The sequence below is a fragment of the Alistipes sp. An31A genome (assembly GCF_002159425.1).
Taxonomy (GTDB): domain Bacteria; phylum Bacteroidota; class Bacteroidia; order Bacteroidales; family Rikenellaceae; genus Alistipes; species Alistipes excrementigallinarum.
The window spans coordinates 290,736-347,217 of sequence record NZ_NFIO01000002.1; the positions used below are offsets into that span (position 1 = coordinate 290,736).

Here is a 56,482-nt window from a genome sequence, read left to right on the forward strand (position 1 = left end):
CTTCTTGCCCACGTAGCGCAGCACCTTGCGGTCCTGGATGAGCGCGGCGGCGCTGATGGTGCCCTGCGACGTCAGAATCGGAAGCCCCACGATGGCGGCGATGCCGTCACAGCAGGAGGCGATGGTAACCAGCGCATCCTCGCATAGCTCGAGGAAGGTCGTCTTCCGCAGCAGGTCGAAGGCGGGGGTTCCGCTCACGGCCTGCTCGGCAAAAATCACGAGGTCGGCTTTACGCTCTTTGGCCTTTTGAATCGAATCGATGATTTTCGAGGTGTTGCCCTCCACATCGCCGATGGTGTAGTTCAACTGGGCAATGGCTATCTTCATCTAAGGCAATTTTAGTCGTCGGTATAGAACTTTGCAAAAATAGCGATTATTTGCTAAAGTCCGAACTTTTTCGTCCGTAAAATGTTATTCCCGAGCCATTATTCGGTTCCCGCCCGCGCGAGACCGCCCCGGAGCCGCTCCACCGCGGCCGGAGGGCGGAAGGGGGGGCAAATGCTTCCGGTCCGGTCCCGCCCCGCAACCGCAGGGCAAGGGGTGCCCGGCCGCCACCGCCCGGACATAAAAAAAACGACGGGCACTGCCTGACCCGCCGTTTCAACCAACCGCACCACCCTGCTGCCACCTACCCATCGAGGGGAACGCCGCCGCACCATCGAAAAGGGACGGGCCGACACACCTGCCGACGCGGAAAACCGCTCCGCCCCTCCGGGCACAAAAAAGCGGCAGACGCATCCTGCCCCGCCGTCTCCGTCGACTTTCTCCTCTTCCGCCGCCGGCATACCGCCCCGCACCCCCGCCGAAGACGAAAGGTTCCACCTGCCGACGCGGAAAACCGCTCCGTTCCTCCGGATACAAAAAAGCGGCTGACCCTTTTGGGGTCCGCCGCCCTGTTCACATGCACCTCCCGGCTTCACGCCGGAAGCCGTCCACTACTGCTCGGCTTCGGGGTCTGCCACCAGAATGCGACCGCAGTACTCGCAGATGATAATCTTCTTGCCGGCACGGATATCCATCTGACGCTGAGGCGGAATACGGTTGAAGCAGCCGCCGCACGCATCACGTTTCACCGTCACCACGGCCAGACCGTTGCGCACGCTGCGGCGAATGCGGTTGTAGGCAGCCAGCAGCCGGTCGTCGACCTTGGCACGGGCCTGCTCGGCCTGAGCCTCGTACTCGGCAACCTGCGGAGCCGTTTCGGCCTCGATGCTCTCCAGCTCGCCCTTCTTGACCGTCAGGTCGGCATTGCGCTCGTTGAGCTCGGCCTCGGTCTGCTCCAGCTGAGCCTTCTTGGCTTTCACACCGGCGGCGTACTCCTTCAGACGCTTCTCGGCCAGCTCGATTTCGAGCTCCTGATACTCGATTTCCTTCGAGATGGCGTCGAATTCACGGTTGTTGCGGACGTTGTTCTGCTGCTCCTTGTAGTTGGCGATTTGAATCTTCGCCTGGTCGATTTCGCGCTTGCGCTGCTTGGTGAGCGCATTGAACTCCTCAATCTCGGAGTTGATGTTGTCGATGCGCGTCTTCAGCCCGGCAAGCTCATCCTCGAGGTCCTGAACCTCGAGCGGCAGTTCACCCTTCACCTTGTTGATTTCGTCGATTTTGCTGTCGATTTTCTGAATCTCATAGAGCGCCAGGATTTTCTCCTGCATCGAATAATCAACATCGGCGGCCTTTTTCTGTGTTGCCATATATTATAATTGTTTGAACTTAAACGAAATAGTTCACCGGATTACGCGAGTATCCACTCTTGCGGACCGCAAAGGTAAGCAAATTTTTCGATAAAACCTCAAATATTAGCTCAATTGCGCAATATTCGCTCTCGAAATGTCCGATGTCCGCCACCACGAAGGCTCCGTCGGGGAGCATGAAATCGTTGTACTTCAAATCGGCGGTCACGTAGAGGTCGGCACCCGAGCGGCGGGCCTCCTCCATGAGCGAGGCTCCGGCCCCCGTGCAGAGGGCGATGCGCCGCACCTGAGGGCGCACCAGGTCGCTGTGGCGCACCACCTTGAGCCCCAGACGCTGCTGCATGCGGCGCAGGAACTCCTCCGTCGGGAGCGGCTCGGGCAGCTCGCCCACCACGCCGAAGCCCACCTGCGGGTCGGCCGCCGAGGGCTGCAGCACGCGGAGCTCCCCGATGCCCAGCATCGCGGCCAGACGCCAGCTCATCCCTCCAGGGGCGCTGTCGAGGTTCGTATGGCAGGCATAGAGCGCGATGCCGCGGCGGATGGCCCGCTCGACGCAGCGCTGCACGGCATCGGCCGAGTTGAAGCGCTTGAGCGCATGGAAGATGATGGGATGGTGCGTGATGACCAGGTCGCACCCTTCGCGCTCGGCCTCGTCCAGCACCTCGTCCGTAACGTCGACGGCCAGCAACGCCCGCTGCACCTCGTCGTCGGGACGCCCCACAATCAGCCCCGCGTTGTCGTAGGACTCCTGGTAGGAGAGCGGTGCAAAGCGCTCGATTACGTCGGTTATATCTTTGATTTTCATAGTGTTGTCTTCTTTTTCCAGATGATTGCGTTAACGTGCGGCGCGCTGCCGGCCGCAGCAGGCCGCTGCGCCTCAGAAGAGCGACTGTTCGTAGAAGGCGAAGAGTTCCTTGTGCTCCGCCTCCTCCTTCTTGCCGCGGCGCGGACGGCGTGCCGTACGCTTCGGAGCGCCCGGCTCGGTCTGCGCGGCAGCTTCCGCCTCTGCCTCCGCCGGGGTTCCACCCTCGGGCGTATCGGCAAACTTCACCACCGGTTTGGTGCGCCGGCGGCGCTTCGGGGCGGCAGCTTCGGCCTCGGCGGCGGTTCCAGCCTCTGCGGCAACCGAAGCATCCTGCTCCGCAGCCGCTTCTTCGGGGGCCTCCCCGTGCGCCATCTCTGCGGCATCGGTCGGAAGCTCCGCCGAAGCGTCGACCGACGAATCGACCAGCACGGTCCGCCCCTGCGAGGCGGCAGGCTCCTTGAGCTCCTCGCGCACCTCAACCAGCAGCGCGCGAATGCGCTGCAGCCGCTCGAGCAGCTCCACGTCGCGCGGCACCTCCTTTTCGCGGCGGCACTGACGCAGCGCCTTGCGGGCCCCCTCGAGCGTCATGCCCTGCTCCTTGACCAGGTGGTAAATCAGCTTCAGGTTCTCGATGTCGGCCGGCGTAAAGAGCCGGTTGCCCTTCTTGTTCCGCTTGGGCTTCAGCACGCCGAACTGCGACTCCCAGTGGCGCAGCAACGACGGCCGGACGTCGAACATCTCGGCCACCTCGCCCATTGAATAGTAAAGCTTCTCTGCCATACGCTATTTCGTTTCACGGTTTATATTTTCATCTCCTTCGGGGCCGGTTTCCTCAACACAAGGCTTTCCTCAGCATGAGGTCGGCCCCGCTCTCCGTATCGGACCGCGCCCCGGGGCTACGCCTCCCCCTCGCCGGCCGGCTCTCCGTCACCCTGCTGCCGAAGGATGCGCAGCGAATTGGGATAGAGGTTGTTCACGCGGGGGCCAATCCGCTTGACGAATCCCAGCGCCCGGCCGCTCGCCGTCACCAGATTGATGCCTTCGGCAAAGAGCCCCGCTGCAAGCTCCTGCTTGCGCAGGAAGCGCAGCGCATCCTCCGAGCCGAGTTCGGCCGTCGGCACGGCATCGCGCCGCAGCCCCGCGAAGAGGGCCAAAGCCGGGTCGGGCTTGAGCCGCCCCTTGAAGAGCTGCCCCATGGCCACTCCCGAATAAATCACGGGCAGCACGCCCGAGAGGCTCCGCACGGCATCGTACTGCGCCGCATACCAGCCGTAGAGGGTATCGCCCGCCGCGCCAAAGCGCATCGCCGCGGGCTCCTCGACCCAGCGTGCAAGCTCCGCCGCTGCGGCCTTGTCGGCCGCGACGAGCACTTCGCGGCGCTGCCGCGGCGTGCGGCTCCGACCGCCGGCATCGGGGGCCTTGCGGGCCACGGCGGCGAAGAAGCCCTCGCCCTCGGCCCGGTGCGGGAAGAAACGGAAGGTGCGGAAGGCTCCGACCCTGCCGCCGAGAATCCCCCACTCCTCCGCGAGCGGGAACTCGCCGGCCTCGGCCACCTCGTCGCCCGCCCATGCAAGAAAACGTTCAAGCGAGCCCTCGTCCTCGGTGCGGTTGAAGGTGCAGGTGCTGTAGAGGAGCGTCCCGCCGGGCCGCAGCGCCCGCCACGCCTCGCGCAGAATGGCATCCTGACGCGATGCGCAGAGGCGCACGTTCGCCTCGCTCCACTCGCCGCGCGCGGCGTCGTCCTTGCGGAACATCCCCTCGCCCGAGCAGGGGGCGTCGACCGCCACCACGTCGTACCACGCCTCGAACTCCGCCATGCGGGCCGCATCGGCCGTCGTGACCACGACGTTGCCCGTGCCCCAGCGGCGGATGTTGTCGGCAAGCACCTGCGCCCGCCGGCGGTCGATTTCATTGGCGACAACGAACCCTTCGCTCCCGACCAGCGAGGCGTAGAGCGTGCTCTTGCCGCCGGGTGCGGCGCAGAGGTCGAGCACCCGCGCACCGCGCATATCGACACCCGAGAGCAGCCGCCCGACAAACTGCGATGAGGGCTCCTGCACGTAGTAGGCGCCGGCATGGAACTCCGCATCGAAGGTGAACTGCGGCCGCCGGGGCAGGTAACGCCCCTCGGCACACCACCCTACGCGGCGCACCCCTTCGCCCGTCGCAACGGCGGGCAGGAGTGCCGCGCACTTCGCCGGGTTGAGCCGCACCGCAACGGGCGACGGGCCGTCGAGCGCCGCACACAACGCCTGCGCCTCCTCTTCGCCCAGCTCGCGGGCAATGGACGCTACGAACGCTTCGGGCAGCCTCATCGCTTCTCGGAGGCTTTGAGCGCATCGAGCCGTGCGCAAATCCGTTCGAGCACCTCGGGATTCTCCACGAAGTCCTCGTTGTCCTTGTCGACGACGAGCACCTCGCCGTCGTAGATATGGTCAATCCAGTGGTCGTACTTCTCGTTGAGCCGCCGCAGGTAGGACTCGTCGATGTTCATCTCGTACTCGCGGCCCCGCTTGTGAATCTGCGAGATGAGCGTCGGAACGCTCGCCTTGAGGTAAATCAGCAGGTCTGGTTTGGGGATGAGCGTGGTCACGAGCCGGAAAATCTTCATGTAGGTCTCGATGTCGCGCGTCGACATGAGCCCCATCTCGTGGAGGTTCGTGGCGAAGATGTGGGCATCCTCGTAGATGGTCCGGTCCTGGATGATGTCCTCGTCGCCCGAGGCGAGCATGTCCATCGTCTGCTCGATGCGGCTGCCGAGGAAGCTGATTTGCAGCTGGAACGACCAGCGGTTCATATCCTCGTAGAAATCCCCGATGTAGGGGTTGTTGCTCTCCTCCAGATAGCATTTGGCCCGGTAGCGCCGGGTCAGCATCTCGGTCAGCGTCGTCTTGCCGCTGCCGATGTTTCCCGCAATGGCAATATACATCGTTCAATCGATATTTCTGAATGGTTTTACACTTCTTGTCGTTCGGCGGCCGTTTTTTCGGCAACCGTTGCCGGCGGCTGTTTTCAGCGGCTGTTTTCGGCGGCCGCAGTCCGACACCCGGCTGCAACGCCGCGCTCCCGAAACCGCTACGTCCGAAAAAACGTTCCGCCCTGCAAAGCCGGGCCTAATTAGAGAATCGGCGCCCGCCCCGGTCCGGACTACTTGCCCCCGAGCACCGAGTCGGCCACGCGGCGGTCGTTCATCAGACGCGGCACCTTGTTCTTCCCCTTGCGGCGCATCCAGTCAAGGAAGCGGCCCCGCTCGACCACCGTGATGCGCGGCAGGTCGAGCGTCGTCAGACGCTTGGCGTCGTAGTCCGAGTTGATGGCCCGCAGCTCGCGGTCGAGCACCTCGGCGAAGCGGGCCCGGTCATCGGGCTCGCGGTCGAACTCCACAATCCACTCGTGGGCGCCCCGCTCGCGGAGGCTCATGTAGCAGGGAGCCACCGTATACTCGCCCACCACGGCGCCCGTCTCGCGGCAGGCCCGCTCCAGGGCGCGGTCGGCGTTGTCGGCAATCACCTCCTCGCCGAAGGCGTTGATGTACTGGCGCGTACGCCCTGCAAAGCGAATCCGGTAGGGGTCCGTCGAGGTGAACTCCACCGTATCGCCGATTTCGTAGCGCCACAGCCCGTTGTTCGAGGTGATGACCAGAGCATAGACCTCGCCGCTCTTCACCCCTTCGAGCGGCACGATGCTGTCGCCCTGGCGGAATTCGAAGTAGGTGCCGTAGTCGAGCATCAGCAGCATGTCGCTGCGCGTGGGGTCGTCGGCCAGGGCGAAGAAGCCCTCCGAGGCGTTGTAGGTCTCCATGTACTGCATCTCGGGCGAGGGTATCAGCTCCTCGAACGAACGCCTGTAGGGGGTGAACTCCACCCCGCCGTGGGCGAACATGCAGAGATTGGGCCACACTTCGAGCAGGTTGCTGCGCCCCGTATACTCGAGCACGCGGCGCATCAGCGCCAGGTTCCACGACGGCACGCCGGCAAAGGCCGTGATGTTCTCGCCCGTGCACTCGCGGCAGATGGCCTCGGCCTTGCGGTCGAAATCGGCGATGAGGGCCGTCTGCATCTTCGGCGCGCGGAACCAGCCGCTCCAGAAGGTCGTCTCGTGGATGAGCAGCGCCGAGAGGTCGCCCACCAGATTCGACCCCTCCTGCCGGCATGAACCGCCGAGCGTGAGCGTCTTGCCGTCGAAGACCTTCGAGCGGGGGTTGTTGGCCGCGAAGACCGTCGCCACGTCGCGCATGCCCATCGTATGGTTCCACCACAGCGATTCCCGCGTGACGGGGATGTACTTGCTCCGGTCGGAGGTGGTGCCCGACGAGCGGGCAAAGAGCGTGACGCGGCCCGGAGCCGTCACGTCGGACTCACCGGCCAGCATCCGCTCGATGTAGGGCTTGAAGGTGTCGTAGTCGAACGTCTCGACCATCGAGGCGAACTGCTCGGGCGTGCGGATGCGGCCCAGGTTGTAGCGCCAGCCGAACTCCGTGCGGCGGCCCCGGCGCAGAAGCTGCCGGAACATGCGCGCCTGGGTCTCCACGGGGTGGCGGCGGAAGGTGTCGATGGCCCGCTCGCGCTGCGAGAAGTAGGCCCTCAGAAGTATGCTGCGAAGTGACAAAATCGTTTTTGTTGCTTAAAGTTCCTTAGTTGAAGAAGTAGCCCACGCGGCCCACCGACTCGGGCATGGCGAAGACCACCACGCGGTCGTAGGGCTGTATCATCGAGTTGTCGACCGCAATGAAGACCTTGTCGCCGCGGACGATGCCGCCGATGATGGTATCCTCGGGAAGCCCCATCTCCTTGATGCGGCACTTGGTGGCCGGCGAGTTGGGCTTGACGATGAACTCGAGCACCTCGGCGTCGCTGCCCGTCAGGCACTTGATGGCCTGCACGTCGGTCGACATCGTGAAGCGGAAGATGTTCGACGCCGTGATGAGCTTCTTGTTGATGATGGTGTCGATGCCGATGGACTCGGCCAGATTGATGTAGTTGAGGTTCTCGACCTCGGCAATCACCTTCTTGACGCCCATGCGCTTGGCCAGCATCGCCGCCAGGATGTTCGTCTCGCTGCGGCCCGTCACCGCCACGAAGGCGTCCATGTTCGAGAGGCCCTCCTCCATCATCGCCTCCGTATTACGCCCGTCCTCATTGATAATCAATGTCTTGTCGAGCATCTCGGCCAGACGGTAGGCCTTCTCGGCGTTGTAGTCGATGAGCTTGATGTTGACCTCGTCCTGCAGCTCGGTGGCGATGCGGATGCCGATGCGCGAGCCACCGAGTATCATCATGTTCTTGATTTCGATGTTCGACTGCCCCGAGAACTCCATCACCTCGCGCACGGCATCCTGACGGGCGATGACGTAGATGATGTCACCCTCGAAGTAGCGCTCGCCGCGGTGCGGAATGATGGTCTCGCCGCCGCGCGTGATGGCCACCGTGCGGTAGTTGAGCTCGGTCTGCTCCTCGTCGAAGCCCGTGAGCTCCTGCCCCACCAGCGGCGAGGCGGGCTCCAGACGGAAGACCGCCAGCGAGAGCTTGCCGCTCGAGAAGTCGACATACTCGGTGGTCGAGGTGTGGCCCAGCAGGTTGATGACCTCGCGGGCGGCCACCTTTTCGGGATAGAAGAGGTAGTCGATGCCCATCTCGATGAACATCTCCTTGTTGTTGGGCTCGAGGTATTCGTTGTTGTCGATGCGTGCGATGGACTTCTTGGCCCCCAGCTGCTTGGCGAGCATCGCCGCCACGACGTTGTCGTTCTCCTCGTGGTTGACGGCGATGAAGAGGTCGCACTTGCGCACCGAGGCCTTGCGCAGCACGGCAAAGGTGGTCGAGTCGCCCTCGACCGTAATGACGTCGGCCAGGCTGCCCACGTCGGCCAGCAGCTTCTGGTCGGCGTCGATGATGGTGATGTCGTGGCCGTTTCCGCTCAGCATCTTGGCCAGATGGCTCCCCATCTCGCCGGCTCCCGCAATGACGATTCTCATAGGTTCGATTTTTGGCCGGATGCCGCGCCCGCAACGCTCCGGCCGGCTTTTTCGGGTCGGGGTTCGGAACAGGGCGGCATTTTTGCAAATTAATTTACAAATGTATACATTTGTCCCGGAAAGCCCAAAATTTCGGACCCTAAAAACACACATGTCATGCCATCGTGGTTGATTCTTCTGCTGGCCGCCATTGCGGCCGTCGCCCTGTTCGTCGTCGGGATGTCGCTCACGCTGATGTTCAAGGGGCACTTCATCGATTCGGAAATCTCGACCAACAAGAACATGCAGCGGCTGGGCATCAAGTGCGCCGTGCAGGAGTCGCGTGAGGATTCGGGCCAGACCGACTGCGTCACAGCGGGCTGCTCGGGCAACTGCTCGGCCTGCGACATCGAGGAGCAGCGCATCCACCACGCCCCGGCGGGGAGCCGCACGGCAGCTTCCGCCTCCGCGGAGCAACCGGCAGCACGTTAGTCCGGCCGTCCCGGCTAAGCCCCGGCGCCGGGCACAAAATCCCAGTTCCGCGCGTCGTAAAGTCCCCGACAAGCGGGCGCCGGGCACAAAAAGCAGGTGCCGGGCACAAAAAAGGCGGGTGCCGGGCACAAAAAAGGCGGGTGCCGGGCCCACAAAGGGCGCCGAGCACAAAAAAAAGAGGAGTTACGACTCCTCTTTCTTTTTATCCATATCCTCGCCCGGCGGCGGTATTCCGACATCAGACCGGCAGCGGCACATCCTGCCGCCTCTCCCTCAACGGCAACATACCCTTCTGCTTCGTTCGCAACGGCAATACCTCCTTCACTCCGACCAACGGAGACACACCGTCCGACCTCACCTTCACCGGGGAGCTGACCCCAATTCAGTCGCAGCCAAGACTTCCTCCCGGGCATGCCCGCTTCCACTGCTCCGCTCCGGGCCCGGCGCCGCATCCGCGCAGAGTCAGAGCCGGCAGCACTTCGCCCGGCAGACGAACCAGGGGTTGTGGAGGTCCTCCTCGTTGTAGCGAAGCTCACGCCCCTCGGGCAGCGAACGGGTCTGACCGCCCGCCTCCGAGAGAATCAGCTCCCCGGCCGCCGTATCCCACTCGTAGGTGGGCGACGTGCGGACGTAGTAGTCGACCGTACCCTCGGCCAGCAGGCAGAACTTGTAGGAGCTGCCCTGCTCGACCACCTCCAGATTGGGCCAGCGGCGGCGCAGCTCCTCGATATGCTCGTGCGTCTCGGGGGTCTGGTGCGAACGCGAGACGGCCACGCGCTGCCGCTCGCGACTGCCGTCGAAGAGCGGCAATCGTCTCCAGCCGGAGACAATCTGCTCGTAGGTATAGTCGGCCGCCGCATCGGGCGCAATCCCCTCCTTGAGGTAGGAGCCGGCTCCGCGTCCGGCCACATACATCTTGGCAAAGTAGGGGACATAAATCACCGCGCCCACGCAGACATTGTTCTCCATGAGCGCGATGTTGACCGTGAATTCGTTGTTACCCTTGAGGAATTCTACCGTTCCGTCGAGCGGGTCGACCAGCCAGAAGAGCTCCCAGTTGCGGCGCTCCTCGTAGCGCAGTTCGCGCCCCTCCTCGCTCAGAATCGGTATCCGCGTGGGGCCGAGGTACTCGCGGATGGTCTTGTGGGCCAGCCGGTCGGCCAGCGTGATGGGGGTTCGGTCGCTCTTGAGGCTCACCTCATACGACGAGCTGTCCTTGTAGACCTCCATGATGGCTGCCCCGGCCCGCACCGCCGCATTGAACAGCGGCGGGAGCAGGAACTTCCGCTCCTTGTCGTTTATCATCGTTCGTCCTGTTTTTGTTCGATACTCATTGCTGGCATAAAGGTAGCAACAATTTATGATATTGTGAAATTTTTCACAATCAATTCCACCCATACCGTCCACAGCTCCGGTCATCGCCGCTCAAGGCCGCTTCCTGTATTTTCATAACGCTCTACCCTCCTGAAAATTGCGTGGCAATGGCCCTGCCGCACCGTGCCGACGCCCGCCAGAACCGTGCCGAAGCGGCGGCCGCGAAAAAAATTAGCGCAGGTTGTTGCGTATGAAGCGAATAATACATATCTTTGCATGCTGAATTTATGTTCAAAAACATAATTTACACATTCAATGTACGTTATAGTAGAGATTGCAGGTCAGCAATTCAAAGCTGAGAAAGGTCGGAAACTTTATGTTCACCGTCTCCAGGGCGAAGAAAACTCGTCCGTAAGTTTCGACAAGGTCCTGCTCGCAGACAACGACGGTCAGGTCAAGGTAGGCGCACCTGTAGTAGAAGGCGCCTCGGTAAAGTGCAAGATTCTGAAGCACCTGAAGGACGACAAGGTCCTCGTCTTCAAGAAGAAGCGCAGAACGGGATACCAGAAGTGCAACGGACACCGCCAGTATCTGACGCAGGTGCTCGTAGAGGAGATTGTTGCATAAACCTTTAAAAACTGAAGAGAAATGGCACACAAGAAAGGTGTAGGTAGTTCGAAGAACGGCCGTGAGTCGGAAAGCAAGCGACTCGGCGTGAAACTGTTCGGCGGTCAGTTCGCAAAGGCAGGTAACATCATCGTTCGTCAGCGCGGTACGGTACACAATCCGGGCGAGAACGTCGGCATGGGCAAGGACCACACGCTCTTCGCGCTGGTCGACGGTACGGTCGAGTTCTGCAAGAAGGCGAGCGGCAAGTCCTATGTAAGCGTTACCCCGCTGAGCGAGTAACTGCTTTCGGAACGCGAAACAAGGCGGATTTCCCCTGCGGGAAGTCCGCTTTTTTCGTATCGACGCACAAGTGCTGCCGTCGGGCAACAAAAAGGGGTGGCCCCTCCGGGAGCCACCCTTTTCCTATTCCGAAGAGGGTCGTTACTCGACCACGTCAATCGAATCCATCACCTCGATGGCAGCCTCGGCCGCCTCGACGGGGGTCACCCTGGCAGCCGGAGCATCCTGGGTCGTCGGCACCGCTGCGCTCTGCGCCTTGAAGGTGGCAAGCGCCTTGCCGTTGCCGAGCAGCGTCAGCGTCTCACCCTCGATGGCGTAGCCGTCCACCCCGTTGAGCATCTCCACGAAGGCGTTCTCATACTCCATCTCGGGGCAGGCCATCCGCGTCATACCCATGTTGTCGAACTCGAGCTCGTTGCCGTTGAGTGCATAGCGGCCGAAGAAGCGGTTGCAGTTCGTACGACCGTTGACCATCGTATCGGCAGCGTTGAAGGTCAGCGTGAAGAAGTCGGCCTCGCGCGTGATGGCCTCGGCGGGAATGCCCTCCATCTGCTCCAGCTTCCACTGCGTACCTTCGAGCGCGACGGTCTTCCTGGCTCCGTCGCAGGCGGTCAGCGCAACCAGCACGGCTGCGGCCGCAAAGAGAATCTTTTTCATGTGTCTATTGTTTTTGTTGTTTGCTGTATCGGTTTTACGCCCTGGAGTCCAAAAGCCTTGCCGCAACGACACAAGCAGGCAACGGTCTTCAGCCCGGACCATTCTGCGGCAAAGATAACCAACTCGTTGCAATTCTCCCAATTTCAGGCGCTGAAAGCGTCGCCGAGGCCCGGAGAAGGTCCAGCCGACCACCCTGCTGCCGTCCCGCTACCCTTCTTCATGGCCTTGTTACGTACGCAACCAAAGCGCGCCGGCTCGCACTGCCTCGAAGCGCCGCTCACCGCACGCACAAAAAAATCGCGGCACCCTGCTGAGGGTGCCGCGAATCGTTTATCGCATGTCGTCAACGATTAGTACTCGATTTTCGACAGACGCTTGTAGGTGTTGTAACGCCACTTGGCATTCTCCTCGGCAGCCTTGTAGAGCTCCTCGGCCTCGGTCGGGAAGGACTTCTGGAGCGACGAGTAACGAACCTCCTTCATCAGGAATTCGCGGAACTTCGTCCAGTCGGGCTCCTTCGAGTCGAGCACGAAGGGGTTCTTGCCCTCGGCCTCAAGCTGCGGGTTGTAGTGCCACAGGTGCCAGTAGCCGCATGCTACGGCCTCCTTGCCGACGGTCTGCGTACGCGTCATACCGCCCTTGATGCCGTGGTTGATACACGGAGCGTAGGCGATGATGAGCGACGGACCGGGATAGGCCTCGGCCTCCTTCAGCACGTTGAAGAGCTGCTGCTGCGAGCCGCCAATCGAAACCTGGGCAACGTATACATAGCCGTAGGTCATGGCCATCGCGCCGAGGTCCTTCTTGCGGACGCGCTTGCCGGCCGATGCGAACTTGGCAACGGCACCCACGGGGGTCGACTTCGACGACTGGCCGCCCGTATTGGAGTAAACCTCCGTATCGACAACCAGCACGTTCACATCCTGACCCGTCGAGAGAACATGGTCCAGACCGCCGTAGCCGATGTCGTAGCCCCAGCCGTCACCGCCGATAATCCACTGCGACTTCTTGATGAGCCAATCCTTGTGGGCGAGAATCTCCTTGCAGTAGTCGCAGCCGCAGGCCTCCATCATCGGCACCAGACGGGCCGTAACCTCGGCCGAGCCGGCCGACGAACCGCGGTTGGCAATCCACTCCTTCATCACGCCCTTCAGCTCGTCGGAGCACTTCGAGCAGTTGGCTATGGCCTCCTCCATCGTCTGCTGGATGCGGTCGCGGAGCTTCTCCACGCCGATGTGCATGCCCAGACCGAACTCGGCGTTATCCTCGAAGAGCGAGTTGGCCCATGCCGGACCCTTGCCCTCGGCGTTGGTGCAGTAGGGAGTCGACGGAGCCGAACCCGAGTAAATCGACGTACAGCCCGTAGCGTTGGCAACCATCATCTTGTCGCCGAAGAGCTGCGTGATGGCCTTGATGTAGGGCGTCTCGCCGCAACCGGCGCAGGCACCCGAGAACTCGAAGAGCGGCTGTGCGAACTGGAGGTTCTTCACCGACTTGGTCTTGTCGACCACCTGCTTGTAGCCGATGTGCTTGGTCAGGTAGTCCCAGTTCTTCTGCTGCGGGAGCTGCTCCTCCAGAGGACGCATTACCAGCGCCTTCTCCTTGGCCGGGCAGATATCGACGCAGTTGCCGCAACCCGTACAGTCGAGCGGCGAAATCTGGATGCGGAACTTGTAGGCCTTCGTCTCGCCCAGACCCTGCTTCCACTCCGTACCCGAAGCGGCAGCCTCCTCGTCGGTTGCCAGGAAGGGACGAATCACGGCGTGGGGGCAGACATAGGCGCACTGGTTGCACTGGATACAGTTGGCAATCTGCCACTCGGGAACGTTGACGGCGATGCCGCGCTTCTCGTAGGCGGCCGTACCGTTCTCCCACGTGCCGTCCTCACGGCCGTTGAAGGCCGATACCGGCAGGTCATCGCCCTTCAGACCGTTGATGGGCTCGACAATCTTGCGGACGAACTCGGGATAGGAAGCATCCGACGGATGGGTGAAGCCCTTGTCCTCAATCTGTGCCCACTCGGCCGGAACCTCGACCTTCTCAACGGCGTTGCCGCCGGCGTCGACGGCCGCATAGTTCATGTTGACGATATCCTCGCCCTTCTTGCCGTAGGACTTCAGGATGGCGTGCTTCATCTCCTCAACCGCCTTCTCGAAGGGAATGACGTTGGCAATCTTGAAGAAAGCCGACTGCATGATGGTGTTCGTACGCGAACCCAGACCCAGCTCGGAGGCAATCTTCGTGGCGTTGATGATGTAGAAGTTGATGTGGTTCTTCGCCAGGTAGGCCTTCATGTGGTCGGGCAGCGTGGCGCAGGTCGTGGCGGCGTCGTGCACCGAGTTGAGCAGGAACGAACCGCCGGCCTTCAGACCCTTCAGCACGTCGTACTTGTCGACATACGAAGGCACGTGGCAGGCCACGAAGTCGGGCGTGGTCACCAGATAGGGCGACGTGATGGGCTTGTCACCGAAACGCAGGTGCGACGAGGTGTAGCCTCCCGACTTCTTCGAGTCGTAGGAGAAGTATGCCTGGCAGTACTTGTTGGTCGTACCGCCGATAATCTTGATGGAGTTCTTGTTGGCACCCACCGTACCGTCGGCGCCCAGACCGAAGAAGAGAGCCTCGAACGTACCGGGCTTGGCCAGCGAAATCTCCTTGCCGACGGGCAGCGAGTGGAAGGTCACGTCGTCGGTGATGCCCACCGTGAACTGGTTCTTCGGCTCGGCAGCCTTGAGGTTGGCGAAGACGGCCAGCATCTGTGCCGGCGTGGTGTCCTTCGACGAGAGGCCGTAGCGGCCGCCGATGATGAGCACCTTGCGGTCCGTGCGCGAGAAGGCCTCGACAACATCCATGTAGAGGGGGTCGCCGTTGGCTCCGGGCTCCTTCGTGCGGTCGAGCACGCAGATGCGCTTTACGCTCTGGGGCAGCACGTCCATCAGGTACTTCACCGAGAAGGGACGGTAGAGGTGAACGGTCACCACGCCGAGCTTCTCGCCCTTGGCGTTCAGGTAGTCGACCGTCTCCTTCAGGGTCTCGGTCACCGAACCCATCGCGATGACGACATGCTCGGCATCGGGAGCGCCGTAGTATACGAAGGGCTTGTATTCACGGCCGGTGATTTTCGAAATCTGGGCCATCGTCTCGGCCACCATGTCGGGCACGGCGTCGTAGAACTTGTTGGCAGCCTCGCGCGTCTGGAAGTAGATGTCGGGGTTCTGGGCCGTACCGCGCGTTACGGGGTGCTCGGGGTTGAGCGCACGCTGACGGAAGGCCTTCAGGGCATCGCGGTCAAGCAGCGCCGTGAGGGCTGCCTCGTCGATGAGCTCGATTTTCTGGATTTCGTGCGAGGTGCGGAAACCGTCGAAGAAGTGCAGGAACGGCACGCGCGACTTGAGCGCCACGAGGTGTGCCACGCCGGCGAGGTCCATAACCTCCTGCACGGACGAGGTGGCCAGCATGGCGAAGCCGGTCTGACGCGTGGCCATCACATCCTGGTGGTCACCGAAAATCGAGAGCGACTGGGCAGCCAGCGCACGGGCCGAAACGTGGAAGACGCCCGGCAGCAGCTCGCCCGAAATCTTGTACATATTCGGAATCATCAGCAGCAGGCCCTGCGATGCGGTGAAGGTCGACGTAAGCGCACCGCTCTGCAGCGAGCCGTGTACGGCACCCGCAGCACCCGCCTCCGACTGCATTTCAATCACCTTGACGGTCTCGCCGAAGATGTTCTTGCGGCCCTGAGCGGCCCACTCGTCCACGAGCTCTGCCATGGTCGACGACGGCGTGATGGGGTAAATCGCCGCAACCTCCGAGAACATGTATGCCACATGAGCCGCAGCGTAGTTGCCATCACAAGTGATAAATTTCTTTTCAGCCATTTTTAAAAGGTTTTTGGATGATATTGTGTTGTTTTTCTGTATGCTTGTGCAGACGCGTGGCAAATATACAAATTTTCATCAAAAAAAACGATGACGTCCGCCAAACAAATTTTACGCTCCCGCTGTGTTAAAAAATTAACAATCTACACGTTATTCGCCCGCCCCGGCCTGCGGCGTGCGTACCGCGGCTACCCTCCCGCCCCGGGGCGCACGACGCCGCGCACGCATGCCGTGAGGGCCGCCGCCGCGGAGCGGTTTTTGCGGAGAGCCTCTCCGCGCATATTTAATTAAGGAAGCGCGGCGGGCCGTGCAAAAAACCGGGCCGCAGAGGCGTTTTGCCCTCCGCTTTTCGTATCTTTGCATCCATGATTGCCTACCGTACCAAACGTCTTGCCAACGGGCTGACGGTCGTCGTGAACCGCGACCGCCAGTCGAAACTCGCCGCGGTGAACATCCTCTACCGGGTCGGCGCCCGCAACGAGCGCCCCGACCGGACGGGCTTCGCCCATCTGTTCGAGCACCTGATGTTCCGCGGCACGCGCCGCATCCCCAACTTCGACCTCCCGGTCCAGATGGCCGCCGGCGACAACAACGCCTTTACCAACAACGACTATACCGATTTCTACATCACGCTGCCGAAGGACAACATCGAGACGGCGCTCTGGCTCGAGAGCGACCGCATGGAGGGGTTGGACATCACCTCCGAGAAGCTCGAAACGGAGAAGCGCGTGGTCATCGAGGAGTTCCGCCAGCGCTACCTCAACCAGCCCTACGGCGACCAGCAGATGCTGCTGCGGGCGCTGGCCTACAAGGTCCACCCCTACCGCTGGTCGACCATCGGACTGACACCCGACCACATCGCCGCCGCCTCGCTCGACGAGGTGCGCCGCTTCTACCGCGACCACTATCACCCCGGCAACGCCATCCTCTCGCTCTCGGCCGACATCGACGAGGAGCGGATGCTCGACCTCGCGGAGCGTTACTTCGGCCAGATTGCCCCCCGCACGGTGACCGAAGAGCCCATCGCGCAGGAGCCTCCGCAGCGGGAGGCGCGCCGCGAGGAGGTCGAGCGCGACGTGCCGGCCACGGCCATCTCCATCGCCTACCACATGGGCGACCGCCTCTCGCCCGACTTCTACACGGCCGACCTGGTCTCGGACCTGCTGGCCGGCGGCGACTCGGGGCGGCTCTACAACCGCCTGGTCAAGGAGCGCAGGCTGCTGGCCAGCGTCAACGCCTACATCACGGGCGACCGCGACCCGGGACTCTTCGTCTTCACGGGACAGCTGCTCCCCGAGACGACGCCCGAGCAGGCCGAAGAGGCGCTGCTGGGCGAGATGGAGGAGCTCTGCCGCACCCCGGCCTGCGAGTACGAGACCGAGAAGGTCAAGAACAAGTTCGAGGCCAACACCCTCTTCGGCGAGCTGAACGTGATGAACAAGGCGATGAACCTCGGCTTCTACGAGATGCTGGGCGACCTGGCGCTCATCAACGCCGAGGTAGACCGCTACCGCAGCGTTACGGCCGACGACATTATTGACTTCAGCCGCCGGACCTTCCGCGCGGAGAACTCCTCGACACTCATCTACAAGGCACGCTCATGATGAAACAACCGCCCCTGATTATCCCCTCGCAGGTCGATGTAACGCCAGCCGAACTGCACACGCTGCCTAACGGCGTGCGGCTCTACACCCTTGCGGCCCCCGAATTCGAGGTGCTGCGCATCTCGTTCGTCTTCCGCGCCGGCACGGCCCGTCAGCGGGAGTTCTTCACCGCCTCGACGACCGCCAACATGCTCGCCGAAGGGAGCCGCGGGATGACGGCGCAGCAGATTGCCGAACGGCTCGACTACTACGGCTCGTGGTACGATGCCAACATCGACCGCGACTACGCCTACATCAGTTTCGCCGCCCTTTCGAAGTTCGTACCCCAGACGCTCGAGGTGGCCCGGGAGATTCTGCTCCGCCCGCTCTTTCCCGAGGAGGAGCTGCGCAGCTACTGCGCGAAGCGCCGCCAACGGCTCACCATCGACCGCACGAAGGTCGACGTGCGGGCCCGCGAGGCCTTTGCCCAGGCGCTCTTCGGGACGACGCACCCCTACGGCATTGCGGCGCCGACCGAGGCCTACGACGCGGTGACGCGGCAGGCTGTCGAGCGCTTCTACCGCGAACACTACACCGCCGACCAGACGCTGGTGGTCTGCAGCGGCCGCATCGGAGCACAGGAGCTCGATGCCGTCGGACGCCTTGCCGGCGCCCTAGCGACCTCCGCGGCCGGCGTCGAGGAGCCCATGCCGGCACCCGAGACCACCCACAGGCTCATCCTGCCTCATGCCGGGGCGGTGCAGTCGGCCATCCGCATCGGGCGGCTGCTCTTCCCGCGGCAGCATCCCGACTTTCTGGGCATGCAGGTGGTGGCCATGCTGCTGGGCGGCTACTTCGGCTCGCGTCTGATGCAAAACCTGCGTGAGCGCAACGGATTCACCTACGGGGTGGTGGCCGCCATGGTCAACTTCGAGCAGGCGGGCTACTTCGCCGTCGCAACACAGGTGGGCAGCGAGGTGACGGCCGAGGCGCTGGGCCAAATCTATGCCGAAATCGAGCGTCTGCGCAACGAGCCGGTCTCCGAGGAGGAGCTCTCGCTGGTGCGGAACATGATGGTCGGCGAGATGCTGCGCATCCTCGACGGCCCCTTCGGCATCGCCGACGTGACGATTGAGAACCTGCTCTGCGGCGACGGCAACGAGGTCATCGAGCAGAACATCGGCCGCATCCGGGCCATCACCCCCGCCGAGGTGCAGCGCCTGGCGCGACAGTATCTGGCCCACGAGGATTTGGTGACGGTCGTCGTCGGCGACCCCGAACTCGGCACGCTGCCCGAGTAGTCCGGACCGAATCCGCGGGACGCAAAGCAACCGGGTTGCAGAGATGCGGAGGCGCCCCGCGCCGCGCACGCAGGCGGAAGCCCCCGACGCCGGCCGACAGGCTCCGCCCTGCAGAAAAAGCGAACCCCGGAGGGACCCATGAATAAAGGTTCCTCCGGGGTTTTCCATACGGCACCCGCTCTTCGGAGCGTCCGTCTTACGTCAGGCTCCGGTCGGACCGGCCGCCCCCTGGTTGCGCTCCGCCGGTGCATCCGCCCCTGCGCCGTCTGCGGAGGCAGCTCCGATGTGTGCCGCCACCCAGCGCGTCAGCTCGACGAACTCGGCCACCGACAGCGTCTCGGCACGCCGTGAAAAGAAGGGGTGCTCCTCGCCGCCAAAGTTGCCGAAGACGGCCCGGAGCGAGTTGCGCAGCATCTTGCGCCGCTGGCCGAACGACGCCTTGACCACCCGCACGAAGAGCCGCTCGTCGCAGTCGAGCCGCTCGACGCCGTTGCGGCGCAGGCGGATGACGGCGCTCTTGACCTTCGGAGGGGGATTGAAGACCGTCTCGTTGACCGTGAAGAGGTATTCGATGTCGTACCACGCCTGCAGCAGCACGCTCAGGATGCCGTACTCCTTCGAGCCGGGAGGCTCGGCCAGACGCACGGCCACCTCGCGCTGAATCATCCCGACGCATTCGGGCACCAGGTCGCGGTTCTCCAGGATTTTGAAGAAAATCTGGGACGAAATGTTGTAAGGGAAGTTGCCAATCACCTTCACCCCGCGCGGAAAGAGGTCGCGGAGCTCCATCCGCAGGAAATCGCCCTCCATAAGGCGCGGCGTAAACTCGGGATAGTGGTCGTGCAGGTAGGCGACGCTCTCGGAGTCGATTTCGGCGCCGTAGGTAACGATGTCGCGGCGCTGCAGCAGGAAGCGGGTCAGGACCCCCATGCCGCACCCCACCTCGAGTACGTCGCAGGCGCCGCCGGCAGGCACATCCGCCTCCTGTCCGGAGGCTTCGGACGGCACGGAGGGCTTCGGCGCGCTCTTCGCCGTGGAGCTCGCCACGACTGCGGTGTCCGATGCCACGTCTCCGTTTGGCGCATTGTTCGCTTTAGGCGCGGCGTCCGTCTCCGGCGCGGCACAGTGGAAGGAGCCGTCGGGTGTGGCCACGAGGGCGCCGCCCGAGAGCGCGTCGCAGATTTTGCGGGCAATGTTGAGGTCGACCAGGAAATGCTGGCCCAACGATTTTTTGGCTCTGACTTCAGTCATGGGTGCAAAGATACGAAAAGGGCGACAGAGAGCCAAACCGGAAGCCGGGTTTTCGCCGGCCGAAGAGGGCGCTCCATCGGCTCCGTCACGCAGACAGGGAGCAGCCTTCACCACTCCCTGTCCTCTTCTTGCTTCTTACTTCGGGTTCGGGAAGGTCGTCGCAACCCTCCGCAAGGTTCATTCCCCGCAGCAGCCGGTCCCGGAACGACCGCCCCGGTGCCTCAACGACACGGAGCCTTACCAACTCAGCGGCGTCCCTGCACAAACGGTCAACTACCCCACCGGCTCAGCGGCGGCTTTTGCACAACCGGGAACCACTCTGCCGGTTCAGCGCCCCTCCTGCACAAACGGGCCATCCCCCCACCGGCTCAGCGGCGGCCTCGGCGCAAGCGGGAGCGGTTCTTCTTCTCCTCCTTCTGTTCCTTGCGCTCCTGCTCACGGCGCGCCTGGCGCAGCCTCCGCTGCGTGACGCGGAACGAATAGAGCAGGCCGACGAAGCCCACGCCCAGCACGGCAACCCAGAACCAGACGGCGATGCCCGACGGCATGTATTCGACGGCATAGATGATGCCCGCAATGGCCACGACCATCATCAGCAGCCGCAGTCCCTGCAACAGTTTCTCTTTCATAGGCTCAGAATCTCAGTTTAGGCCCCTCAGGGGAGTTTGTGCGGATTGACCTCGTCGAGGTGGCGCCGCCGCTTCTTCTTGTATTCGTTCCAGGTCATGCCCGCACCCGCCAGCACGAAGAGGAAGGCAATGAGCAAATCGAGCAGACAGACACACGCCGGCCGTGCCACAAGCCAATAGATGTTGACCCCCAGCCACACGACAGTCGCACAGAAAAACACTAAGGCAAGAGTAAAGGTCTTCTTATTCATAGGCGTTCGTTTTAGGTTACATCGGGCCCCGCACCGGCTCCGGGCAGTGCCCGGACGACGCAAAGGTCCCTTATCTCGCGCACCGGAGAGACCCCTGCCGGCGGCACTGAAAACCGCCGGAAACGCCTCACCGGAGCATCAGTTGCCCTGCTCGCAGATGAACTTGATGCGCACCAGACGAATCTCCTCCTCCGTATAGTCGGGACCCAGCTCCTTGATGGCCGCATCGAGCGAATCGCTCTCGGCATCCTCCTTGAAGTAGAGGTAGATATCGTCGGCCTTGTCCTCGTCCATGAACTCGCGGATGTAGTAGGAGATATCGAGCTTCGTTCCCGAGTTGACGATGCCCTCGATTTCGGTCAGCAGCTCGTCGAAGTCGAGGTCCTTGGCGCGGGCGATGTCCTCGAAGTCCATCTTGCGGTCGATGGACTGGATGATGAATATCTTGTTGCCCGACTTGTTGCCCACCGACTTGACAATCATGTCCTGCGGGCGGATAATCTCCTTCTCCTCGACGTAGGCCTTGATGAGCTTGACGAACTCCTCGCCGAACTTGCGCGCCTTGCCCACGCCCACGCCCGTGATGTTCTGCATCTCCTCGAGCGTGATGGGGTACTGCACCGACATGTCCTCGAGCGAGGGGTCCTGGAAGATGACGAAGGGGGGCAGCCCGTGCTTCTTGGCCACCTTCTTGCGCAGGTCCTTGAGCATCGCGAAGAGCTCCTCGTCGGCCGCTCCGCCCTTGCCCATCGGCGCCACCGCCTCAATCTCCTTCTCCTCGGCGTCGTAGTCGTGGTCGAGCGTCACGGTCACGGGGAAGGGCATGGCGATGTAGTTCTCACCCTTGCGGTTGATGGAAATCAGACCGTAGTTCTCAATGTTCTTGTCGACCAGCCCGAGGATGAGCGCCTGACGCACCACGGCGCCCCAGAAGCGGTCATCGTGGTCGGCCCCGGCGCCGAACCACTTCGACTTGTTGTGGCCGTAGCTCTTGATGAGGGCCGTATTCTTGCCTAGGAGCACGTTGATGAGGTAGTCGCTCTTGAACTTGTCGCCGATGTCGCGCAGCGCCTCGAGCGCCATCTTCAGCTCGGCCTTGGCATCGACCTTGGGCTTGGGGTTGCGGCAGTTGTCGCAGTTGCCGCAGTTCTCCTCGGTATACTCCTCGCCGAAGTAGTGCAGCAGCGTCTTGCGGCGGCACATCGAGCTCTCGGCATAGGAGACCGTCTCGAGCAGCAGCAGCTTGCCGATTTCCTGCTCGGCAATGGGCTTGCCCTGCATGAACTTTTCCAGCTTCTGGATATCCTTGTAGCTGTAGAAGGCCAGGCAGTACCCCTCGCCGCCGTCGCGGCCCGCACGGCCCGTCTCCTGGTAGTAGCCCTCGAGCGACTTGGGCATGTCGTAGTGAATCACGTAGCGCACGTCGGGCTTGTCGATGCCCATGCCGAAGGCAATCGTCGCCACAATCACGTCGACACGCTCCATGAGGAAGTCGTCCTGGTTGGCAGCACGCGTCGAGGCATCCATGCCGGCATGGTAGGCGCGTGCCTTGATGCCGTTGGCCAAGAGCAGCTCGGTGAGCTCCTCGACCTTCTTGCGGCTCAGGCAGTAGATGATGCCGCTCTTGCCCTCGTTCTGCTTGATGAAGCGGATGATGTCGTGGTCGACGTTGTGCTTGGGCCTTATTTCATAATAGAGGTTGGGACGGTTGAACGACGACTTGAAGACCGAGGCGTCGGTCATGCCCAGGTTCTTCTGGATGTCCATCTGCACCTTGGGGGTGGCGGTGGCCGTCAGGGCAATGAGCGGCGCCGGGCCTATTTCGTTGATGATGGGGCGTATACGGCGGTACTCGGGCCGGAAGTCGTGGCCCCACTCCGAGATGCAGTGCGCCTCGTCAATGGCGTAGAACGAAATTTTGATTTTGCGCAGGAAGGCGACGTTGTCCTCCTTGGTCAGCGATTCGGGGGCGAAGTAGAGCAGCTTGGTCTTTCCCTCGAGCACGTCGGAGCGGACCTGCTGCACAGCCGTCTTGTTGAGCGACGAGTTGAGGAAGTGCGCAATGCCCGACTCGGCCGAGAAGGTCCGCATGGAGTCCACCTGATTCTTCATCAGGGCGATGAGCGGCGAGATGACAATCGCCACACCCTCCATCAGAAGCGCCGGAAGCTGGTAGCACAATGATTTGCCGCCGCCCGTTGGCATCAATACAAAGGTATCCCTGCCGGCCAACACGTTGCGGATGACGGCTTCCTGGTTCCCTTTGAACGATGAGAATCCAAAGTACTCCTTCAGCTTCTCGTGCAACAGCGATGATTGTTCCTTTTCCTGCTCCTGTTTCATTGTCGTCTGCACAGTCTCTAAAATCACAAAATTCATCCAAAGATAAAAATTTTTTCGGAAAAAAGCATAACTTTGTCAAAAATTTATTCGGCAAAACATGCGTCTCTACACCAGCGAACTCGTCAAGAAATACAAGACCCGCACGGTGGTCAATCACGTCTCCATCGATGTCCGGCAGGGAGAAATCGTCGGTCTGCTCGGACCCAACGGAGCGGGCAAGACGACGACCTTCTACATGATTGTGGGGCTTATCAAACCCAACGAGGGGCAGATATTTCTCGAGAACGACGAGGGCGTGGTGACCGAGCTCACGCACGAACCGGTCTACCGCCGCGCACAGATGGGCGTCGGCTATCTGGCCCAGGAGGCGTCGGTCTTCCGCCGGCTCTCGGTCGAGGACAACATCCGGGCCGTGCTCGAAATGACCGACTACTCGAAGCAGTACCAGCAGGAGCGCGTCGAGGCGCTCATCGAGGAGTTCCGCCTGCAGAAGGTGCGCAAGAGCCTCGGCATCCAGCTCTCGGGCGGCGAGCGGCGCCGTACGGAGATTGCCCGCGCGGTGGCCATCAACCCCGCCTTCATCCTGCTCGACGAGCCCTTTGCGGGTGTCGACCCCATCGCCGTGGAGGATATCCAGTCGATTGTCGCCACCCTGAAGCACAAGAACATCGGCGTCATTATCACCGACCACAACGTCGACGAGACGCTGGCCATCACCGACCGCACCTACCTGCTCTACGAGGGCAAAATCCTCAAGACGGGTACGGCCGAGGAGCTGGCCGCCGACCCGATGGTGCGCAAGGTCTACCTCGGACAGCACTTCGAGCTCAAGAAGAGCCACCAAATCACCCAGGACATGAAAAACCGCAAGGCGGCCGAGGCCGCGCCCCGGACTTCGGAGGCGGACGCAGCTCAGAAGCCGGCGGATGCCGCAGCGCCCGACGGCGGAGCGGAAGCGGACGCCGGGGCGGAAACCGGGACGCCGAAAAACGAGTAAATTCCAGTCATGGACATCACCATACCCCCGGGGCGCGTCGCAGGCGCGTTGACGCCCCCCTGTTCGAAGAGTTACGCCCAACGCGCCCTGGCCGCCTCGCTGCTGGCCGACGGGGAATCGACCCTGCACAACATCGAATTCTGCGACGACACGCGCTCGGCGCTGCACTGCATCCGCACGCTGGGTGCCGAGGTGCGGCAGACGGGCGCCGACACGCTCTCCATCCGCGGAGGCCTGGCGCCCCGCGCCAACCGGCTCCAGGTGGGCGAATCGGGCCTTGCGGCGCGTCTGTTCACCCCCATTGCCGCCCTCGGACGCGAGCCGATGCTCATCGAGGGCACGGGGTCGCTGCTCCGCCGCCCGATGCACCCGATGACCGAGGCGCTGCGGCAGCTGGGCGCCTACGCCCGTGACAACGAGGGGCGGCTGCCCGTCGAGGTGCGGGGACCGCTCGAGGGGGGCGAGCTGGAGATTGACGGCTCGCTCTCGTCGCAGTTCGTCACCGGACTGCTGCTGGCGCTTCCCCTGGCGCACCGCGACACGACACTCCACGTGCGCCACGCCGTCTCGAAGCCCTATCTGGCGATGACCGTCTCGACGGCCGCCCGCTTCGGCGTGGAAATCAGCCACAACGACCTCGAAGAGTTCTTCATCGAGGGGGGCCAGCGCTACCGCCCGGCGGAGTTCGCCATCGAGGGCGACTGGAGCGCCGCAGCCATGATGCTGGCCATCGGCGCCACGGCCGGCGAGGTGCGTGTCGAGACCATCTCGAGCCTCTCGCAGCAGGCCGACACGGCCGTGCTGACGGCCCTCGTCCGCTCGGGGGCGGGCCTCATCGACGAGACGAAGGCCGTCACGGCGGCACAACGTCCGCTGCGCGCCTTCGAGTTCGACGCCACGCACTGCCCCGACCTCTTCCCGGCGCTGGCCGTCCTGGCCTCGGCGGCCGAGGGAGTGAGCGTCATCCGGGGCACCTCGCGCCTCGAGCACAAGGAGTGCCACCGCGCCGAGGCGCTGCGCGAGGAGTACGGCCGTCTGGGCATCGAAATCGACATCGATACCGAGGACATCATGCGCATCCGCGGCGGAGCGCTCCACGGCGGACGGGTTTCGAGCCACGGCGACCACCGCATCGCCATGTCGCTGGCCGCCGCAGCCCTGCGCGCCGACGGTCCGGTGACCATCGAGGGAGCCGAGTGCGTCTCGAAGAGCTACCCGCTCTTCTTCGAGGAGCTCAAGCGGCTGCGCGTCCGGTGACATCGAAAACAACAGAAGAGAGAACCCCCATTTCCATGAATACCTTCGGCAGAAACTTCCGACTCTCGCTCTGGGGCGAATCCCACGGCAGCCTGCTCGGCATCACGCTCGACGGCGTGCCGGCAGGCATTCCGCTCTCGGCCGAGGAGTTCGAGGCGGACCTGGCACGGCGCCGCTCGGGCGCCGCGGGGACCACGCCCCGCCGCGAAAAGGACACCCCGCGCATCGTCTCGGGGCTCTACCGCGGCCATACGACCGGGGCGCCGCTCACGCTGCTGTTCGACAATACGGACACCCGCTCGGCGGACTACCCCGCCGCCGGTTCGCGCTTCCGACCCTCGCACGCCGACCGCACGGCGTGGGTCAAGTACCACGGCTACAACGACCCGCGCGGCGGAGGCCACTTCTCGGGGCGGCTCACGCTGCCGCTCGTTGCCGCGGGGGTCGTAGCCAAGCGGATGCTGCCCGGCGAGGTGCGCTTCGAGACGCGGCTGGCCGAGATGGGCGGATGCGACGACGCCTCCCGCTTCGAGGAGCTGCTGCGCAACGCCGCCGCCGAGGGCGATTCGCTGGGCGGTGTGGTTGCCTGCCGCGTGCGGGGCGTTCCAGCCGGCTACGGCGAGCCCTTCTTCGACACGGTCGAAGGGGTGGCCGCCCACCTGCTCTTCGCCATCCCCGGCGTCAAGGGGGTGGAGTTCGGCAGCGGCTTCGCCGCGGCGCGCAGCTGCGGCTCCGCCAACAACGACCTGCTGCTCGACGCCGAGGGACACACCGCGACGAACCATGCGGGAGGCATCGACGGCGGCATCACCAACGGCAACGACCTCGTGGTGCGCGTTGCCTTCAAACCCACGCCGAGCATCGCCCGCGAACAATTCACCTACGACCCCGCAACGGGGACGCGGCGGGCGCTGCGCATCGGCGGCCGCCACGACCTCTGCATTGCATTGAGGGGCGCCGTGGTGGTCGAGGCCGCGCTGGCCATCATTCTTGCCGACCTGCTCCACCCATGACCACCCGCCACGATATCATCCGCCGCATCACCGAGGCGCTCACCCCCCTCTACGGGCACGACGAGGCGCGCAGCATCGCACTGCTCACGGCCGCCGGGCTGGGCGGCGTGAGCCGCACGCAGCTGCTGGCCGACCCCGGGGCGGAGCTCGAGCTTGAGGGGCTCGACGACGTCATCGCACGGCTTGCGGCGGGACGCCCCGTGCAGTACGAGCTGGGCGAGGCGGAGTTCTGCGGCATGAGCTTCATGGTGCGCGAGGGGGTGCTCATCCCCCGCCCCGAAACCGAGGAGCTGGTGGAGTGGGTCACAAGTGAGCACCCGACGGCCCGCCGGCTGCTCGACGTGGGGACGGGCAGCGGCTGCATCGCCATCGCCCTCAAGCGGCGGCTTCCCCGCGCCGAGGTGGCGGCGGCCGACATCGCCGACGAGGCGCTGGCCGTGGCGGCCGAGAACAGCCGCCGCCTCGAAGCGCCCATCGAGCTGCGCCGCGCCGATGCGCTCGACAATCTGGCGGAGTGCTTCGCCGGGACGTTCGACGTCATTGTCTCCAATCCCCCCTACGTTCCCCGGAGCGACGCCGCGGCGATGCATCCCAACGTGCGCGACTACGAACCCCCCGGAGCGCTCTTCGTCCCCGACGACGACCCGCTGCTCTTCTACCGCGCCATCGCACGGCAGGCGCGCCGCATGCTCGCCCCGGACGGAGGGCTCTACTTCGAAATCTACGAACGGGCCGGCGAGACGATGCGCCGCATGCTCCTCGAGGAGGGCTACGCCGAGGTGCGCATCCGCCGCGACCTCTTCGGGCGGGAGCGCATGGCTTCAGCCCGGCTTGCGGCGCCGCAAGCCGAAGCCGCCCCCGAAACCGGGGGCGACCTCCGCACCGCAGCGGGCGGAACGACCAACCCGACCCCAAACGAGCAACGATGAAACAACCGCGAACTTCAACCCCCGAAGGCAGCGCAGCGGCTGCGCCCCGCACTCCGCGTACGAAGAGCCCCGACGAGGCGCTCGCCGCGCTCATGCGGCTCTGCGCCCGTGCCGAGCGCTCGACGGGTGACGCGCTGCGGCTCATGCAGCGCTGGGGGCTGTCGGAGGGCGACCGGCAGCAGGTGCTGCAGCGGCTCGTACGCGACCGCTTCATCGACGACGCCCGCTATGCCGAGGCCTTCGTGCGCGACAAGCTGCGGCTGAGCGGCTGGGGCGAATACAAAATCCGGGCGGCACTGCTCCGCAAGGGCATCGCGCGCGCGACAATCGACGCCGCACTGCGCCAGACCGACCGCGCGGCAATGGGCCGGCGGCTCGAGGAGCAGCTGCGCCGCAAGATGCGGAGCCTGAAGGGCGGAACCCCCTTCGAGCGGCGGAACAAGCTGCTGCGCTACGGCCTTTCGCTCGGATACGACTACGAAACGGTGGGCGACCTGGTCGCCACACTCATCAAAGAGAACGACGAATGCGATATCTTCTGACCCTGATGCTCCTTGCGGCGGGCTGCACGACGGCCCTCGCACGCGAGGATTCGACCCGATACCTCTACCCCGTCCGGCAGGTCTCCGGACTCTATTCGGCCAACTTGGGCGAGCTGCGCCCGGGCCACTTCCACGGCGGCGTCGACATCAAGACCGACGGTGCGGTGGGCAAGGAGCTCGTCGCCGTGGGCGACGGCTACATCTCGCGCCTCTCGGTGGCGCCGGGCGGCTACGGACGCGCCCTCTACATCACGCTCCGCGACGGACATACGGCCGTCTACGGCCATATCCTGCGCTTCCGCGACGACCTGGAGCAGCGCGTCGACGCCGAGCGGCGCCGCACGCGCAGCAACAGCGTCAACCTGTGGTTTCGGCCCGGCGAGTTCCCCGTCGCACAGGGCGACGTGGTGGCCCGCTCGGGCAACAGCGGCTCGTCGTTCGGGCCGCACCTCCACTTCGAAATACGGGAGACGGCCACACAACGCACGCTCAACACCGTCCGCATGGGCATCATCCGCCCCAAGGACCACATCGCACCGCTCATGCTGGGGCTCCGCTACGCCGAGGTCGACACACTCGAAGGCATTCCGGTCCACGGACCGCTGCGCAGTTTCGAGCTGAAGAAGACGGCCGAAGGGCGCTACCGCACGGAGGCCGGGAGCATCGAGGTGGGTCCGCGCGGCTACTTCGTCATCGAGGCATCGGACCGCCGCGACGGCGTCTACAACCGCTTCGGGCTCTACCGCGTGAGCCTCTATGTCGACGGCCGGCACTGCTTCGAGTACCGCATGGACGGCTTCACGTTCGACCGCTCGCGCAGCTGCGACGCCGTCTCCTGCTACCCGCTCCAGGTGGGCGCCCGCGCCGAGGTCATTCGTCTGGCGCAGCTCGAAGGGGCCCCCGCCGAGTTCTACCCCACGCTGCGGGAGCGCGGCCTGGTCCGCACGGCACCGGGCGAGAGCCGCCACATCCGTATCGAGGCCGAAGATGACTGCGGCAACTGCTCGACGCTCGAGTTCGACATCCGCGGCGGCGAGACACGCCTCCAGCCCCGGCGCGATTCGGCGGCCGTCGCCCTGCGGCGCGACCGCGACGCACTGCTGCGCATCGGCGACGAGGCGACACTCCGCATCCCGGCCGGAGCGCTTCACGAATCGCTCTTCGCCCGCCCCGAGCGGCACGACAACCCCTCGGCCCACGCCACGGGTGTCGAGGTGCTCACCCCCGCCTACCGATTTCTGGAGCTTACAACGCCGCTGGCCTCGGCCGTGACCCTCTCGCTGCAGCTCTTCGTACCGGAGGAGATGGGGCGCCACGTCACGCTGGCCGGCATCAACCGCCGCGGACAGCTCGTCTGGCTGGGCGGCTCCTACGCCGACGGACGGCTGACGGCACGCATCCGCACCTCGGGCGACTGGCTCGCCGTAGCCGACACGCTGCCCCCGACCATACGCCCGCTCTTCGAATCGGGCGCCGACCTTGCACGCAAGGGAGCCCTCCGCTTCCGGTTGGGCGATAACTTCTCGGGCATCGCCTCCTGCGACCTCTACGTCGACGGCGAGTGGACCCCCTGCGAACGCTACCCGATGCAGGGCACCCTCGAATACCACTTTCCCAAGGGGCCGGACGGCTCGACGCACCGCCTGCTGCTCGTCGTCCGCGACGGCTGCGGCAACGAGAGCCGCTGGGAGGGAAGCTTCCGCCGCTGACCCGGCGGACGGCACCGCGGCGGCCCACGGAGCAAGAGCAGATGCCCCACTCCACGCGATTCCACGCGCAAGGCCGGCATCCCCGCCGCTCAACACATCACAGAGGGAGAACAGAAGAGCCCGCTTCCGAAAGGAAAGCGGGCTCTTCTTCGTCTTATTGATTTTATAAAATTTTTAATAAATAAGGATTAACTTGCCCCCGACCGATGTGGGTCAGACGACCGGCTGGCAGATAAACGGATACGGAACAAGCTGCACACGAACGCTCACCGGAGAGGTTACAGCCCGAACCAGTGGTCGGCACCGAGCATGCCCGCAGCCAGCAGGAAGAGAATCAGCGGCAGATAATCCTTCAACTTGACGCGCAGAATCTTCAGACTCTGCTGAATACGGTAGTCAACCGTCTTGGCCGAGATGCCCAGCTCCTCGGCTATCTCCTTGTAGGTACGGTTTTCGAAACGGTTCATTTCAAACGCCTCACGATAGGCTTCGGGCAGCTCCTCGACCGCCCGGCGGATGTTCTGGCGCAGCTCCTCGAGCTGGTAGATGTCGGGAACGCCGAAGGGCTTGGCAACATCGACCCGCAGGTCGCTCAAACGGTTGCTGCGCAGGGCCTCACGGCTCAGATAGGTCAGACAGCGGTTCTTGGCCGAGGTGAAGAGATAGTGCGACAGGCCCCCCGAATCTGAAGCTCGGAACGGTTCTCCCACAACCAGAGCATCAGGTCCTGAACGATGTTTTCCGCCACCTCGGTCTGCTTGACATACAGGTTCGCAAAGGCACACAGCGAGGTGTAATACCGCGTGAAAATCTCGTCGAAAGCCTGCGGCTCCCCCTCCAACAGTCGGGTCAGCAGTTCCGATTCCGAAATCCGTTCCTTTTTGAGCATGATTCAAAATTAGTAAATAAATCGGAACTCCAACTCTTTGGGGAGCATGTCTCAGGAAAAAACGACAAAAAAAGTCCCGATGGAGCCGGTGCATACCCAAAGCAGACATCATACACCCCGTTTTTAACCAATTAAGGTGAAAGATGAGCCAATCAAGTACCAATACGTCCACCCGAAACTGCTTACGTATCGAAAGCCACGAAGGCTCCGTCCTGAAATCCGCGCCGCTGCAAACGAACTCCGGGCGTCAATCCGAAGGCATCAACCCGAAAAGCTGCGCCACCCGACAGCTCAACGGGCCATGCCATTCCGAAAAACAACCTTTGACATCCGGAAAAGACCAACTGCAAGCCGGAGATAAAAAAATTTTACAAAACAATGAAAAAAAGTCGTCGTTCCGTTTAGGAACTCGCCCCGCAAATGAGTCATAATAACAAAACCCAAACTATGGACCTTCCTGAAATCGAAACCCTGCTCGTCCGTTACTTCAACAACGAGCTCTCGTCGGCCGAGGCCGAAAAGGTCGCGGCATGGATTGCCGGGAGCGAGGAGCACCGCAAGACGGCAGAGCACCTCTATTATATTAACCTGGCGGCCGAAGCCGAGCGCCTGCACCGGGAGATTGACCCGGCCGAGGCGCTGCGCAAGGTGCACCGCCGCATCCGGAGCGACCGTTGGCACCGGACGTTCCACCGTCTGGAGCGCATAGCTGCCGTACTGCTGCTCCCCTTCATCGTACTCTCGCTGCTCCTGGCCTCGAAAATCACCGAAAAGAACAACAGCATGGTCGAGATTCGCTCGACCACGGGCATGATAAGCGCCGTGACGCTGCCCGACAACTCGCGCGTCTGGCTCAATTCCAATTCGAAACTCATCTATCCCACCCGCTTCAGCGGCAAGGAGCGCCGCGTGAAGCTCTGCGGCGAGGGCTACTTCGAGGTGACGAAGGACACCAAGCACAAGTTCGTCGTCGAGGCCCGTTCGACCGAAATCGAGGTCTACGGCACGGAGTTCAACGTCGAGGCCTACAACGACGAGTACATCCGCGCCACGCTGGTCAAGGGAAGCATCGGCATGAAGTACGACGACTCGCGCCACATGCGCCAGCTCGTGCGGCTGGTTCCCGACCAGTTCGTCATCTACAACTCGCGCACCGGCGCCATCTACCTCGACCAGGCCAACATCGCCAGCAGCACCTCGTGGAAAGAGGGTAAAATCGTGCTCGACAACACGCCACTCAACGACGCGCTGCGCATGATTGGCAACAAGTACAACGTTTCGTTCGACATCAAGGACCAGAAGCTGCTGGGCAACACCTTTACGGGAACCTTCTCCAACCAGAGCCTCGACGTCATCCTGCGCTACTTCACCATCTCCTCGAAGCTCCGCTTCCACCAAATCGGGCTTGAGGACGGGAACCGCGAAACCGACGGGCGGGCCATCTTCGAAGTATACTGAAATATCTGAATATAAATAGATTACATCAAACCGAAAACAAACCAAAACCTCACCCAGAACCATGAAACAGACTTAGCCCGACCCGAAAAAACACAAGCGGAAGGACCTGCCCGTCCCCCCGCCTGTCGAATCGCCAAGACCATCCGGTCCCCCTGTGGACCGGACTAACCCTAAAATCAATTCTTACAAACTTATGAAAAATCTCTGGAATATCCGCCGAATTGCAGCAGATTAACGCAACAGGATTTGATAATTAGGGAGTTAGAAGAAAAACGCAGAAGTTGGGCAGACAATTGAAAACCGTCTTAAAGCAGATTAAAGCAAAAGAACGGTTTCCTAATCATTACCCGATGAAAGTGCAGATTTAACAGTCCTCGTTTCATTTTGCGGCGTTCTGCGCAGCTTTGCTTATCAATAGGTAACTCGTTGATTTATAGTTTTGCAACCAAAAAGAAACGAGTATGGCAAGAAGCACATTCAAGGTGCTGTTCTACGTGAACGGCAGTAAGGAAAAGAACGGCTCCAGCTGCCGACGACGCACTTTCGTCACAACGTACGCCTTCACGAAGGGCGTGCGCACCGACCGGCAGCAATCCTCCCCGCGAGGTCAGCCGACATGCAGGTCCCGCAGCCATGATAAGACCGTCCAAGGCTTCGGTCAAGCCCGCCAGCAGGTGGGTCCGGCGAAGGGGGCCTCGACGACCGGCTGCAAAACACCCGTGGTGAGGGATATTTATAAATTGGGGAGCAGCAGGCCGGGAGGTCCCCCGTCCGGTTTCAGGACGCGGCGGACGGCACCGTGGAACGATTCGAAACAAAACAGAGATACCCGAACGATGAAAACGTTGAAAACGCTGAAAATCATGACGGGAGCGCTGCTGCTCGGGCTGGGCTCCTGCCAGACGACACCGCTCTACCTCGATGCGACGCAGAGCCCCGCGGCACGTGCCGCCGACCTGGTGCGCCGCATGAGCCTCGAAGAGAAGGTCGGACAGCTGCAGTGCCCCTACGGCTGGGAGACCTACGAACGCAGCGGCGACTCGGTGCTGTTGACCGACCGCTTCCGCGAGCTGGTCGACGAGCGCCACATCGGCATGCTGTGGGGCACCTTCCGCGCCGACCCATGGACGCAGCGCAACCTCGAAACGGGCCTCTCGCCCCGCATGGGCGCCGAGCTGGCCAACCGCATGCAGCGCTACGCCATCGAACACAGCCGCTGGGGCATCCCGCTCTTCCTGGCCGAGGAGGCGCCCCACGGATTCATGGCCATCGGTGCCACGGTCTTCCCCACGGCGCTGGGACAGGCCTCGACGTGGAATCCGGAGCTCATCCGCCGCATGGGCGGGGTCATCGCCTCGGAAATCCGCACGCAGGGAGCACACATCGCCTACGGACCGGTGCTCGACGTGGTGCGTGACCCGCGCTGGTCGCGTACCGAGGAGTCCTACGGCGAGGACCCGACGCTGACGGCCGCCATGGGGCGCGCCTTCGTCGAGGGACTCGGCTCGGCCGACCTGAGCGAACGGGAGCACGCCCTCTCGACGCTCAAGCACATCGCCGCCTACGGAGCCTCGGACGGAGGACAGAACGGCGGAGCGAACCTGCTCGGAGAGCGCGAGCTGCGCCGCACCTTCCTGCCGCCCGTCGAGGCGGCCGTGCGGGCGGGCGCCCGCTCGGTGATGACCGCCTACAGCTCCATCGACGGCGTGCCCTGCACGATGAACGACTACCTCCTCGGCGAGGTGCTCCGCGGCGAGTGGGGCTTTGACGGATTCGTCATCTCGGACCTCTTCAGCATCGAGGGGCTCTACCAGACGCACGGCGTGGCAACGTCGGTCGACGACGCGGCGCGCAAGGCGCTCACGGCGGGTGTCGATGCCGACCTCTGCGGCGAAGCCTACCTCACGCTCATCGAGTCGGTGCGCAAGGGGCTCGTCGACCCGGCGCTCATCGACCGGGCGGCCGAGCGGGTGCTGCGGCTCAAGTTCGAGATGGGGCTCTTCGAGAACCCTTATATCGATGTCGACGGATGCACGTCGGGAAGCGACGCGCACCGGCAGACGACGCTCGAGGTGGCGCGCCAGTCCATCGTCCTGCTCGAGAACAACGGCATCCTGCCCCTCTCCGCCGGGAAGGGAACGGTGGCACTCATCGGCCCCAATGCCGACAACGTATACAACCAGCTGGGGGACTACACGGCCCAGCAGTCCGACAACGTGACGACGCTGCGCCGCGGCATCGAGCGGCTCATCGGCGCCGACCGCGTCCGCTACGTCCGCGGCTGCGCCATCCGCGACCTCTCGACGGCCGAAATCCAGCGTGCGGTCGACGCCGCACGCCGCTCAGATGTGGCCGTGGTGGTGGTCGGTGGCTCGAGTGCCCGCGACTTCGACACGGAGTACCTCGCCACGGGAGCCGCCGTGGCCTCGACGCGCAGCGTGAAGGACATGGAGTGCGGCGAGGGCAACGACCGCGCCTCGCTGGCGCTGCTCGGACGGCAGGAGGAGCTGCTGCGCGCCGTCGCACAGACAGGCAAGCCGATGGTGGTGGTCTACATCGAGGGACGTCCGCTCGACATGCGCTGGGCTTCGGAGCATGCCGATGCGCTGCTGACGGCCTGGTATCCGGGCGAGGCCGGAGGCGAGGCGCTGGCCGAGGTGCTCTTCGGGCAATACAACCCTGCGGGACGCCTTCCTGTCTCGATTCCCCGCACCGAGGGGCAGCTGCCCGTCCACTACAACAAGCTCGTGCCAGCCAACCACGACTACGTCGAGCTGGAGGCCACGCCGCTCTACCCCTTCGGATTCGGACGCAGCTACACGCGCTTCGAGTACGGCAATCTGGCCGTCGATTCGCTCGGCAGGAACGATTACCGCATCCGCTGCACGGTGCGCAACTGCGGCGAACGTGACGGCGAAGAGGTGGCACAGCTCTACATCCGCCATCTGGAGGCGCCGCTGGTACAGCCCCTGCGCGAGCTGAAGGCCTTCGAGCGCATCGCCATCCCGGCCGGTGAGGAGCGCGAGGTCGAGTTCCGCCTCACGCCGCGCGACCTGCAAATCATCGGCCGCGACTACCGCCCGATGAGCTATGAGGGGCGTGTACGCATCGAGGTAGGATCCTCGTCGGCCGAGCATCCACTCGTCGACACGCTCCGACGCCGCTGACGGGCCGCACCGGTTACCGCCGGTCACGGCCCTTCGGGGCCGGAGAGCCGGACGGGCAGAGGGGCAGACGGACAGACAGACGGACAGACAGACCGGAAAACGACAAGCGGGAGATTCCACGAAGGAGTCTCCCGCTTGCCGCATGTTTAGGGGTGATTCCGTTGGGATTCGAACCCAAGACCCACAGCTTAGAAGGCTGTTGCTCTATCCAACTGAGCTACGGAACCATCGGCTCGCAGCGCGACAGGCGCACCGCTTGCGGGTGCAAATATACGAAATCTCGCCCGATTATAAATGAATTTGCGAGAAATTATACAAACCGAATGCAAATCGAGCCTCGCACAGAGGGCGGGTCACAGGGTTCCGACGACATTCCAGGGCCTTCCGTCGGAGACCGAACACCTCCATCGCCCGCCCGGCGCATGGTTACAGGCCGCAGGCCTCACGTGCCGCAAACCGGCCCTTCAGAAGGTTCCGCCCCCGGAAAAACGTACCGCACGAAAAAAGAGGCCCCGGGATGCGGCATAAACCGCATTCCGGGGTCTCATGCGTGAATCGTTCCGTCCGCACGTCAGGCGGACTCAGGCGGACGGCCTTCCGCTAACGTCTTTTGGCAGCACGCAGCGAGGGCACGGAGGCGTCCGAAGGCAGGCGGTCAACAGGCAGCGGACCCGTATATTTGCCCTTGACGGTATAACCGCCCACCATGGTAAAGTCGATGTCCACGGTCGCACTGGATGCATTGCCGGAGATGGTAAGCGTACCCGAGGTCACCGGACCGAACAGACGGTTCTCGTCCTCATCGTACTGCTGCACGTTCGTACCCGAAGGGAAGAATATCATGCCCATGATGGAACTTACGGAGCCGGGAGTCATCGTTCCGTCGGGACCGGCCTCCTCCTCCGAGGCAGCAATGGTATAGGTGCCCGGCTTGATGCTTCCGTCGCTTTCAAGCACGCTGTAGAGGTCTACATCCAGGATGTTGCCGGGATATACCGGATTGCCGCTGCCATCCTTCTCCATATCCATGAAGCGCAGGTCGATTGCGGAAACGCCCTCCTTGGTCTCAACCCAGTATGCATCAGCGCTGACCACATTCAGGTCGACATTCTCCTTGAGCTGCGGATAATCCACCTCGGGCTCGTCGCTGCCCGAATCGTCCATGAACTGAGCAGGACCGTTGTAGGTAATCCGATGCTTTTTGCCTTCGATGGTGGCAATCAGCTCGAAGCTGCAGTTCTCACCATCGTTTTTCACGGTGAGGACGGCCTCCGTATAGTCATGAGCGGTACCGCGTCCGGCTTCGTCCGTCGTCATCAGATAGCTGTAGTTGCTAGTAAACGTACCCGAAGCACAGGTCGACGCAAAATCCAACTTATAGGTTCCGTCGGGAACAACCGCAGCCGAAGGATCCTCCGAAAGTTCTCCGTAGAGGTCGATGCGGTAGTAGTTTCCGTTGGGCGACATCACGTCGTTGACCATGTCCTGGTCCATCAGATAGAACCAGTAGTTGCCCACGCCCGGCATATAATAGTCACCGTAGTAGATTCCGTAGAACTTGGGCATTTCGAGCTCCACATCGTACTCCGACCAACCATCGGTGTGCTGCACGACCTGAGCCGTGGCCGTCTCCGTACCATATCTCAGGATAATGGGGGTGGTACGCTCCTCCGCCTGGTCGTTGGGGTCAACCGTGAAGGTCACCTTGTTCGCTACCGAGCAATCGATATTGGAAATCCATTCGGCATCGCACGAAGCCTCCATGGATACTCCGTTTTTAGCATTCTCGACCGTGTATAAAATCTCACAGTCTCCGCCCTGGGCTTCAACGGAAACCGTCCTGGTCTGAATCAGGATTATCGGTTGTGATGCCTGCGGATTTTCTACCTCACCCGACTTGTTGCATGAGAACAACAAGGACACGGCCGCCAGAGCGGCAAAAACAGAGAAACGAGTCATAATTAGAAAATTTAGGGGTTAATGCATATCGAATGTAAACATTTTTTTTCATTTCAACAACTATCCTGTCATTTTACCGTAAAGATGAAAGAAAAATAGGGGTTTTTGAGCGAATAATTTTGCTGCGCGGAATTTTTTACCTACATTTGCACGCTAAAAAGCCCAAAGTGGGTGAGCGTTTCATTAATTTAATTTTATAGCAAATGGCTGTTAAAATTCGTCTGGCACGCCATGGCAAGAAGGGTTTCGCCTTCTACCACATCGTTGCCGCAGATAGCAGAGCGCCGCGTGACGGTAAATTCATCGAGAAGCTGGGTACCTACAACCCCAACACGAATCCTGCTACGATTGACCTGAACTTCGAGAAAGCTCTGGGTTGGTTACTCAAAGGCGCACAACCTACGGATACTTGTCGGGCAATTCTCTCGTACAAGGGCGTAATGTACAAGAAGCACCTGCTGGGCGGTGTCGCCAAGGGCGCTTTCACCGAGGCTGAGGCCGAGGCTCGTTTCAACAAGTGGCTTGAGGCCAAGGCCGGCAAGATTGAGGCCAAGAGCAACAAGCTCGCATCGGATGCCAAGTCGGCCCAGAAGGCCCGTCTGGCTGCCGAGACCAAGGTGAACGAGGAGCGCGCAAAGGCAATCGCCGAGAAGAAGGCTGCTGCCGAAGCCGCCGCCAAGGAGGCTGCCGAGGCTGCTGCTGCCGAGGCTCCCGCAGAGGGCGCCGAAGCTCCCGCAGAGGCCTAAAGGAGCAGGTTCTCTCTTTCGAAACGCCCGGTAACTCTCTTCGGAGACTTATCGGGTTTTTCGTTTCCGGCCGAGAGGGTCCCGCGCGGCACGCCGGGACTGACGGCCCCCTTCCTCACTCCAAAAACAGACAATCGACATGCTTGTTCCCGCCGGCAGAATCAACAAACTCTTCGGCTCCGAGGGCGGATTGATGCTCTCGCTCTATGCCGACTTTCCGGAGGAGTTCTCCCCGCAGACTACCCCACTCTTCGTCGAAATCGATGCACTCGACGTACCGCTCTGGTGCGACCGCTTCGAGCGGCGCGGCATCTCGGGCGCCGTCGCCACGTTCGCCGACTTCGACACGGAGCGCCGCGCATCGGAGCTCGTCGGCCGCGAGTTCCGCATCGAGAGCGGCGAGCGGGAGGACGACGAGTTCTACCTCGAAGACCTCATCGGCTTCCGCGTCGAGGGCATCGAGACGCGCCACGAGGCCGAGCCGCTCCACTTCGAAGGAAGGCTGACCGACTACTACGACAGCGAGGCCAACCCGCTCTTCGAACTGGAGACGGGCGGACGGCGCCTGCTGGTCCCCGCCGTCGAGGAGTTCATCGCCCACATCGACTTCGAGCGGCGGTGCGTGAAGCTCGTGCTGCCAGAGGGGATGACCGACCTCTGAAGCGCGGGCGACGGGGTCGGAAGACGCAGTGCGGGGCAGACGGCCGGGGCCGTCCGCCCCGCCTGCGTTTCGGGGTGTTGAATATTTTTCGTAAATTCGCCGCAAGGATTTCCAAAACAGCTCCGCATGAAACGATACCTCCTTCTGCTTGCATCCGCCCTGCTGCTGGGCAGCTGCTCTACGCCCGAGCCCGAGGGCGAGGCGCTCATCGTCGAACGCATCCGCATGGTGCAGCAGCTGCGCGCCGAGGCGGGCCGCAGCTGGCCCGCGCTGCTCCGTCCCGAATACGACGTGCCGCTGCTCTACTACACCGATTCGGTCTGCTACGCGGTGAACCCGACGCAGCACTTCCTCGAGCGGATGGCGTGCCGGCCGATGCACGAGGAGAAGGGGTTGAACATCCGCAAGTGCGCCCGCCCCGATTCGCTCCCCTTCCACATGCAGGCGATTATGTCGTTCGACGATTCGACCCGCTTCGACTACCGCTCGCCCGTCCTGCTCTGCAGCTCGCCCGAGACCACGGCGCAGTTCGTCACAGGGACCGACTCCGACGAGGCGTGGGCCCTCATGGCGCTCCACGAATACACCCACGGCTTCCAGCTGCTGCACCCCGCTTTCCTGGCCGAGTTCGAGCAATACTGCCTCACCTTCCCGCAGGGCCCCTTCCGCCGGCTCTACCAGGGCGTGGACTGGCAGCGCCGCCTCATCGACCGTGAGAACGAGGCGCTCAAGGGAGCGCTGGCAGCCGCCGACGTTGCGCAGCGCGACTCCTGCATCCGCCTCTTCCTCGACACGCGTGCCGACCGCCGCGCCCGCATGCTCCACTACAACGGCGAAGTGATGACCTCGGCCGAACGGCTCTACGAAATGATGGAGGGTTCGGCCCGCTACGTCGAGGCCCAGACGGGGCTCCGCCTGGGCATCTACGACATGCAGAAGGACACCTGGCTGTACGACCCCGCGCGCACGCCCTACTATTATTATGCTACGGGCTACAACCTCATGCGGGTGCTCATGCTGCTCGGGGCCGACACCTCGCGCCTCTTCACCGAACCGGGGCTCGGACTGGGCGAGCTGCTGGCCGAAACCTTCGAAAAACAAACGCAGAAGCAATGAAACGGGTAGTCATCGGACTCTCGGGCGGCGTCGATTCGTCGGTGGCCGCCTACCTGCTCAAGCAGCAGGGATACGACGTGGTGGGGCTCTTCATGATTAACTGGCACGACACCACGGGAACGCTCGAGGGCGACTGCCCGTGGCACGACGACCGCCTCTTCGCCGAGCTGGTCGCACGCCGGCTCGACATTCCGCTCCACATCACGGACCTTTCGGCCGAGTACCGCCGCCGCGTGGTCGACTACATGTTCGCGGAGTACGAACGGGGACGCACGCCCAATCCCGACGTGCTCTGCAACCGCGAAATCAAGTTCGACGTCTTCATGAAGGAGGCCTTCCGCCTGGGGGCCGACTACGTCGCCACGGGCCACTACTGCCGCAAGGCGGAGGAGCTGCGGCCGGACGGCGGCACGACGTGGCGGCTGCTTGCGGGCAGCGACCCGGGCAAGGACCAGAGCTACTTCCTCTGCCAGCTCTCGCAGGAGCAGCTGCGCCCGGCGCTCTTCCCCGTGGGCGGGCTGCTCAAGTCCGAGGTGCGGCGCATCGCCGCCGAGCAGGGGCTCGCCACCGCCAAGCGCAAGGATTCGCAGGGCATCTGCTTCGTGGGCAAGGTCGACCTGCCGCTCTTCCTCCAGCAGAAGCTGGCCGCACGGCGGGGCAACGTCCACGAGATTCTCGCCACGTGGCCCAAATATGCGCAGCAGCCGCCAATGCCCGAACCCGACTGCGAACCCACGACCGCGCAGTTGGCCGCACTGGCCGAGCCGTGGCACTACACCGTGCGCGACGGCAAGAAAATCGGCGAGCACAACGGCGCCCACTTCTACACAATTGGCCAGCGCAAGGGGCTCGGCATCGGCGGCCGCCGCGAGTCGCTCTTCATCCTGGCCACCGACGTGGAGCAGAACGTCATCTATGTCGGCGAGGGCGACGCCCACCCGGGCCTCTACCGTCGTGCGCTGCGCATCCGTCCCGAGGAGATGCACTGGGTCAACCCCACGCGGGAGCTCGCACCAGGCGGCAGCGGCCGCTTCCAGGTGCGGATACGCTACCGCCAGCCGTTGCAGCAGGCCACCCTCTACGTGCGCGACGAAGGGGGCTTCATCCTCTTCGACGAGCCGCAGCGGGGCATCACCCCCGGGCAGTTCGCCGCCTGGTACGACGGCGAGGAGCTCGTCGGCTCGGGCGTCATCGACCGTTAGGAGCCCCCGGACCGCGCACTCCTCAAAAAGCAACCGCCGCATGAAGTTCCGCACCGAAATAGAGCCCTTCACCCTCGGCACCGACATCGACTACCGAAGCCGGCTGCTGGCCCTCGGTTCGTGCTTTGCCGAGCACATTGCGGCGCGGCTCTCCCGCGCCCGGTTCCGCATCGAGGCCAACCCGACGGGCATCCTCTTCAACCCCGCCTCCATCGTCCGGACGCTCGAGCGCCTGTGGCACGCCGAGCCGGTCCGCCGCGAGGAGCTGCACCGCTCGCGCGAGGGGGTGTGGTTCCACTACGACTTCCACGGCTCGCTCTCGCGCACGGAGGCCGACGAGGCCCTCAACGCCATGAACGAGGCGGTGCGACGCGGCGCCGAAGCGCTGCACGGGGCCGACACGCTGCTGCTCACCTTCGGCACGGCGTGGGTCTACGACCACGAGGGGCGGCCGGTGGCCAACTGTCACCGCCAGCCCGCCGCGGAGTTTCACCGCCGCCGGATGACGGTCGAGGAGATTGTCGCCCCGCTTGCGCGGCTGCTCGAGGGGGAGCTTGCGGCAAAGCGCCTCATCGTGAGCGTGAGCCCCGTGCGCCACGCGGGCGACGGGCTGGTGGAGAATTCGCTCAGCAAGGCGACGCTGCGGCTGGCCGCCGCAGCGCTCGAGGAGCGCTTTGCGGAGCGAGTCCGCTACTTCCCCGCCTACGAGATGCTCGTCGACGACCTGCGCGACTACCGCTTCTACGCCGAGGACCTGGTCCACCCCTCGCCGCAGGCCGTCGAATATGTCTGGGAGCACTTCACGCAGGCGGCCCTCTCGGAGCGGGCCCGGAGGCTGCTGCCCGAGGTCGAGCGGATTGTCCGCGCCTCGGAGCACCGCATGCAGCACCCCCGCAGCGAGGCGTGCCGCGCCTTCTGCCGGCAGCAACTCGCCGCCATCGAGGCGCTCCCCGAGGTCGATTTCACCGCCGAACGGGCATATTTCTCACGCTTTTTGAAATAAAAAACGTAAATTTGCCGTTCGGTTTCCACCTCATTACGCAATGAAACGACTCATCATCCTGCTCGCCGCATCGCTCCTGACCGCCACGCAGCTCCACGCGGCCGCACGCCCCCGTCTGATTGTCCAGATTGTCGTGGGCTCGATGCGCGCCGAGGAGCTCGACCGCTACGCCGCCAACTTCTGCAACGACGGCTTCCTGCGCCTGCGCCGCGGAGGCACCGAATACCTCGACAGCCGCTACGAATACCAGCAGACGACGACCCCCGTCTCGCTCGCCACGCTCACCACGGGGGCCATGCCCTCGACGCACGGCGTCATCGGGACCCGCTGGCAGAACTATACCGAGAACCGCACGGTACGCCTGCTCGACGGACGGCAGGGGTGCGGCCCCTACAACCTCATCGCCCCGACGCTGGCCCAGACCATGGAGCAGCAGCTCGAGGGGAGCCGCCAGGTATCCATCGCCGCCGAGGCCACGTCGGCCGTCGTGATGGCGGGCAAGGGGGGCGAGGCCTTCTGGCTCGACTCGCTCTCCTGCGGCTGGAGTTCGTCGACCTACTACGAACCCATCCTCCCGGCATGGATTGAGCGCAGCAACCGCGAAGGGTTCAACCGCTCCTACCTCGACGCCACGTGGCGCACGCTTCTCTCGCCCGACGACTACGTCAACACGCGCAGCTTCGACATCGAACTGTCGGGTGCTCAGCGCGGCAAGGAGCGCATCCGCAGGGCGGGCCAGGGCCCCGAGCTGCGCACCGACCTCGACCGCATGCTCTACTCGCCGGCGGGCAACACCGCCGTGCTGGGCTTCGCCAAGCAGGCCATCGCCCAGTTCCGCCTCGGCGCCGACGAGACACCCGACCTGCTGAACATCTGCCTCGACGCATCGCGCCGCATCACCGAGGCCTACGGCCCCGAATCCATCGAGGCCGAGGACATGTACTACCGGCTGGACCGCGACCTGGCCGACTTCCTGACCTTCCTCTTCGCCCAGGTCAAGGATGGCAACGTCACGGTGGTCCTCACCTCGGACCACGGAACGAGTCCCTCGTACGACGCAGGTCCGGAGCCGCTCGAGCGCTTCAACACGCGGCAGTTCGAGGTCATCGTCAACAGCTTCCTCAATGCCCGCTACGGTTCGGGCGACTGGCTGCTCGCCTACGAGGACCAGTGCATCTATCTGAACCACAACCTCGTCTACGAACGGGGGCTCAACCTCTCCGAGGTGCAGAACGAGGTGGCCATCTTCGCCATGCAGTTCCGCGGCGTGTCGCACGCCCTCTCGGCCACCGCCATGCGGACGAGCTACTTCGGCAGCGGCTATGCGCAGCGCATGCAGAACAGCTTCTACCCCCGCCGCTCGGGCGACGTCATCCTCAACCTGATGCCCGGATGGATTGAGGAGCGCGACCGCTGCCGCTCGGCCTCGGGTTCGATGTACGGCTACGACACCCACGTGCCGCTGCTCTTCTACGGAACGGGCGCCGGGATGATGCGCATAAAGCGCCGCGTCGACATGACCTGCGTGGCGCCGACGCTGGCCCGGTTGTTGGAAATTACGGAACCGGCCGCCTCCGAGGGCGGAATCCTTCCGGAAATCGTCGATTTGTAAATCTACCGTTTATGACCATGGACAAGATACAGGAGGAAATCATCGAGGAGTTCGCCGTATTCGACGACTGGCTCGACAAGTACGATTACCTGATTTCGCTGAGCGATTCGCTTCCGGCCATCGCTCCCGAACACCGCACCGACCAGTACCTGATTCAGGGGTGCCAGTCGCGCGTGTGGATTGACGCCCGCTACGAGGGGGGCAAGGTGTGGTTCACGGCCGACAGCGACGCCATCATCACCAAGGGCATCATCGCGCTGCTCATCCGCGTGCTCAACGGCCGCACGCCCCGCGAAATCCTCGACACGGAGCTCTACTTCATCGACGCCATCGGACTGAGCGCCAACCTCTCGCCCACCCGCTCGAACGGACTGCTGGCGATGGTCAAGCAGATGCGGCTCTACGCGCTGGCCTTCGACGCCCGCGAACACGAACAGCACCGGGAGCCCGATGCGCGGTAGTTTTTTCCTCATCAAATTCGCACATACGTCATGACACCCGAAGAGATTCTCAAGGTTGAAAAGGAAATCGTCCTTACGCTCAAGAACATATACGACCCCGAAATCCCGGTGAACATCTACGACCTGGGACTGGTCTACGAAATCGACTACACGCCCGACGGCGTGGCCAACATCCGCATGACGCTCACGGCGCCCAACTGCCCGATGGCCGACATGCTCGTCGAGGATGTCAACATCCAGGTGGGCAAGGTGCCGGGGGTGAAGTCGGTGAACGTGATTCTGACGTTCGACCCCGTCTGGGACAAGAGCATGATGTCCGAGGAGGCGCTGCTCGAACTCAACATGCTCTGAGCCATGGCACGCACCGAGCGTGAAGAGCGTATGCTCAACCGGCTGCAGGCCGGGGCACGCAACCTGAGCTGCGGAGTACATCTGGAGGCCCTCTCGCCGCTGCAGCGCAACGAACTCTACACGACGCTGCTCTTCGACCGTCTGCAGCGCAAGATGCGCACCGTGACGGAGCTGTGGGAGGAGGCGACCCGCAACTGGAATCAGACCTTCTACCTGATGTACTTCCGCACGCTGGGCGACCGGACCAACCAGGCTGTCTACCTCGAACTCGCCCGCCGGGTCCCCTACCGCATCGTGCTGCGCGAGCGGCTGGCGCCCCACGCCGTCGAGGCGATGCTGCTGGGCTGCTCGGGGCTGCTCGACCTCTACCGCGACGACAGCTATACGCTCGACCTGCGCCGCTCGTTCGAATATCTGGCGGCCAAATACTCGCTTGAACGGCTCGACGCCCAGGCATGGGAGCTGGCCGGCATCCGTCCGGCGAACCACCCCGTGCTGCGGCTGGCCCAGGCGGCCGAGTTCTTCACGCAGGACGAATTCATCATGCAGCGCGCCATGGAGTGCTGCAACGAAAACGACGTGCGGCGGCTCTTCCGCGTCGAGGCGTCGGAATACTGGCGCACACACTACATCCCCGGCGCCGCCAGCCTCGATACGCCCAAGCGGCTGGGCAACTTCAAGGCCAACATCATCGGCATCAATCTGGTCGCCGTGCTGCAATACGCCTACGGCAGCTACACGGGACACGAGGCGCTGCGCGACCGCTCGCTCACGCTGCTCGAACGGCTCGAGGCGGAGGACAACCGCTACATCCGCGCCTGGCTCAACAGCTGCACGCCGGCACCCGCCAACGCCTTCGAGACGCAGGCGCTGCTGCAGCTGGCCACCGAATACTGCGCCGAACGCCGCTGCACAGAGTGTCCGCTGGGCCGCCGGCTGCTGCAACGCGCTGCCGAAACACACTGATACACACCCCCGCATGAAACGTCTGCCCGGCTGCCTGCTCCTTCTGCTGCTTGCCCTCTGCGTCGCGACCGCCCGGGCACAGCGGCAACCGGCGCTGGGTATCGCCTTCTACGACCTCGACGGACTCTACGACACCATCCCCGCACTCTTCTACGACGACTCGGACCATACGCCCCGGGGCCGGCTGGCCTGGGACTCGGAGCGCTACCGCCGCAAGATAGCCCATACGGCCGCCGTCATCGACTCGATGGGGCTGCCCCTCGTGGCGCTCTACGGCGTGGAGAACGAGGCGGTCGTGCGCGACCTTTCGGCCGCCTGCCGGGGCGACTACAGCTATCTGCACAGCACGATGAACGCCTTCGACGGTCTGGACTTCGCGCTGCTCTACTACGGTGACCTCTTCCGTCCGCTCGATGTGGAGCAGGGGCGCGACTACCTCTGCATCGAGGGCGTCCTGCGCAGCGACACCCTCGCCCTGGTGCTGAGCTGCGACTACCGGATGGCCCGCTGGGCGGTACGGGAGCTGCGGCACGACCGGCCGGGGCTGCGGCTGCTCGTGGCCGGACGGACACCCCACCGCGACGCCGCACGGCTGGGTCTCGGCGACCCGCTGCGCCGCGCCGAACGCGCCGGACGCGGCAACGTGCGCTACCCCAACGGCAGCTGGCACATGCGCGACCGCATCCTCGCCGACACGACGTTCGAGGTCTGCGGCGCGGACGTCTACGCCCGCCCCTTCCTCTTCGACGAGCGGGGCATCGGGCCGCTTCCCACCTACCGGCGGGAGAAGTACCTCGGAGGTTTCGGTTTTTCCCTGCCAATTTTCATTTATATCCGCTGAGCAGTTGGAGAAATCGAAATAATTCACTATATTCGCGCTTCCGAAGCGAAAGTTGGAGAGAGAATTGCGGCGTGTGATACATGACCGCAATTTTTCGGCTATGGGTATTCCCCGAAACGAAAATTTTTATTAACTTTACGAGAAGGAACAAAATTTCAAAACTAATCATATTTCAAAACAACACTACTACTATGGCAGACGTTAAACGTGTCTATACCTTCGGCAACAAGGAGGCCGAAGGAAACGGCAAAATGCGCGAACTGCTCGGCGGCAAGGGTGCCAACCTCGCCGAGATGAACCTCATTGGCATTCCCGTTCCTCCCGGATTCACCATCACCACGGAGGTCTGCACCGAATACTACGCCCACGGCAAGCAGGCGGTCATCGACCTGCTGCGTCCCGACGTGGAGAAGGCCATCCAGAACATCGAGCGGCTGACCGACCGCAAGTTCGGCGACAAGGACAAACCGCTGCTCGTATCGGTACGCTCGGGCGCACGCGCCTCGATGCCCGGCATGATGGACACGATTCTCAACCTCGGCATGAACGACCAGGCCGTCGAGGCCGTCTCGAAGCTCTCGGGCAACCCCCGCTTCGCATGGGACTCCTACCGCCGCTTCGTCCAGATGTACGGCGACGTGGTGCTGGGCATGAAGCCCGCATCGAAGGAGGACCACGACCCCTTCGAGGAGATTATCGACGCCAAGAAGAAGCAGCGCGGCGTGAAGAACGACACCGAGCTGACGACCGACGACCTGAAGGAGCTGGTCAAGGAGTTCAAGGCCGCCGTCAAGAAGCAGACCGGCGAGCACTTCCCGACCAATCCGTGGGACCAGCTCTGGGGAGCCATCTGCGCCGTCTTCGGCTCGTGGATGAACGAGCGCGCCATCCTCTACCGCAAGCTCAACAACATCCCCGCCGAGTGGGGTACGGCCGTATCGGTACAGGCCATGGTATTCGGCAACATGGGCAACAACTCGGCTACGGGCGTGGCCTTCTCGCGCGACGCCGCAACGGGTGAGAACATCTTCAACGGCGAGTACCTCATCAACGCCCAGGGCGAGGATGTGGTGGCCGGCATCCGCACCCCGCAGCAGATTACCATCGAGGGTTCGAAGCGCTGGGCCAAGGCTCAGAACATCTCCGAGGAGGAGCGCAAGAGCAAGTATCCTTCGCTCGAGGAGGTGATGCCCGACGTATACAAGGAGCTCAACGAAATCCAGCACCACCTGGAGCAGTACTTCACCGACATGCAGGACATCGAGTTCACGATTCAGGACGGCAAGCTCTGGATGCTGCAGTGCCGCAACGGCAAGCGCACGGGTGCCGCCATGGTGAAGATTGCCATGGACATGCTGCGCGAGGGGCTCATCGACGAGAAGACCGCCGTGCTGCGCTGCGAGCCCGCAAAGCTCGACGAGCTGCTCCACCCGGTATTCGACAAGACGGCCATCGCTTCGGCGCAGGTCATCACCAAGGGTCTGCCCGCATCGCCCGGCGCCGCCACGGGTCCCGTGGTCTTCTTCGCCGAGGATGCCGAGAAGATTTTCGCCAAGACGGGCCAGAAGGCCGTGCTCGTACGCATCGAGACCTCGCCCGAGGACCTCAAGGGCATGCTCGACGCCGCAGGTATCCTGACGGCACGCGGCGGCATGACCTCGCACGCCGCCGTCGTTGCCCGCGGTATGGGCAAGTGCTGCGTGTCGGGTGCCGGCGAGCTGCAGATTGACTACAAGGCCCGCACCATCCAGGTCAACGGCTTCACCGTCAAGGAGGGCGACTGGATTTCGCTCAACGGCTCGACGGGCGAGGTATACCTGGGCCAGGTTGCCACGAAGGCCGCCGACCTGAGCGGCGACTTCGGCAAACTGATGGAGCTGGCTTCGAAATACGCCGTGCTGAAGGTGCGCGCCAACGCCGACACGCCGAAGGATGCCGCCCAGGCATTCGAGTTCGGCGCCGAGGGCATCGGCCTCTGCCGCACGGAGCACATGTTCTTCGAGGGCGACCGCATCAAGGCCATCCGCGAGATGATTCTGGCCGACGACGAGGCCGGCCGCCGCGTGGCGCTCTCCAAGCTGCTGCCCATGCAGCGCGGTGACTTCGAGGGGCTGTTCAAGGTCATGAAGGGATATCCCGTGACGGTCCGCCTGCTCGACCCCCCTCTGCACGAGTTCGTGCCCCACGATGAGAAGGGCCAGCGCGAGATGGCCGAGGAGATGGGCGTATCGCTCAAGAAGATTGTCGACAAGGTGGAGTCGCTGGCCGAGTTCAACCCGATGCTGGGACACCGCGGCTGCCGTCTGGGCAACACCTATCCCGAAATCACCGAGATGCAGACCCGTGCCATCATCGAGGCTGCGATGAACGTCCGCGCGATGGGTATTCCGGTACACGTCGAGATTATGGTTCCGCTGGTGGGCAACCACAAGGAGCTCCGCTACCAGAAGAACATCATCGACAAGACGGCCGAGCAGGTATTCTCGGAGCGCAACGACCGCATCGAGTACATGGTCGGTACGATGATTGAGGTGCCGCGCGCCGCCGTGACGGCCAACCAGATTGCCGAGGTTGCCGAGTTCTTCTCGTTCGGTACGAACGACCTGACGCAGATGACGCTCGGATTCTCGCGCGACGATATCGGCAAGTTCCTGCCCATCTACCTCGAGAAGGGCATCCTGAAGAACGACCCGTTCCAGATTCTGGACCGCAACGGCGTGGGCCAGCTCATCCGCGAGGCCGTCTTCAAGGGCCGCGGCACGCGTCAGAACCTCAAGTGCGGTATCTGCGGCGAGCATGGCGGCGAGCCCTCGTCGGTGGAGTTCTGCCACTATGCCGGTCTGAACTACGTCAGCTGCTCGCCCTTCCGCGTGCCCATCGCACGTCTGGCCGCAGCCCACGCAGCGCTCAACGAAAAGTAACATCCGCGCCGAGGGGGGGGGGCAACGCGAATGCCTCCGCCCGGCCGACAACCGAAAAGCCCCTGCATCCTTCGATGCGGGGGCTTTTTTGCATGCGCTCCTCCCCGCGACCGCGGATGAGGCCGCAGATGGGGCCGCGGCGGGTAACGTGCACTCCGACAGGGGAGACGGGAAAACCGACAGCCGTCACCGGGCCCCGTCTGCAAGGAAGAGGCCGCCGCGTTTCCCGTTCGGCACGCTTCGTGCGGGGATACACCCGGGCGAGGTACAGCTCCGGGGCCGATGGAGCGAATCACCGGTTGGTCGGGAAAAAAGAGCTGTTCGTTGAAATTTTTTGGCCCGAGGAGAGAATATCGTTATATTTGAACTGGCAAGCAATACAAAAAAAGCATCACAACCATGAAAAAAATCATTCTTGCTATCGCCATCGTGCTGTGCTCGACCTCGATAGCGTCGGCACAGGATGCCGGGAAGTGGGCCATTGTCCCCAAAATGAGCATCTACACGAACGTCGGCGACGCCGTAGTCGGTCTGGGCGCATCGGGCCGCTACAGCATTACGGACAACTGGCGCATCGAGCCCGCCATTGCGGCGCTGCTCCACCGCGACTGTTCGATTGACGTCAGCTGCGACGCACAATACCTCTTCCACATCGGCGACGCCTGGGCCATCTACCCCTCGGTCGGCCTCACGACCAACGACATCGGCAAGTGGGCCGTCGGTCTGAATGTGGGAGGCGGCTTCGACTTCCGCGTCGCCAACAACTGGGACATCACGGCCGGGCTCAAATGGCAGCCCATGTTCGACGACCGACGTACCAATCCGGTTGTCATCATGGTAGGCGGCGCCTACCGATTCTGAGAAACCGGGACCCGGTCTCCGGATACAAAAAAGGCTCTTCTGCACAGCAGAAGAGCCTCTATTTTGGTCTGTCCGGTTCCGGACGATGAGATGAGCCTTGTAAAGGTCCGATGCGCCGGAAGAGGCGGAATTACAACCGAAAGGCAAGAGCACATTCAGTCTTGCTTGCTCCCTGAGCCGAATGGCTATCCCGGGTCGCACCGAAGACCGGCACCGCTCCTCCCCCGGTTCCACCCGGGTTCTGGTTCGCCCGGTTCTGGTTTGCCCAGTTCTGTTCGCCCCGGCCTCGGTTCGCCCGACCCCGTTTCGCCCCGGCTCCGCACTGCTCCGCGCCCCATATACCCTACTGAGCCTCGTTGCAGCGAATCATCTCGAAGATGCGGAAGCCGACCGGTGCGTAGCTCCGCCATGCGCGGCGCTTGACCCCGTACCTCAGGGCACGACCGCCCGAGTAGAGCGTCACGTCGGCCTCGGCTTCGGGGTCGAAGAAGCGGTAGAAGGGGGCCACATCCGTCGAGAGCGAGTAGCGATGGACCCACATGCGCCGCTCCGGCTCGATATAGAGCCGCTCAACCCGACCCGCAATCCGCGTCGTGCCCGAGCGGAAGCAGACCGAATCGGCCGGCAGGGGCTCGGCCATGCGGTAGGTGAAGTTGAGCGTCGCCCGGCCGTCGCGCCCCGTCTTGTAGGTGATGTCGAAGGTCAGGTCGCCCGACCCCTCCCGCTCGAAGAGCGTCACGGGGAAGGTGTGGTAGATGGTGCCGTCCGCCTCATGGCGCGCCACATAGCGGTCACGAATCTCCTGCGCCCGCAGCTGCTGCACCGAGCAGACAGCCGTCAGCAGCAGGACTGCCGTCAGCAGCGTACGCCTAATCACCGTAGACAATGACCGTGTAAATCGTATAGACGCCCACGTAGGACTTCGCCTGGTAGTCGACGTGGTGGATGCGCGTGATGCCGGCATCGCGCGCCGCCGTCTGGATGCTGGCATCGCCCAGCGCCACCAGACCCACGTATCCCTTCACCTCGGCCGTGCCGACCTTGCTCGAACCGGCATTGCCCGTAACGGCCAGACCGTCCTTCACATCGGTATAGATGCCGCCTACGACCGGCGACTTGACGCACCCGGCGCATGCCAGCGCCACGAATGCTGCAGCCAGAAACTTCTTCATCACTTACTTGGTTTTATAGGCGCAACGGTACTTGCCCTTGGCCAGATTCAACAGTTTTCCCTTGAGCAGCTGACGGCGCAGCGGCGAGACGCGGTCGGTGAAGACCGTTCCCTCGATGTGGTCGTACTCGTGCTGGATGACCCACGCCTTGAGCCCCGTGAACTCCTCGTCGTGCTCGACGAAGTCGGTATCGAGGTAGCGCATGCGAATCGAGAGCGAACGCGTCACGTCGGCGTAGAGCCCCGGGAAGGAGAGGCAGCCCTCGTTGTAGCTCTTCTTCTCGTCGGAGTATTCGTAGATTTCGGCATTGACGAAGGCCCGCCTGTAGTCGGCGCACGAGGGGTCCTCCTCGGCCCACGGCGTGCAGTCGACGATGAAGAAGCGGATGTCCTTGCCGATTTGCGGAGCGGCAAGGCCCACGCCGCCGGCCTCCTCGAGCGTGAGGAACATGTCCTTCTCGAGCTGCTTCACGTCGAGCGTTCCGGGCTCGAGCGGGGTGCAGTGCTTGCGCAGCACCTCGTCGCCATAGATAACAATCGGATAAATCATCGGTTGAATTCCATATAACTTTGCAAAATAATCGTGGCGGAGATTTTGTCCACCAGCGCCTTGTTGCGGCGCGCCATGCGGCCGATGCCGCTTTCGAGCATCGTGCGGTGCGCCATCACCGAGGTGAAGCGCTCGTCGTGGAAGCAGACCTCCTTGTCGGGATAGGCCCGGCGCAGACGGGCCGCCAGCGGCTCGACGTAGCGCCACGTCTCCGACGGCGTGCCGTCCATCTGCAGCGGCTTGCCCAGGACGATGGTCGAGACATCCTCACGCGCGAAGTAGTCGGCCAGCCACCGTTCGAGCTCCTTCGTCTCGACGGTCACCAGCCCCCCGGCGATGATGCGCAGCGGGTCGCTCACGGCTATTCCCGTGCGCCGCGTCCCGTAGTCTATGGCCATGATGCGTCCCATGCCTGCTCAGAGGTTAAGGTCCGACCCGGGATTGAGCCACCCCGCAGCGAGGAGCAGCCCGCCGAGGAGCATGCCCAGCAGGAAACAGACGAGCACCACGAGCCACAGGCGCCGACGCCGCTTTGCCGCGAGGTTTGCCTCCATCTGCTACAGGTTCTGCTTGCGGAAGAGCTTGCGGTAGGAGCACTCCTCCTCGACCATCTGGTGGAGCCGGTCGATGGCGATGCGCTCCTGCTGCATCGTATCGCGGTGACGGACCGTCACGGTGTTGTCCTCGAGCGTCTGACCGTCGACGGTGACGCAGAAGGGGGTGCCGATGGCATCCTGACGGCGGTAGCGCTTGCCGACCGAATCCTTCTCGTCGTAGACCACGTTGAAGTCGTACTTGAGCAGGTCGACAATCTTCTGAGCCACTTCGGGCATGCCGTCCTTCTTCACCAGCGGCAGGATGGCCACCTTGACGGGAGCCAGCGCGGCGGGCAGGCGCAGCACCACGCGCGAATCGCCGCCCTCGAGCTTCTCCTCGGTATAGGCGGCCGACATCACCTGCAGGAACATGCGGTCGACGCCAATCGAGGTCTCGACCACGTAGGGCACGTAGCTCTCGCCCGTCTCGGGGTCGAAGTACTGCATCTTCTTGCCCGAGAACTTCTGGTGGTTGCCCAGGTCGAAGTCCGTACGCGAGTGGATGCCCTCCACCTCCTTGAAGCCGAAGGGGAAGTTGTACTCGATATCGGTGGCCGCATTGGCGTAGTGGGCCAGCTTCTCATGGTCATGGAAGCGGTAGTTGTCGTCGCCGAAGCCCAGCGCGCGGTGCCATGCCATACGCGTGTTGCGCCACTCGTTCCACCACTGCATCTCGGTGCCGGGGCGTACGAAGAACTGCATCTCCATCTGCTCGAACTCGCGCATGCGGAAGATGAACTGACGGGCCACGATTTCGTTGCGGAAGGCCTTGCCAATCTGGGCAATGCCGAAGGGAATCTTCATGCGTCCGGTCTTCTGGACGTTGAGGAAGTTGACGAAGATGCCCTGTGCCGTCTCGGGACGCAGGTAGATGGTCGACGTGGCGTCCGACGTGGAGCCCATCTGCGTCGAGAACATCAGGTTGAACTGACGCACCTCGGTCCAGTTGCGGGTACCCGAGATGGGGCAGGCGATTTCGCAGTCGAGGATAATCTGGCGCATCTCCGCAAGGTCGTTGGCATTCTGCGCCGCAACGAAGCGGCGGTGAATCTCGTCGCGACGGGCCGCCGTCTCCGCCACGCGGGGCGACGTCTGGCGGTACTTCGCCTCGTCGAACGACTCGCCGAAGCGCTTGCGGGCCTTCTCGACCTCCTTCTCGATTTTCTCATCCTGCTTGGCCAGCCAATCCTCGATGAGCACGTCGGCGCGGTAGCGCTTCTTCGAGTCGCGGTTGTCGATGAGCGGGTCGTTGAAGGCGCTCAGGTGACCCGAAGCCTCCCACGTTTTGGGGTGCATAAAAATCGCCGCGTCGATGCCGACGATGTTCTCGTGGAGCTTGACCATCGAGTCCCACCAGTAGCGTTTGATATTGTTTTTCAGCTCGACGCCGTTCTGGCCGTAATCGTAGACAGCTCCCAGACCGTCGTAGATTTCGCTCGACGGAAATACGAATCCGTACTCCTTGCAGTGAGCGACCAGCTTCTTGAAAAGTTCCTCCTGAGTCATAGTATTTTGATTTTACCTGATTTCTGAACTACAAAAGTACAAAATTAACGAGAAACCGCACCCTCTGCGGCGATTAATTTGCGATTTTGCGAAAATGAGGCGGGCGCCAACGCTACGAACGGCAAAATTGAGGGGGGGGGATGGGTGGCCGGGACTGACAGGACCGTCGGAGCGGAGGGGCAATCATACGGTACAGGCAGGCCGTGCAGAGTGCTTGAGGTGCGAGGTGCGAGGTGCGGGGTGTGGGGTGCAAGGTGGGTGCGGGGGCAGGTTGTGCAGGGTACGCGGATGCGCGGATTATGCGGACGGTGCGGAGCGGCACGGCGCCGAAATGCGCCACGCGGAGCAGCCTCAGTGCAGCAGCCCCTCGCGCAGAAACGAGAAGTCCCCTTCGCGGGAGATAATCAGATGGTCCAACAGCCGGATGTCGAAGAGCGCCGCAGCCCGGGCAATCCGTTCGGTCAGCACCTTGTCCTGAGGGCTCGGCTCGGCGGCGCCCGACGGATGGTTGTGCACCATAATCAGCTGTGTTGCAAGCAGTTCAAGCGCACGTTTGATGATGAGCCGATGGTCGACCACCGTCCCCTGAACGCCTCCCTGGCTCACCCGCTGCCGCTCGACGATGCGGTTCGACGAGGTGAGGTAGAGCACCCAGCACTCCTCGTGGTCGAGCCGCTGCAACTTGGGGCGGAACAGATGCACCACGTCGTCGCTCGTGGCGATGACGTCAGCCTCGCCCGCACGGCTCTCGGCGACCCGGCGGCCGAACTCGGCGGCGGCCAGCAGCCGCAGCGCCCGGTTGCGTCCCAGACCGCCCACCATCCGCAGCCGCGCCGGCTCCTCGGCGGCGACCGAAGCCAGCGAACCGCCGCACGAACGCAGCACCGAGGCGGCCACGCCGGGCTCCTCGACCAGCAGCGTGAGCAGCTCCTCGTCGCTGAGCGAAGCGATGCCTCGCGAAAGCGCCTTGTCGTACAACGGTTGCATCATCGTATTCATTCCGAAAGTCGGTCCACCTTGTCCAGCAGCGAGGCGCAATCCTCGTCGCTGAGCGAACGCGACACCGAGAAGGCAGCATGCTGTTCGGCCTCCTTCTTCGATTCGCCGGCTCCGTGTCCCATCTCCATTCCGTCGATGAGCACCGTGGAGCAGAAGAGCGGACGGTTCGACGTATAGCCCTTGTCGTGACCCGTCTGGAAAAGGATTGTGTGGTGGTTCTTCTGGCACCACTCAATCAGCCGGCTCTTGAAGTCGGTCTCCGACTCGGTCAGCTGCTCGAGGTCCAGATGACGGTAGTATATCCGGTTGATGAGCAGCCGGTTGACGAAGTCGTACCCCTGGTCGAGGTAGACGGCCCCCATCATTGCCTCGAAGGCGTCGCCGTAGATATGCTTCTGCGCGAAGTTCCCGTTGCCGTTCGAAATCACGTGGCGGTCCAGCCCGATTTTGCCGGCGATGGCGTTGAGCGACTGCCGCGAGACAATCTTCGACCGCAGCTGGGTCATGAAGCCCTCGTCACGCTCCGGGAATTCGATGTAGAGGTAGTCCGACGTCACGGCCTCGATGACGGCATCGCCCAGAAATTCGAGCCGTTCGTTGTTGATGGCCGTACCGTTCTCCAAAACAAAAGAAGCTGACTTGTGTATCAAAGCCAGCTTGTAGAGTTCGATGTTATGCGGGATGAAGCCCAGCATATCATCGATGATTCGGTAGTACGCCTTGTCCCGTCCGAAGGTGCGCTTCAAAGGGCGAAGCAGAAAATCGAGCATCGCGCAGCGGGTTCGGGCGTTAGAGTTTGCGGAAGATGACCGTCGAGTTGTGGCCGCCGAAACCGAACGTGTTGCTCAGTGCGCACTTCACGTCGCGCTTCTGCGCCGTGCCGAGCGTGAGGTTCAGGCGGGGGTCAATCGCCGGGTCGAGGTTCTCGCAGTTGATGGTCGGGGGCACCACGCCGTGCGTGATGGCGAAGATGCAGGCCAGCGCCTCGACGGCACCGGCGGCACCCAGCAGGTGTCCCGTCATCGATTTGGTCGACGAAATGTTGACGTCGTAGACATGGTCGCCCAGAACCTCGGCCACGGCCTTCAGCTCCGGCAGGTCGCCCGCGGGGGTCGACGTTCCGTGTACGTTGACGTAATCAATCTCATCGGCCGTAATGCCGGCATCCTTCAGTGCATCGCGCATGGCCTTGATGGCTCCCTTTCCTTCGGGATGGGGCGCGGTGAAGTGATAGGCGTCGGCAGAGGCACCTCCACCGAGGATTTCGCAGTAGATTTTCGCACCGCGCGCCTTGGCATGTTCGTACTCCTCGAGAATCAGCGCTCCGGCACCCTCGCCCACCACGAAGCCGTCGCGGTCCTTGTCGAAGGGACGCGAGGCATGCTCGGGGTCGTCATTGCGCGTCGAAAGCGCCTGCATCGAGTTGAAACCGCCCACGCTGGGCTCGTTGACCGCAGCCTCGGAGCCGCCGGCAACCATGACGTCGGCCTTGCCGTAGCGGATGGCGTCGAAGGCGGCAATCATGCCGTGGTTGGAGGAGGCGCAGGCCGACACCGTGCAGTAGTTGGGTCCCATGAAGCCATACTTCATCGAGATGAAACCGGCGGCGATGTCGGCAATCATGCGGGGGATAAAGAACGGGCTAAACCGAGGGGTCATACCGCCCTCGGCATAGCCCAGACACTCATCGAAGAACGACTTGAGTCCTCCGATGCCCGAGCTCCAGATGACGCCCACCTGCTCCTTGTCCACGGTCTCCAGGTCGAGACCCGAGTCCTCGACGGCCTGGGCGGCCGACACAAGAGCATACTGCGTGAAGAGGTCGTACTTGCGGACCTCCTTGCGGTCGAAGAACTGGGACGGGTCGTAATTCTTTACTTCACAGGCAAACTTCGTCTTAAACTTTTCGGCGTTAAAGTGAGTAATCGGTGCGGCACCG

52 protein-coding genes and 1 tRNA gene (2 of these 53 only partly in view) are annotated in these 56,482 nt (G+C 63.0%); 26 read left to right on the forward strand and 27 right to left on the reverse strand.

Annotated elements, in window-relative coordinates; translation table 11 throughout:
• From B5F90_RS03170 to trkA, 8 genes are all read right to left on the reverse strand, one after another.
• On the reverse strand, positions 1 to 327 hold the 5' end (the start) of the coding sequence (locus B5F90_RS03170; RefSeq protein ID WP_087361093.1) for an NAD+ synthase. It extends 1,251 nt beyond the left edge of the window; the window shows 327 of its 1,578 coding nt (coding positions 1–327); the start codon lies at positions 325 to 327; its stop codon lies beyond the left edge, outside the window.
• Between the two features lie 608 nt (positions 328 to 935).
• Positions 936 to 1,694 carry a C4-type zinc ribbon domain-containing protein gene (locus B5F90_RS03175; RefSeq protein ID WP_087361095.1) on the reverse strand — a complete coding sequence of 253 codons (759 nt, stop codon included), beginning with the start codon at positions 1,692 to 1,694 and terminating at the stop codon, positions 936 to 938.
• Positions 1,695 to 1,713: 19 nt separating this feature from the next.
• Positions 1,714 to 2,499 (reverse strand): Nif3-like dinuclear metal center hexameric protein, encoded by a 786-nt coding sequence (locus B5F90_RS03180; protein ID WP_087361097.1) that lies wholly within the window; start codon positions 2,497 to 2,499, stop codon positions 1,714 to 1,716.
• Between the two features lie 72 nt (positions 2,500 to 2,571).
• Positions 2,572 to 3,279 carry a MerR family transcriptional regulator gene (locus tag B5F90_RS03185; RefSeq protein ID WP_087361099.1) on the reverse strand — a complete coding sequence of 236 codons (708 nt, stop codon included), beginning with the start codon at positions 3,277 to 3,279 and terminating at the stop codon, positions 2,572 to 2,574.
• A 116-nt stretch (positions 3,280 to 3,395) separates the two neighbouring features.
• Complete coding sequence (locus B5F90_RS03190) at positions 3,396 to 4,814, reverse strand: methyltransferase domain-containing protein (protein ID WP_087361101.1); 1,419 nt, start codon at positions 4,812 to 4,814, stop codon at positions 3,396 to 3,398.
• Complete coding sequence (locus B5F90_RS03195; protein WP_087361103.1) at positions 4,811 to 5,428, reverse strand: deoxynucleoside kinase; 618 nt, start codon at positions 5,426 to 5,428, stop codon at positions 4,811 to 4,813. Before B5F90_RS03195 ends, B5F90_RS03190 begins: the two co-directional genes overlap by 4 nt.
• Before the next feature lie 218 nt (positions 5,429 to 5,646).
• Positions 5,647 to 7,107, reverse strand: a complete 1,461-nt coding sequence (locus tag B5F90_RS03200) for a GH3 auxin-responsive promoter family protein (protein WP_087361105.1) — start codon at positions 7,105 to 7,107, stop codon at positions 5,647 to 5,649.
• 25 nt (positions 7,108 to 7,132) lie between these two features.
• On the reverse strand, positions 7,133 to 8,473 hold the full coding sequence (trkA, locus tag B5F90_RS03205; protein WP_087361107.1) for a Trk system potassium transporter TrkA: 1,341 nt from the start codon (positions 8,471 to 8,473) through the stop codon (positions 7,133 to 7,135).
• A 156-nt stretch (positions 8,474 to 8,629) separates the two neighbouring features.
• On the opposite strand from trkA, the gene B5F90_RS03210 reads away from it, so the two are divergent.
• Positions 8,630 to 8,944 carry a hypothetical protein gene (locus B5F90_RS03210; RefSeq protein WP_234025668.1) on the forward strand — a complete coding sequence of 105 codons (315 nt, stop codon included), beginning with the start codon at positions 8,630 to 8,632 and terminating at the stop codon, positions 8,942 to 8,944.
• Positions 8,945 to 9,406: 462 nt separating this feature from the next.
• Here the strand turns inward: B5F90_RS03210 and cysQ are convergent, their stop codons facing one another.
• A complete protein-coding gene (gene cysQ, locus B5F90_RS03215; protein ID WP_087361109.1) occupies positions 9,407 to 10,249 on the reverse strand; it encodes a 3'(2'),5'-bisphosphate nucleotidase CysQ in 843 nt (280 codons plus the stop codon).
• Between the two features lie 324 nt (positions 10,250 to 10,573).
• Here cysQ and rplU point away from each other — a divergent pair, with 324 nt between their 5' ends.
• Positions 10,574 to 10,885: a 50S ribosomal protein L21 gene (gene rplU / locus B5F90_RS03220; protein ID WP_087361111.1), complete on the forward strand. Its 312-nt coding sequence runs from the start codon at positions 10,574 to 10,576 to the stop codon at positions 10,883 to 10,885.
• Positions 10,886 to 10,906: 21 nt separating this feature from the next.
• On the forward strand, positions 10,907 to 11,167 hold the full coding sequence (gene rpmA, locus B5F90_RS03225; RefSeq protein WP_087361113.1) for a 50S ribosomal protein L27: 261 nt from the start codon (positions 10,907 to 10,909) through the stop codon (positions 11,165 to 11,167).
• Positions 11,168 to 11,308: 141 nt separating this feature from the next.
• Here the strand turns inward: rpmA and B5F90_RS03230 are convergent, their stop codons facing one another.
• Positions 11,309 to 11,824 (reverse strand): META domain-containing protein, encoded by a 516-nt coding sequence (locus B5F90_RS03230; protein WP_087361115.1) that lies wholly within the window; start codon positions 11,822 to 11,824, stop codon positions 11,309 to 11,311.
• Positions 11,825 to 12,174: 350 nt separating this feature from the next.
• Positions 12,175 to 15,702, reverse strand: coding sequence for a pyruvate:ferredoxin (flavodoxin) oxidoreductase (nifJ, locus tag B5F90_RS03235; protein ID WP_087361116.1), 3,528 nt, complete (start codon positions 15,700 to 15,702; stop codon positions 12,175 to 12,177).
• A gap of 365 nt (positions 15,703 to 16,067) precedes the next feature.
• Between nifJ and B5F90_RS03240 the strand changes: the two genes are divergently transcribed.
• Both B5F90_RS03240 and B5F90_RS03245 read left to right on the forward strand, forming a co-directional pair.
• The gene (locus tag B5F90_RS03240) at positions 16,068 to 17,306 is read left to right on the forward strand and encodes a pitrilysin family protein (protein WP_087361118.1); all 1,239 of its coding nucleotides are present in this window, start codon (positions 16,068 to 16,070) and stop codon (positions 17,304 to 17,306) included.
• Positions 17,306 to 18,586 carry a pitrilysin family protein gene (locus tag B5F90_RS03245; RefSeq protein ID WP_087361289.1) on the forward strand — a complete coding sequence of 427 codons (1,281 nt, stop codon included), beginning with the start codon at positions 17,306 to 17,308 and terminating at the stop codon, positions 18,584 to 18,586. The genes B5F90_RS03240 and B5F90_RS03245 overlap by 1 nt, the downstream gene beginning before the upstream one ends.
• Before the next feature lie 201 nt (positions 18,587 to 18,787).
• Here the strand turns inward: B5F90_RS03245 and rsmA are convergent, their stop codons facing one another.
• From rsmA to recQ, 4 genes are all read right to left on the reverse strand, one after another.
• Positions 18,788 to 19,837 carry a 16S rRNA (adenine(1518)-N(6)/adenine(1519)-N(6))-dimethyltransferase RsmA gene (gene rsmA / locus B5F90_RS03250; protein ID WP_087361119.1) on the reverse strand — a complete coding sequence of 350 codons (1,050 nt, stop codon included), beginning with the start codon at positions 19,835 to 19,837 and terminating at the stop codon, positions 18,788 to 18,790.
• A gap of 368 nt (positions 19,838 to 20,205) precedes the next feature.
• Complete coding sequence (locus tag B5F90_RS03255) at positions 20,206 to 20,466, reverse strand: hypothetical protein (protein ID WP_087361121.1); 261 nt, start codon at positions 20,464 to 20,466, stop codon at positions 20,206 to 20,208.
• 26 nt (positions 20,467 to 20,492) lie between these two features.
• Positions 20,493 to 20,717: a hypothetical protein gene (locus B5F90_RS03260; RefSeq protein WP_087361123.1), complete on the reverse strand. Its 225-nt coding sequence runs from the start codon at positions 20,715 to 20,717 to the stop codon at positions 20,493 to 20,495.
• A 138-nt stretch (positions 20,718 to 20,855) separates the two neighbouring features.
• On the reverse strand, positions 20,856 to 23,060 hold the full coding sequence (recQ, locus tag B5F90_RS03265; RefSeq protein WP_087361125.1) for a DNA helicase RecQ: 2,205 nt from the start codon (positions 23,058 to 23,060) through the stop codon (positions 20,856 to 20,858).
• A 97-nt stretch (positions 23,061 to 23,157) separates the two neighbouring features.
• Between recQ and lptB the strand changes: the two genes are divergently transcribed.
• The 6 genes from lptB to B5F90_RS03295 are packed head-to-tail and all read left to right on the forward strand — an operon-like array spanning position 23,158 to position 29,507.
• The gene (gene lptB / locus B5F90_RS03270) at positions 23,158 to 24,057 is read left to right on the forward strand and encodes an LPS export ABC transporter ATP-binding protein (RefSeq protein ID WP_234025670.1); all 900 of its coding nucleotides are present in this window, start codon (positions 23,158 to 23,160) and stop codon (positions 24,055 to 24,057) included.
• Between the two features lie 9 nt (positions 24,058 to 24,066).
• A complete protein-coding gene (aroA, locus tag B5F90_RS03275) occupies positions 24,067 to 25,314 on the forward strand; it encodes a 3-phosphoshikimate 1-carboxyvinyltransferase (RefSeq protein WP_087361127.1) in 1,248 nt (415 codons plus the stop codon).
• 35 nt (positions 25,315 to 25,349) lie between these two features.
• Positions 25,350 to 26,327, forward strand: a complete 978-nt coding sequence (locus tag B5F90_RS03280; protein ID WP_087361129.1) for a chorismate synthase — start codon at positions 25,350 to 25,352, stop codon at positions 26,325 to 26,327.
• Entirely contained in the window at positions 26,324 to 27,256 is a 933-nt protein-coding gene (gene prmC / locus B5F90_RS03285) for a peptide chain release factor N(5)-glutamine methyltransferase (RefSeq protein WP_087361131.1), read from the forward strand. The genes B5F90_RS03280 and prmC overlap by 4 nt, the downstream gene beginning before the upstream one ends.
• A complete protein-coding gene (locus tag B5F90_RS03290) occupies positions 27,253 to 27,798 on the forward strand; it encodes a regulatory protein RecX (RefSeq protein WP_087361133.1) in 546 nt (181 codons plus the stop codon). The genes prmC and B5F90_RS03290 overlap by 4 nt, the downstream gene beginning before the upstream one ends.
• Positions 27,783 to 29,507 carry a M23 family metallopeptidase gene (locus B5F90_RS03295; protein ID WP_087361135.1) on the forward strand — a complete coding sequence of 575 codons (1,725 nt, stop codon included), beginning with the start codon at positions 27,783 to 27,785 and terminating at the stop codon, positions 29,505 to 29,507. The genes B5F90_RS03290 and B5F90_RS03295 overlap by 16 nt, the downstream gene beginning before the upstream one ends.
• A gap of 278 nt (positions 29,508 to 29,785) precedes the next feature.
• Here the strand turns inward: B5F90_RS03295 and B5F90_RS03300 are convergent, their stop codons facing one another.
• The gene (locus B5F90_RS03300; protein ID WP_239307732.1) at positions 29,786 to 30,217 is read right to left on the reverse strand and encodes a sigma-70 family RNA polymerase sigma factor; all 432 of its coding nucleotides are present in this window, start codon (positions 30,215 to 30,217) and stop codon (positions 29,786 to 29,788) included.
• Positions 30,218 to 30,539: 322 nt separating this feature from the next.
• Between B5F90_RS03300 and B5F90_RS10790 the strand changes: the two genes are divergently transcribed.
• The 3 genes from B5F90_RS10790 to B5F90_RS03310 all read left to right on the forward strand — a co-directional run bounded on the left by B5F90_RS10790 (position 30,540) and on the right by B5F90_RS03310 (position 35,021).
• Positions 30,540 to 30,827 (forward strand): hypothetical protein, encoded by a 288-nt coding sequence (locus tag B5F90_RS10790; RefSeq protein ID WP_143256092.1) that lies wholly within the window; start codon positions 30,540 to 30,542, stop codon positions 30,825 to 30,827.
• A 16-nt stretch (positions 30,828 to 30,843) separates the two neighbouring features.
• The gene (locus tag B5F90_RS03305) at positions 30,844 to 31,854 is read left to right on the forward strand and encodes a FecR domain-containing protein (protein WP_087361137.1); all 1,011 of its coding nucleotides are present in this window, start codon (positions 30,844 to 30,846) and stop codon (positions 31,852 to 31,854) included.
• Positions 31,855 to 32,690: 836 nt separating this feature from the next.
• Entirely contained in the window at positions 32,691 to 35,021 is a 2,331-nt protein-coding gene (locus B5F90_RS03310) for a glycoside hydrolase family 3 N-terminal domain-containing protein (protein WP_204229525.1), read from the forward strand.
• Positions 35,022 to 35,174: 153 nt separating this feature from the next.
• Here the strand turns inward: B5F90_RS03310 and B5F90_RS03315 are convergent.
• Both B5F90_RS03315 and B5F90_RS03320 read right to left on the reverse strand, forming a co-directional pair.
• A tRNA-Arg gene (locus B5F90_RS03315) sits at positions 35,175 to 35,248 on the reverse strand.
• Between the two features lie 373 nt (positions 35,249 to 35,621).
• Positions 35,622 to 36,785, reverse strand: coding sequence for a BACON domain-containing carbohydrate-binding protein (locus B5F90_RS03320; RefSeq protein WP_087361139.1), 1,164 nt, complete (start codon positions 36,783 to 36,785; stop codon positions 35,622 to 35,624).
• Positions 36,786 to 37,183: 398 nt separating this feature from the next.
• On the opposite strand from B5F90_RS03320, the gene B5F90_RS03325 reads away from it, so the two are divergent.
• The 12 genes from B5F90_RS03325 (at position 37,184) to B5F90_RS03380 (ending at position 49,721) form a co-directional block, all read left to right on the forward strand.
• The gene (locus B5F90_RS03325; RefSeq protein ID WP_087361140.1) at positions 37,184 to 37,726 is read left to right on the forward strand and encodes a 30S ribosomal protein S16; all 543 of its coding nucleotides are present in this window, start codon (positions 37,184 to 37,186) and stop codon (positions 37,724 to 37,726) included.
• Positions 37,727 to 37,865: 139 nt separating this feature from the next.
• Positions 37,866 to 38,387 (forward strand): 16S rRNA processing protein RimM, encoded by a 522-nt coding sequence (locus B5F90_RS03330; RefSeq protein ID WP_199792064.1) that lies wholly within the window; start codon positions 37,866 to 37,868, stop codon positions 38,385 to 38,387.
• Positions 38,388 to 38,513: 126 nt separating this feature from the next.
• Entirely contained in the window at positions 38,514 to 39,503 is a 990-nt protein-coding gene (locus B5F90_RS03335) for a hypothetical protein (RefSeq protein WP_087361143.1), read from the forward strand.
• Positions 39,500 to 40,705: a tRNA 2-thiouridine(34) synthase MnmA gene (mnmA, locus tag B5F90_RS03340; protein ID WP_087361145.1), complete on the forward strand. Its 1,206-nt coding sequence runs from the start codon at positions 39,500 to 39,502 to the stop codon at positions 40,703 to 40,705. The genes B5F90_RS03335 and mnmA overlap by 4 nt, the downstream gene beginning before the upstream one ends.
• 40 nt (positions 40,706 to 40,745) lie before the next feature.
• Positions 40,746 to 41,708: a GSCFA domain-containing protein gene (locus B5F90_RS03345; RefSeq protein ID WP_087361147.1), complete on the forward strand. Its 963-nt coding sequence runs from the start codon at positions 40,746 to 40,748 to the stop codon at positions 41,706 to 41,708.
• A 40-nt stretch (positions 41,709 to 41,748) separates the two neighbouring features.
• The gene (locus B5F90_RS03350) at positions 41,749 to 43,320 is read left to right on the forward strand and encodes an alkaline phosphatase family protein (protein ID WP_087361149.1); all 1,572 of its coding nucleotides are present in this window, start codon (positions 41,749 to 41,751) and stop codon (positions 43,318 to 43,320) included.
• Positions 43,321 to 43,337: 17 nt separating this feature from the next.
• Positions 43,338 to 43,781: a SufE family protein gene (locus B5F90_RS03355; RefSeq protein ID WP_087361292.1), complete on the forward strand. Its 444-nt coding sequence runs from the start codon at positions 43,338 to 43,340 to the stop codon at positions 43,779 to 43,781.
• Positions 43,782 to 43,811: 30 nt separating this feature from the next.
• Positions 43,812 to 44,132: an iron-sulfur cluster assembly protein gene (locus B5F90_RS03360; protein ID WP_087361151.1), complete on the forward strand. Its 321-nt coding sequence runs from the start codon at positions 43,812 to 43,814 to the stop codon at positions 44,130 to 44,132.
• A gap of 3 nt (positions 44,133 to 44,135) precedes the next feature.
• A complete protein-coding gene (locus B5F90_RS03365) occupies positions 44,136 to 45,098 on the forward strand; it encodes a DUF2851 family protein (protein WP_087361152.1) in 963 nt (320 codons plus the stop codon).
• A 13-nt stretch (positions 45,099 to 45,111) separates the two neighbouring features.
• On the forward strand, positions 45,112 to 45,939 hold the full coding sequence (locus B5F90_RS03370; protein ID WP_087361154.1) for a hypothetical protein: 828 nt from the start codon (positions 45,112 to 45,114) through the stop codon (positions 45,937 to 45,939).
• A 191-nt stretch (positions 45,940 to 46,130) separates the two neighbouring features.
• The gene (ppdK, locus tag B5F90_RS03375; protein WP_087361156.1) at positions 46,131 to 48,860 is read left to right on the forward strand and encodes a pyruvate, phosphate dikinase; all 2,730 of its coding nucleotides are present in this window, start codon (positions 46,131 to 46,133) and stop codon (positions 48,858 to 48,860) included.
• A gap of 399 nt (positions 48,861 to 49,259) precedes the next feature.
• Positions 49,260 to 49,721, forward strand: coding sequence for an outer membrane beta-barrel protein (locus tag B5F90_RS03380; RefSeq protein ID WP_087361158.1), 462 nt, complete (start codon positions 49,260 to 49,262; stop codon positions 49,719 to 49,721).
• Between the two features lie 343 nt (positions 49,722 to 50,064).
• Here B5F90_RS03380 and B5F90_RS03385 read toward each other — a convergent pair whose 3' ends face one another.
• The 9 genes from B5F90_RS03385 to fabF all read right to left on the reverse strand — a co-directional run.
• Positions 50,065 to 50,598, reverse strand: a complete 534-nt coding sequence (locus B5F90_RS03385) for a hypothetical protein (RefSeq protein WP_239307733.1) — start codon at positions 50,596 to 50,598, stop codon at positions 50,065 to 50,067.
• Positions 50,591 to 50,893 carry a TRL-like family protein gene (locus B5F90_RS03390; protein WP_087361160.1) on the reverse strand — a complete coding sequence of 101 codons (303 nt, stop codon included), beginning with the start codon at positions 50,891 to 50,893 and terminating at the stop codon, positions 50,591 to 50,593. The genes B5F90_RS03385 and B5F90_RS03390 overlap by 8 nt, the downstream gene beginning before the upstream one ends.
• 3 nt (positions 50,894 to 50,896) lie before the next feature.
• Positions 50,897 to 51,442: a peptide deformylase gene (def, locus tag B5F90_RS03395; RefSeq protein ID WP_087361162.1), complete on the reverse strand. Its 546-nt coding sequence runs from the start codon at positions 51,440 to 51,442 to the stop codon at positions 50,897 to 50,899.
• Positions 51,439 to 51,852: a Holliday junction resolvase RuvX gene (ruvX, locus tag B5F90_RS03400; protein WP_087361164.1), complete on the reverse strand. Its 414-nt coding sequence runs from the start codon at positions 51,850 to 51,852 to the stop codon at positions 51,439 to 51,441. Before ruvX ends, def begins: the two co-directional genes overlap by 4 nt.
• 6 nt (positions 51,853 to 51,858) lie before the next feature.
• Entirely contained in the window at positions 51,859 to 51,996 is a 138-nt protein-coding gene (locus B5F90_RS10965) for a hypothetical protein (RefSeq protein ID WP_158699680.1), read from the reverse strand.
• A 3-nt stretch (positions 51,997 to 51,999) separates the two neighbouring features.
• Complete coding sequence (locus tag B5F90_RS03405; protein WP_087361166.1) at positions 52,000 to 53,544, reverse strand: glycine--tRNA ligase; 1,545 nt, start codon at positions 53,542 to 53,544, stop codon at positions 52,000 to 52,002.
• A 351-nt stretch (positions 53,545 to 53,895) separates the two neighbouring features.
• A complete protein-coding gene (radC, locus tag B5F90_RS03410) occupies positions 53,896 to 54,531 on the reverse strand; it encodes a DNA repair protein RadC (RefSeq protein WP_087361296.1) in 636 nt (211 codons plus the stop codon).
• A gap of 8 nt (positions 54,532 to 54,539) precedes the next feature.
• Positions 54,540 to 55,313, reverse strand: coding sequence for a ribonuclease III (gene rnc, locus B5F90_RS03415; RefSeq protein ID WP_199792065.1), 774 nt, complete (start codon positions 55,311 to 55,313; stop codon positions 54,540 to 54,542).
• A gap of 19 nt (positions 55,314 to 55,332) precedes the next feature.
• Positions 55,333 to 56,482, reverse strand: partial view of a beta-ketoacyl-ACP synthase II gene (gene fabF / locus B5F90_RS03420; protein ID WP_087361168.1) — the 3' portion only. The gene runs 98 nt beyond the window's last position; only the last 1,150 of its 1,248 coding nucleotides appear in the window; the start codon falls outside the window, past its right edge — the gene reads right to left on this strand; the stop codon is at positions 55,333 to 55,335.

What these genes read in the sequence shown, in the direction of transcription:
- B5F90_RS03335 (WP_087361143.1), top strand. Translation starts at nt 38,514, where the DNA reads ATGAAACGATACCTCCTTCTGCTTGCATCCGCCCTGCTGCTGGGCAGC.
- rpmA (WP_087361113.1), top strand. Translation starts at nt 10,907, where the DNA reads ATGGCACACAAGAAAGGTGTAGGTAGTTCGAAGAACGGCCGTGAGTCG.
- mnmA (WP_087361145.1), top strand. Translation starts at nt 39,500, where the DNA reads ATGAAACGGGTAGTCATCGGACTCTCGGGCGGCGTCGATTCGTCGGTG.
- B5F90_RS03360 (WP_087361151.1), top strand. Translation starts at nt 43,812, where the DNA reads ATGACACCCGAAGAGATTCTCAAGGTTGAAAAGGAAATCGTCCTTACG.
- B5F90_RS03290 (WP_087361133.1), top strand. Translation starts at nt 27,253, where the DNA reads ATGAAACAACCGCGAACTTCAACCCCCGAAGGCAGCGCAGCGGCTGCG.
- B5F90_RS03255 (WP_087361121.1), bottom strand. Translation starts at nt 20,466, where the DNA reads ATGAAAGAGAAACTGTTGCAGGGACTGCGGCTGCTGATGATGGTCGTG.
- B5F90_RS03380 (WP_087361158.1), top strand. Translation starts at nt 49,260, where the DNA reads ATGAAAAAAATCATTCTTGCTATCGCCATCGTGCTGTGCTCGACCTCG.
- B5F90_RS03330 (WP_199792064.1), top strand. Translation starts at nt 37,866, where the DNA reads ATGCTTGTTCCCGCCGGCAGAATCAACAAACTCTTCGGCTCCGAGGGC.
- B5F90_RS03185 (WP_087361099.1), bottom strand. Translation starts at nt 3,279, where the DNA reads ATGGCAGAGAAGCTTTACTATTCAATGGGCGAGGTGGCCGAGATGTTC.
- B5F90_RS03245 (WP_087361289.1), top strand. Translation starts at nt 17,306, where the DNA reads ATGAAACAACCGCCCCTGATTATCCCCTCGCAGGTCGATGTAACGCCA.
- B5F90_RS10965 (WP_158699680.1), bottom strand. Translation starts at nt 51,996, where the DNA reads ATGGAGGCAAACCTCGCGGCAAAGCGGCGTCGGCGCCTGTGGCTCGTG.
- B5F90_RS03210 (WP_234025668.1), top strand. Translation starts at nt 8,630, where the DNA reads ATGCCATCGTGGTTGATTCTTCTGCTGGCCGCCATTGCGGCCGTCGCC.
- B5F90_RS03240 (WP_087361118.1), top strand. Translation starts at nt 16,068, where the DNA reads ATGATTGCCTACCGTACCAAACGTCTTGCCAACGGGCTGACGGTCGTC.
- recQ (WP_087361125.1), bottom strand. Translation starts at nt 23,060, where the DNA reads ATGAAACAGGAGCAGGAAAAGGAACAATCATCGCTGTTGCACGAGAAG.
- prmC (WP_087361131.1), top strand. Translation starts at nt 26,324, where the DNA reads ATGACCACCCGCCACGATATCATCCGCCGCATCACCGAGGCGCTCACC.
- B5F90_RS03310 (WP_204229525.1), top strand. Translation starts at nt 32,691, where the DNA reads ATGAAAACGTTGAAAACGCTGAAAATCATGACGGGAGCGCTGCTGCTC.
- B5F90_RS03350 (WP_087361149.1), top strand. Translation starts at nt 41,749, where the DNA reads ATGAAACGACTCATCATCCTGCTCGCCGCATCGCTCCTGACCGCCACG.
- B5F90_RS03295 (WP_087361135.1), top strand. Translation starts at nt 27,783, where the DNA reads ATGCGATATCTTCTGACCCTGATGCTCCTTGCGGCGGGCTGCACGACG.
- nifJ (WP_087361116.1), bottom strand. Translation starts at nt 15,702, where the DNA reads ATGGCTGAAAAGAAATTTATCACTTGTGATGGCAACTACGCTGCGGCT.
- B5F90_RS03180 (WP_087361097.1), bottom strand. Translation starts at nt 2,499, where the DNA reads ATGAAAATCAAAGATATAACCGACGTAATCGAGCGCTTTGCACCGCTC.
- B5F90_RS10790 (WP_143256092.1), top strand. Translation starts at nt 30,540, where the DNA reads ATGAGCCAATCAAGTACCAATACGTCCACCCGAAACTGCTTACGTATC.
- B5F90_RS03190 (WP_087361101.1), bottom strand. Translation starts at nt 4,814, where the DNA reads ATGAGGCTGCCCGAAGCGTTCGTAGCGTCCATTGCCCGCGAGCTGGGC.
- B5F90_RS03365 (WP_087361152.1), top strand. Translation starts at nt 44,136, where the DNA reads ATGGCACGCACCGAGCGTGAAGAGCGTATGCTCAACCGGCTGCAGGCC.
- aroA (WP_087361127.1), top strand. Translation starts at nt 24,067, where the DNA reads ATGGACATCACCATACCCCCGGGGCGCGTCGCAGGCGCGTTGACGCCC.
- lptB (WP_234025670.1), top strand. Translation starts at nt 23,158, where the DNA reads ATGCGTCTCTACACCAGCGAACTCGTCAAGAAATACAAGACCCGCACG.
- B5F90_RS03320 (WP_087361139.1), bottom strand. Translation starts at nt 36,785, where the DNA reads ATGGAGGCTTCGTGCGATGCCGAATGGATTTCCAATATCGATTGCTCG.
- ppdK (WP_087361156.1), top strand. Translation starts at nt 46,131, where the DNA reads ATGGCAGACGTTAAACGTGTCTATACCTTCGGCAACAAGGAGGCCGAA.
- B5F90_RS03355 (WP_087361292.1), top strand. Translation starts at nt 43,338, where the DNA reads ATGGACAAGATACAGGAGGAAATCATCGAGGAGTTCGCCGTATTCGAC.
- rnc (WP_199792065.1), bottom strand. Translation starts at nt 55,313, where the DNA reads ATGCTCGATTTTCTGCTTCGCCCTTTGAAGCGCACCTTCGGACGGGAC.
- B5F90_RS03405 (WP_087361166.1), bottom strand. Translation starts at nt 53,544, where the DNA reads ATGACTCAGGAGGAACTTTTCAAGAAGCTGGTCGCTCACTGCAAGGAG.
- B5F90_RS03325 (WP_087361140.1), top strand. Translation starts at nt 37,184, where the DNA reads ATGGCTGTTAAAATTCGTCTGGCACGCCATGGCAAGAAGGGTTTCGCC.
- trkA (WP_087361107.1), bottom strand. Translation starts at nt 8,473, where the DNA reads ATGAGAATCGTCATTGCGGGAGCCGGCGAGATGGGGAGCCATCTGGCC.
- B5F90_RS03260 (WP_087361123.1), bottom strand. Translation starts at nt 20,717, where the DNA reads ATGAATAAGAAGACCTTTACTCTTGCCTTAGTGTTTTTCTGTGCGACT.
- B5F90_RS03195 (WP_087361103.1), bottom strand. Translation starts at nt 5,428, where the DNA reads ATGTATATTGCCATTGCGGGAAACATCGGCAGCGGCAAGACGACGCTG.
- B5F90_RS03370 (WP_087361154.1), top strand. Translation starts at nt 45,112, where the DNA reads ATGAAACGTCTGCCCGGCTGCCTGCTCCTTCTGCTGCTTGCCCTCTGC.
- B5F90_RS03280 (WP_087361129.1), top strand. Translation starts at nt 25,350, where the DNA reads ATGAATACCTTCGGCAGAAACTTCCGACTCTCGCTCTGGGGCGAATCC.
- rsmA (WP_087361119.1), bottom strand. Translation starts at nt 19,837, where the DNA reads ATGACTGAAGTCAGAGCCAAAAAATCGTTGGGCCAGCATTTCCTGGTC.
- B5F90_RS03345 (WP_087361147.1), top strand. Translation starts at nt 40,746, where the DNA reads ATGAAGTTCCGCACCGAAATAGAGCCCTTCACCCTCGGCACCGACATC.
- B5F90_RS03390 (WP_087361160.1), bottom strand. Translation starts at nt 50,893, where the DNA reads ATGAAGAAGTTTCTGGCTGCAGCATTCGTGGCGCTGGCATGCGCCGGG.
- ruvX (WP_087361164.1), bottom strand. Translation starts at nt 51,852, where the DNA reads ATGGGACGCATCATGGCCATAGACTACGGGACGCGGCGCACGGGAATA.
- def (WP_087361162.1), bottom strand. Translation starts at nt 51,442, where the DNA reads ATGATTTATCCGATTGTTATCTATGGCGACGAGGTGCTGCGCAAGCAC.
- B5F90_RS03230 (WP_087361115.1), bottom strand. Translation starts at nt 11,824, where the DNA reads ATGAAAAAGATTCTCTTTGCGGCCGCAGCCGTGCTGGTTGCGCTGACC.
- B5F90_RS03175 (WP_087361095.1), bottom strand. Translation starts at nt 1,694, where the DNA reads ATGGCAACACAGAAAAAGGCCGCCGATGTTGATTATTCGATGCAGGAG.
- radC (WP_087361296.1), bottom strand. Translation starts at nt 54,531, where the DNA reads ATGCAACCGTTGTACGACAAGGCGCTTTCGCGAGGCATCGCTTCGCTC.
- rplU (WP_087361111.1), top strand. Translation starts at nt 10,574, where the DNA reads ATGTACGTTATAGTAGAGATTGCAGGTCAGCAATTCAAAGCTGAGAAA.
- cysQ (WP_087361109.1), bottom strand. Translation starts at nt 10,249, where the DNA reads ATGATAAACGACAAGGAGCGGAAGTTCCTGCTCCCGCCGCTGTTCAAT.
- B5F90_RS03305 (WP_087361137.1), top strand. Translation starts at nt 30,844, where the DNA reads ATGGACCTTCCTGAAATCGAAACCCTGCTCGTCCGTTACTTCAACAAC.